The 43,010-nt window shown below is 46.0% G+C and carries 29 protein-coding genes; 15 read left to right on the top strand and 14 right to left on the bottom strand.

The window, feature by feature from the left end:
- The coding region (gene tnpA / locus L5M10_RS16155; protein WP_411569281.1) for an IS66 family insertion sequence element accessory protein TnpA at positions 1-164 on the bottom strand (164 nt) is incomplete at its 3' end.
- Between the two features lie 80 nt (positions 165-244).
- Positions 245-2,956 (bottom strand): DEAD/DEAH box helicase, encoded by a 2,712-nt coding sequence (locus L5M10_RS16150; protein ID WP_263255589.1) that lies wholly within the window; start codon positions 2,954-2,956, stop codon positions 245-247.
- 372 nt (positions 2,957-3,328) lie between these two features.
- Here L5M10_RS16150 and L5M10_RS16145 point away from each other — a divergent pair, with 372 nt between their 5' ends.
- Positions 3,329-4,699 carry a DUF4397 domain-containing protein gene (locus L5M10_RS16145; RefSeq protein WP_168825581.1) on the top strand — a complete coding sequence of 457 codons (1,371 nt, stop codon included), beginning with the start codon at positions 3,329-3,331 and terminating at the stop codon, positions 4,697-4,699.
- A 251-nt stretch (positions 4,700-4,950) separates the two neighbouring features.
- Complete coding sequence (locus tag L5M10_RS16140) at positions 4,951-6,072, top strand: sterol desaturase family protein (RefSeq protein WP_263255588.1); 1,122 nt, start codon at positions 4,951-4,953, stop codon at positions 6,070-6,072.
- A gap of 176 nt (positions 6,073-6,248) precedes the next feature.
- Here L5M10_RS16140 and L5M10_RS16135 read toward each other — a convergent pair whose 3' ends face one another.
- Positions 6,249-7,682, bottom strand: coding sequence for a LysM peptidoglycan-binding domain-containing protein (locus L5M10_RS16135; protein WP_263255587.1), 1,434 nt, complete (start codon positions 7,680-7,682; stop codon positions 6,249-6,251).
- Positions 7,683-7,892: 210 nt separating this feature from the next.
- Here L5M10_RS16135 and L5M10_RS16130 point away from each other — a divergent pair, with 210 nt between their 5' ends.
- The 4 genes from L5M10_RS16130 (at position 7,893) to L5M10_RS16115 (ending at position 15,846) form a co-directional block, all read left to right on the top strand.
- Positions 7,893-9,248: a leucine-rich repeat-containing protein kinase family protein gene (locus L5M10_RS16130; protein ID WP_263255586.1), complete on the top strand. Its 1,356-nt coding sequence runs from the start codon at positions 7,893-7,895 to the stop codon at positions 9,246-9,248.
- 295 nt (positions 9,249-9,543) lie between these two features.
- Entirely contained in the window at positions 9,544-10,758 is a 1,215-nt protein-coding gene (locus tag L5M10_RS16125) for an efflux RND transporter periplasmic adaptor subunit (protein WP_263200661.1), read from the top strand.
- On the top strand, positions 10,758-13,829 hold the full coding sequence (locus L5M10_RS16120; RefSeq protein WP_263255585.1) for an efflux RND transporter permease subunit: 3,072 nt from the start codon (positions 10,758-10,760) through the stop codon (positions 13,827-13,829). The genes L5M10_RS16125 and L5M10_RS16120 overlap by 1 nt, the downstream gene beginning before the upstream one ends.
- Positions 13,830-14,028: 199 nt before the next feature.
- The gene (locus L5M10_RS16115) at positions 14,029-15,846 is read left to right on the top strand and encodes a sel1 repeat family protein (RefSeq protein WP_317630145.1); all 1,818 of its coding nucleotides are present in this window, start codon (positions 14,029-14,031) and stop codon (positions 15,844-15,846) included.
- A 158-nt stretch (positions 15,847-16,004) separates the two neighbouring features.
- On the opposite strand, the gene L5M10_RS16110 is transcribed toward L5M10_RS16115, so the two are convergent.
- Positions 16,005-19,121 (bottom strand): M9 family metallopeptidase, encoded by a 3,117-nt coding sequence (locus L5M10_RS16110; RefSeq protein WP_173246999.1) that lies wholly within the window; start codon positions 19,119-19,121, stop codon positions 16,005-16,007.
- A gap of 409 nt (positions 19,122-19,530) precedes the next feature.
- On the opposite strand from L5M10_RS16110, the gene L5M10_RS16105 reads away from it, so the two are divergent.
- Entirely contained in the window at positions 19,531-20,532 is a 1,002-nt protein-coding gene (locus tag L5M10_RS16105) for an NAD(P)H-quinone oxidoreductase (protein WP_263186710.1), read from the top strand.
- Positions 20,533-21,022: 490 nt separating this feature from the next.
- Entirely contained in the window at positions 21,023-21,427 is a 405-nt protein-coding gene (locus L5M10_RS16100; RefSeq protein ID WP_105251357.1) for a hypothetical protein, read from the top strand.
- Between the two features lie 133 nt (positions 21,428-21,560).
- Here the strand turns inward: L5M10_RS16100 and L5M10_RS16095 are convergent, their stop codons facing one another.
- The 5 genes from L5M10_RS16095 to cutA form a co-directional block, all read right to left on the bottom strand.
- Positions 21,561-22,595, bottom strand: coding sequence for an aldose epimerase family protein (locus L5M10_RS16095; protein WP_263255583.1), 1,035 nt, complete (start codon positions 22,593-22,595; stop codon positions 21,561-21,563).
- A 190-nt stretch (positions 22,596-22,785) separates the two neighbouring features.
- A complete protein-coding gene (gene galK, locus L5M10_RS16090; protein WP_028761840.1) occupies positions 22,786-23,931 on the bottom strand; it encodes a galactokinase in 1,146 nt (381 codons plus the stop codon).
- A gap of 295 nt (positions 23,932-24,226) precedes the next feature.
- Complete coding sequence (locus L5M10_RS16085; RefSeq protein WP_263181796.1) at positions 24,227-25,882, bottom strand: cation:proton antiporter family protein; 1,656 nt, start codon at positions 25,880-25,882, stop codon at positions 24,227-24,229.
- Positions 25,883-26,063: 181 nt separating this feature from the next.
- Complete coding sequence (locus L5M10_RS16080; RefSeq protein WP_263255582.1) at positions 26,064-27,899, bottom strand: protein-disulfide reductase DsbD; 1,836 nt, start codon at positions 27,897-27,899, stop codon at positions 26,064-26,066.
- Positions 27,896-28,219: a divalent-cation tolerance protein CutA gene (gene cutA / locus L5M10_RS16075; protein ID WP_263255581.1), complete on the bottom strand. Its 324-nt coding sequence runs from the start codon at positions 28,217-28,219 to the stop codon at positions 27,896-27,898. Before cutA ends, L5M10_RS16080 begins: the two co-directional genes overlap by 4 nt.
- A gap of 225 nt (positions 28,220-28,444) precedes the next feature.
- Here cutA and L5M10_RS16070 point away from each other — a divergent pair, with 225 nt between their 5' ends.
- Entirely contained in the window at positions 28,445-29,041 is a 597-nt protein-coding gene (locus L5M10_RS16070; protein ID WP_263255580.1) for an FxsA family protein, read from the top strand.
- A 287-nt stretch (positions 29,042-29,328) separates the two neighbouring features.
- Here L5M10_RS16070 and L5M10_RS16065 read toward each other — a convergent pair whose 3' ends face one another.
- The 3 genes from L5M10_RS16065 to L5M10_RS16055 all read right to left on the bottom strand — a co-directional run bounded on the left by L5M10_RS16065 (position 29,329) and on the right by L5M10_RS16055 (position 35,184).
- Entirely contained in the window at positions 29,329-30,315 is a 987-nt protein-coding gene (locus tag L5M10_RS16065; protein ID WP_211085909.1) for a DUF3187 family protein, read from the bottom strand.
- Between the two features lie 696 nt (positions 30,316-31,011).
- Positions 31,012-34,098 carry an efflux RND transporter permease subunit gene (locus L5M10_RS16060; protein ID WP_263255579.1) on the bottom strand — a complete coding sequence of 1,029 codons (3,087 nt, stop codon included), beginning with the start codon at positions 34,096-34,098 and terminating at the stop codon, positions 31,012-31,014.
- 3 nt (positions 34,099-34,101) lie between these two features.
- The gene (locus L5M10_RS16055) at positions 34,102-35,184 is read right to left on the bottom strand and encodes an efflux RND transporter periplasmic adaptor subunit (RefSeq protein ID WP_173246975.1); all 1,083 of its coding nucleotides are present in this window, start codon (positions 35,182-35,184) and stop codon (positions 34,102-34,104) included.
- 128 nt (positions 35,185-35,312) lie between these two features.
- Between L5M10_RS16055 and L5M10_RS16050 the strand changes: the two genes are divergently transcribed.
- Entirely contained in the window at positions 35,313-36,302 is a 990-nt protein-coding gene (locus L5M10_RS16050; protein ID WP_263198263.1) for a LysR family transcriptional regulator, read from the top strand.
- 1 nt (position 36,303) lies between these two features.
- Here the strand turns inward: L5M10_RS16050 and L5M10_RS16045 are convergent, their stop codons facing one another.
- The gene (locus tag L5M10_RS16045) at positions 36,304-37,671 is read right to left on the bottom strand and encodes an MATE family efflux transporter (protein WP_131525936.1); all 1,368 of its coding nucleotides are present in this window, start codon (positions 37,669-37,671) and stop codon (positions 36,304-36,306) included.
- Between the two features lie 224 nt (positions 37,672-37,895).
- Between L5M10_RS16045 and L5M10_RS16040 the strand changes: the two genes are divergently transcribed.
- From L5M10_RS16040 to L5M10_RS16025, 4 genes are all read left to right on the top strand, one after another.
- Entirely contained in the window at positions 37,896-38,186 is a 291-nt protein-coding gene (locus L5M10_RS16040; protein WP_006086113.1) for a co-chaperone GroES, read from the top strand.
- A gap of 57 nt (positions 38,187-38,243) precedes the next feature.
- Entirely contained in the window at positions 38,244-39,881 is a 1,638-nt protein-coding gene (gene groL, locus L5M10_RS16035; RefSeq protein ID WP_071938647.1) for a chaperonin GroEL, read from the top strand.
- 407 nt (positions 39,882-40,288) lie between these two features.
- Positions 40,289-40,525 (top strand): type II toxin-antitoxin system antitoxin HipB, encoded by a 237-nt coding sequence (hipB, locus tag L5M10_RS16030; RefSeq protein WP_259523426.1) that lies wholly within the window; start codon positions 40,289-40,291, stop codon positions 40,523-40,525.
- A gap of 3 nt (positions 40,526-40,528) precedes the next feature.
- A complete protein-coding gene (locus tag L5M10_RS16025) occupies positions 40,529-41,830 on the top strand; it encodes a HipA domain-containing protein (protein ID WP_263164466.1) in 1,302 nt (433 codons plus the stop codon).
- 614 nt (positions 41,831-42,444) lie between these two features.
- On the opposite strand, the gene L5M10_RS16020 is transcribed toward L5M10_RS16025, so the two are convergent.
- Positions 42,445-42,765, bottom strand: a complete 321-nt coding sequence (locus tag L5M10_RS16020) for a hypothetical protein (protein ID WP_263255578.1) — start codon at positions 42,763-42,765, stop codon at positions 42,445-42,447.
- A gap of 101 nt (positions 42,766-42,866) precedes the next feature.
- Between L5M10_RS16020 and L5M10_RS16015 the strand changes: the two genes are divergently transcribed.
- Positions 42,867-43,010: helix-turn-helix domain-containing protein (locus L5M10_RS16015; RefSeq protein ID WP_263179145.1), on the top strand; the 144-nt coding region annotated here is incomplete at its 3' end.

Raw genomic sequence — 43,010 nt, 5'->3', positions numbered from 1 at the left:
TCAACAAAGCCACCGTCATCATCCTGAAACGCCAACAACTGACGCTTGCGATAACTAAAATATGTAGGAATGATGCCCTGACGTTTTGCAAATTCAGTTTGGGTGAGACCACTTTGGGCTTGCTCGGCAAACAAGGCCAGCCATTGTTCTTTGGTACGGTGCATGATGATTACCCTGGCAGTTGATAATGGCAGACAGGGTAAAGTTGATCAGTTAGGATTGGAATGTGTGGTTGGCGTTACGCTTACGGTGTTATTCCCAATTGCTGACAAATATGTTGGATACAAAGTTCTCGCTGTTGGCACCATAGCCCGTAGCTGACGGGGATAAGTTTAATCCCCGCGCGCTGTAACAGTTTATACAGTTCAATCTCGAAAAAGTCCGCCCAAGGCCCTGGGTAACCGATTAAATCTATTGCTAAATATTGGTTACCATAGCGGCACAGAATATCCAGTTCTAGCCCCGCCATATGGTAGGCGCGCCAGACTGTTATGCCTTTTGCTTCAATCGCGAGTGCCACAGACTGGCCGAAGGTATCGAGGGAATCGACATAATTGTGTGCCGCTTGAAATTGGCCCGCCGATGCTAAGTAAGTTGCCAGTAAATTATTGTTGGGGAGTTCATGCGCTTGTACCGATAAAAATAGCCACTGCATTTGTTTAGCGCGGGTGATGGCGACATTGAACATATCGGCTCGATTTAAATACACGGCGGCTCGGCTGTCGTTGGCCGTAATGCTAAACGACAGCAGCATAATATCGCGCTCTTCCCCTTGAAAACCAAAGGGCGTGGCAATCCGTAAGTGGTGACGCTCGAGTTGTTGTGCGCTAAAGCGCGTGAGGATCTGCTGGGATAAATACTCTGCTTGATTGCGAAAACAGGAGAGCACACCAATGCTGGAGGGCACTAATACATTCTCTTGTTCATCAATCAGTTGAGCTAACTTTTGAATTAATGCCTCCGCTTCTATGGCGTTAATTCCCTTACTATCACGGCTGCCAGTAACGTGGACTCTGTGTAAGTGCCCTGAACTTGTGCAAGGTCTGTGCTGCATAATCTTCAGCATGCCTTGATAAAACTGCTGATTACTAAATTGGATCAGCTCAGGTTTACTCCGAAAATGCTCATTTAAAAATACCACTTGGGATTGGCTCGCGAGGGACTGTGACGCTAAGTCGAGCATACTGGCATCACGGTAGCTCATTAGGCCGCGACAATCCGGGGCGAGTCCGAGTTGGGTCTGGATTTGAGTTTGTTTTGCGCGGGATAAAAACGAGAAATGGCGCAGTTGTTTGCTATCTCCCACCACCAGTGCCGCCTTTGCTCGCTGCAAGGCCGGTAAACATGCGGCAATATTGGCTTGTGTGGCTTCATCAATAATCACTAAATCAAACATTTGCTGCTCCATGGGCAGCACTTTATGCAAGCTGGCAAGGCTAGATAACCAAATGGGAAAGGTTTGTTTTAAGGCATCAAAATCCGTCTTGTAGAAGCCGTCGAGTTGCTTAGCGGATTGCCGAGCGCGTAACGCACTGGCAAAACTCACCAGCGTACTGCGCTTATGTTTGAGTAATTGGTTTAATCGATAGTGAGTTGCTAATTGTAAGTATTTGAGGCTTAAGTCTTCTTTTTGCGTGATGAGGGCCGTTAATTTATCGAGTTCATTCCATTGCTGGGCAAACCTTTTGATACCTGCACGGTAAGCCCAGTTGTAAAATCCTAAGCGCCAACGGGATTGTCCTTTTTGTAAGGTCGCCAGTTTTTGGCCGCGACGTATGGCATGGCGGCAATGACGTATAAAGCCCGCTTCCATTTTGACTTGCTGACGAGTCACGGTATTAAGTTGTTGTTTTGCATTGAGTAGCAACCTATCCGAGACGGCTTCATCAGATGCAGGATGCTGACCATGGAGCATTTCATCAATCTGGTTTTTAAGGACTTTTATAAACTGCGGCGAGCCTGCTCGAATAAGGCTGCTCCCTAGCTGGAATTGTTGTTGCAATTTATCGGCAATCACATCAACAGCTACATCGGTGTGGGCGACGATGAGGACAGATTTACCCCTTAATACCTGCTCTGCTGCCACTGTAGCTATGGTGTAACTCTTACCTGTTCCCGGTGGGCCTGAGATCTGCCCCAAAGTATGATTGGCCGCAATCTTTAAGGCCTGAATTTGCGCGCGGCTTAATAACCCAGGAAGATAAGCCTCTTGTGTGTCTTCACTGGCGCTGATTGATGTTGTTTGTTGTGTTTCTGCGAATAGCGCTTTAAGCGGTGCTGATGGTTCTGGCGCTGTCATTAGTTTGTCGAGTTCGTGCAAAATGCCCCGACTCGCGATCGAACGTTCTGCCAAAATGATTTGGCTTCGACTGACAAGAAACTGCCCACGTTTACGGCATAAGCTAGTGAATTCAGCCTCATCGATCAGCTTGGGAAAATGCAATAAATGACTGGTATCAACATCGGCTTGGCCCGCCCGCAGCCAAGATATCCAGCCACTGACATCCGTTGGATTATCGCGTAAATCTTGGCTTAGGCTATGTCCTTCAACGACTAATTTTTCTAATAGAGCTTCATTGATAGTGAATGGTCCGCTGCCAGCTAGAGTGTTATTGCTCTCTAGGTAGAGATTATCGCCGTCAGCCTGTAATTGGCATTCGCGGTACAGCAGTGGCGTCACGACTTTACGTTTTTCGCCATTAAGGTCGACTGTGCCGCAGAAAAACAGACAGCAGTGCAATAATACCTTTTCGCGTAAATACAAAGCGCTACGTGCTAGTAATGCACTGGCGGGAGCAAATGGTACTGGCAAGCGGGGTAGGAAGCCACTGCTTAACTCGTCTTCATGTTGGAGTAATAGCTGATCTTGCTCGGCAAGCTTGTGGCTAGACCAGAGATTGATTTCAGCACTATCGTGTTGAAAACATTGTTTGTAGTAGTTGAGAATCCCTTGCAAATCCTATCCATCCCAAAGGCTTAATTGGCGATGCGAGAGTAACCTAATCGCATTAGTCGAACAAGGTTTGTACCGTCTGAGGATAGTTTATCCATAGTCGCTTTAAGCCTAAAAGAGAGGTGTTCGATAGATCAGCCATTTTCCACTGGAGCAGAATTTTTGAGAGGCGAGCAAAAGTATCAGCAGCCGCATTTGTATCAATTAAGGGCCTGAAAAGTGTGGTTTGTATCACTTTTTGCTGTGTTATTGAAATGTTTGTTAAGTGTTTGGGTTTGTAAAATATTTGTTTTTGTTTTTAGTGGAAATTGCCATTGTTGTCATTGTATAACTGCGTAGATTGAACTGAATTTTTGTCTGCTAATGAGGGAAACAATGATAAAAAGTAAGCTAAAGGGATTCGCTGCGGTGGCTGTTGCCTGTTTAGCGGTAACGGCATGTGGCTCAGATGATAATAATGAAGAGGGCACAGATCAAAATGCCACCTATGTGCAATTCTATAATGCTTCAGCTGGAAGCACTGCTACTGCACTCAAAGTTGCCGATAAAACCTATGAAAGTGTGATCTATGGGGACACTATGCCGCGATTTACGTCGACGGCTGGCGTGACTGCGATTGAAGTGATGGCTAAGGATGCCTCTGATAAAGATATCTCTATTTATAAAGAAAATATCGATTTGAAAGTTGCAACGGACCATTTCTTTGTATTACATGGTGATTTTACCGAACCTAAATTACTTAATATCAACTATTCTCGCACTGAACTCGATAAGCTCAACGAAGTGGCTGAAAACAGTAAAATGCAGCTTTTGATTGCCAATACTGCAGTTCATGCCCAAGCCTTTGACGCTTATGTTTCTAAGTCGACCCAAACCTTTGCCGATGCCGTGATGTTAGGCAGTGTGGCTTATGGTGAAGTGTCGCAGCCGCAAGTGATGGATACGGGTGAATATAAGGTTTACCTCGCACCAGCGGGAACAACCAATGTTTCTTATACAACGGCGAACATTAAATTCAGTTCTAAGGTGCCTTATAAGCTGATCATCCGTGAAGGTTTTGGTGCTTCGGATTCAAAAATCACCTTGGACAGTGTCGATTCAACCACCAATGTTCGCAACCATGTGGCATTAGAAGCGAGTGTCGATTATCGCGTCTTTAACGGTTTAGGTTCGCACATTATCGATGTGAAAGTGGCTAGCAGTAAGCAAGATACTCTGTTTAGCGAAGTGCCATCTTTTGGGGTGACTAGCTATCAAGGTGCTGAGTTTAATGATTTTGGTGTGAGTGTGTTCGACCACGGTACGCAAAATAAATTGCTCGATAACGTGTTGATCACCCTTAACCAAGATGACATTAAAACCATCTTCATCTATGAGCAAACGACCGAGCAGGGCAGCCAAGTAAAGGCGATGGAGATGAAGCAAACTCAGACGCCAAGTCCCTATAGCTTTAAGTTCGACATTGTGAGTTTTGCCGATAAAAGCAATCTAACCGTGTATTTCTTAAAGGCAAATGACACGATTGAAACGGCTGTAAATAAGATCACCGCGGTCAATCCTGCGAGCCCTCAGTCAGTGACTGTGCCAGCTGGCGAATATTCTATTAAAGTTATCGCTGTGGAAAACGGTACTAAAACCGTTGTCTATGCATCCGATTTAATGGATTTCAGCAATGAAGACAATGTGACTATGGTGCTGAATAAAGATCCTTCTACTAGCTTTGGTTATAACTTGATTAAGATCTAACCGCTAAGGTGAGTGAACGGCTCTAATAAAACAGCGCTACTTAGGTAGCGCTTTTTTTGGCTGTTTTTTTGTGTGCTCGTTTTAGTGGGCTTAGTAGATTGAGCATTATTGTCTTAGCATTCACTTTTTATTGATTGTGGCTGCGGGGTTAATGTAGGCTGATCGGCAAAAATTAAGCCGAGCATTGCTGTGATGTGGATAACGCTGTGATGTGAATAACGCGAGCAATATAGGAAAAGGAGTTCACTGTGATGAGTAAAGGATTTAAAGACGGCCATTTCCAAATTGGTGAAGGCAGTATCAGCGGCACCATAGCGTGTATGTTAGCCATATTATCGTTTCTGGGTGTATTGGCATTTCATTTCCCCGAATATCTCACCACTCCCGAATTACGCCAAAGCTATAACGTCGATGTTATTCGTAGTTTGATATTTGTCGCCTTAGTGGTGTCGGGCAGCTTAGGTTTATTGAATTTTATTCGAAATAAAAATAAACGATTTGGCTTTGTGGCTTGGGTATTTGTGAGCTTAGCGATCGCCTTCGGTGGCCATCAAGTCGAGGTCGAGCCTTTTGCCAATCATAAGGTCTCACTGGGTTTGGATTGGTTTATTTTAGACTTATTAGGCTCAACCTTAATTTTCATTTTTATCGAGAAATGGTTACCCCATAAACCTGAACAGCCAATATTGAGACCCGAGTGGCAAGGGGATTTGAATCATTTTCTGGTGAATCATTTAGCGATTGGATTTGTATTATTGGTGGCAAACCAATTTGTGCAGTCGAGCTTTTCTTGGGCCATTTCCAGCACAGTGCAAAGCTTTATCGCGGGTCTGCCCTTTGTGTTGCAACTGTTGTTGATTTTATTGGTCGCCGATTTAATGCAATATGTGGCGCACCGTGCCTACCATGAAATTCCTTTCCTGTGGCGCTTCCATTCGGTGCACCATAGCGCGAAACATTTAGATTGGTTGGCTGGCTCAAGGCAACATATGTTTGAGTTGATTGCTACCCGTTGTTTAGTGCTCACGCCGATTTTTATCTTGGGATTCTCCAAAGACATCATCAGTATTTATGTGATTATCGTTGGCGTGCAGGCGGTCTTTAACCATGCCAATGTGCAGGTTAACTTTGGCTGGCTACGTTACTTAATTGTCAGTCCGCAATTCCACCATTGGCACCATGCTTCCGATAAGGCGGCAATCGACCGTAACTATGCTGCCCATTTTTCTTTTTTAGATTACCTATTTGGGACTGCAGTTCGAGGTCAGAAAGAGTGGCCAGAGCAATATGGTGTCGTGGGCGATTACATGCCTGTTGGCATGTTTAAGCAGCAATTGTATCCCCTTGGTTTAGCGAAGAAAGACACAAAATAATGGCGCTGCAATTGGAGTGGTTTGTTTTGGAATGATTGTCCGAGAGCATTGGTTAGGTCAACTGAGCAGTAACGCTGAACTGTGGCGGTTAACTCTGATATTGGGATAGAAACAAGCCCAACACAGCGCTTGGGAACCGCGCTTTGTTGGGCTTTTTGCCGTTCAAACTACAATCGTTATTCGGAAATTTTCAGTTCTTGGCCTGGCTTAATAATGCTTTTGCCATTGAGCTGGTTCCACTTCATTAAGTCAGCCAGTTTAACCTTATTCTTACGGGCGATTTTATCCAGCGAATCACCAGATTTCACCTTGTAAGTGGTCGCTTTTACTGCAGGTTTATCGGCCGATGTTGAGGTAGTCACTTTAGCTTTGGTCGACGACTTATTGCTCACTTTTTTATCTGTCTTCGCCTTGGTTTTAGTGGGTTCAGGCTCATTATCATTGCCTGCCATTGGCGTTAACAGTGTGAGCTCTTGGCCGATTTTTAGGCGGTCAGATGTCAGATTGTTGGCCTGTTTTAATGCTTTCACTGACATATCAAACTTGGCTGCGATTGTGCCTAGGCTGTCGCCAGATTTGACGATATAGCTTTGGCTGTCATAGCGTTTTTGAGCGTAGAGCTTGTCTTGATTTTCCTGATAATGACCTATGTTTTCCAGTGGTAAGGCGATTTGATATTTACCTTTGCTGGGGATTACACCTTGGCGAAAGCCTGGGTTATAGGTTTTAAATTCTGCTTTGCTGAGCCCTGCTGCATTAGCAATCTGGCCAATATCTACGCCATTAGGTGCTGGCACTCTTTCCAAGAAAGGGCGGTTAGCAATAGGAGGGACTTTTAAACCGTAGTGGTTGGGATTTCGAATAATCTGAATAAATGCCAGCCACTTAGGGACTGTTTGTACTCGCTTAGCGGGGATACCCAGTGACCAAAAGTCCGTAGGTTTGCCCTTGGCTTTGTTTTTATCAATGGCGGCTTTGATCACTAGCTCACCGGTATTGTAGGCGGCGACGGCGTTGATCCAGTCTTTGTCTAAGGTGTCGTATAGGTGCTGTAGATAGTCGAGCACTGCATCGGTTGAGGCCAGCGCATCTTTACGGCCATCGTAGGCTGAATTCACCGTTAAGCCAAAATTACGTCCAGTAGCAGGGATCATTTGCCACAGTCCTGCGGGGCCGTTAGCTTGTGCTAAAGGGTTATAGCCACTTTCGACTATGGGCAATAACGCCAATTCTAATGGCATGTTACGCGCTTCGAGCTGGCTGACTATGTAATACAAGAATGGCTCGGCGCGATCGCCAACCTGATTCATAAATTTTTGTTTATCATCGAAAAAGTTACGCTGTTTACGTACTTCGGCATCATCATGGACATCAATGGTATTGGCGTGTTGGATCTTTTCCCACACATCGCTGTACTGCTCAATCACTGCGGGTGGTGTTTGATGCTGTTGTGGCGAGTGGTCGTTATCGTTACTGACATCACTTGCTGTGGCATTGAATTCAGTGGTTGATGGGCTTGCTGATGTTGTAGCGCAACCGCTCAGTAGGGCCATTAGCATGGCAAGCATAAGCACTGTAAAAGAGTGCGTTTGGCGAAAATGTGTCCGCATGATTGTCCTGTGATGAGTTGACTGGGCATTCCATATTGGTGCACATGCTAATCTGTTTTCGAGTTTCTGGATAGCTCCCCCAAGTTTTACCTATAGTATCAAAGTTGTCTTAAGGCCAATTGTGCCGCCCTTTGATTGCAGATCCTGCGTTTAGCTTTGTCGATTTATACGCTACCATAGCCGCGATTTTTCATTAACTTGGGTAGCAAAGTGCAGACGTTAGCGCAGTTAAGGGCAGGGCAGTTACAAGGGATCACACGTTTACAATTGGTTGAGGATTTAACCGAGTTCCCGCGGGAGATTTTTGATTTAGCCGATTCCCTCGAAATCCTCGATTTATCGAATAATCAACTGAGCACTTTGCCCGAGGATTTACACCGCTTATCGCATTTAAAGATAATTTTCGCCTCGAATAATCGCTTTGAACATTTGCCTGAGGCATTAGGGCGCTGCACAAATTTAGAGATGATTGGCTTTAAGGCCAATCAAATCAAAACAGTGACTGCGGCGGCATTACCGCTGCAAACCCGCTGGCTCATCCTAACCGATAACCTCATTGAGACGTTGCCTGCTGCCATGGGCGATTTACATCGTCTGCAAAAATTAGCCTTAGCGGGTAACCGTTTAACAGCCTTGCCCGAGTCCATGGCTAATTGCCGCAACTTAGAGTTAGTGCGTTTATCGGCCAATCAACTCCACGCACTGCCAGCTTGGTTACTCAGTTTGCCCAAACTGACTTGGCTCGCCTTTGCGGGAAATCCATTCAGCCATACCTTAGTTGATCCCCACGCCGATGTGGCCACAGTGGCGAATGTGACTCTAGGTGATATCAAGTTGGCTGAGAAGCTTGGCGAAGGGGCTTCTGGGGTCATTTATCGAGGCGATTGGTTGAATCAAGCCATGATAGCCGCGACGGGGGCGGCGCAGATTGCGGTAAAACTCTTTAAGGGTGAAGTGACGAGCGATGGTTATCCCGCTGACGAGTTAGATTGCTGTCTCACAACGGGTGATCATCCCAGCCTTATTAAGGTCGTGGCGCACATTAGCCAGAAAGATCAATTGGGTTTAGTGATGGAACTTATTCCGCCAGGGTTTAGTAACTTAGGGCTACCACCAAGTCTTGTCACCTGCACTCGCGATACCTTTAAAGACGGTAGCCAATTTCGCCTTGATGAAGTCGCCAAAATCACACACCAGTTGGCCGATGCAATGGCGCACATGCATGCCAAACAAGTAAGCCATGGTGATGTCTACGCCCATAATATTATGGTTAATCAACAGATGAGCTTATTGTTTGGGGATTTTGGTGCGGCATCAAACTTACGCAATCTATCGACAGCAGAACGCTTAGCGATAGAAGCTATTGAAGTGCGGGCGCTTGGTTGCTTGATTGAAGATCTGTTGGCCTATGTGGATGCATCTGCCTATGTGAGTGCCTCGATTGGCCCTCTGTACTACACACAGTTGAGTGCGATTAAAGACGAGTGCATGCAGTTAGATGTGGCTCAGCGCCCCTGTTTTGCAGACGTGAAAAAGACCATCGGAGCCCTGTTAAAAGGTAAATAGTGGCTTGCTAATAGGCTGGCTCTACACTTGTTTCAAGTTTGCTGTATTTTATGGTTGTTTGTGTGATTTAAGTGCTCACTATTAAGTTTATCGTTAAGTTATTGTTTTGTTTGGTTGTGTAACCGAGTTTTTACTGGCACTGACTGGGATTAAGCCTATAGGCTGTATACCCAAATAACCTCAAATTGCTGAAACAGGCACTTTGGGGGACTTGGTATTAGTTTTGGGTTCAATCCGGTTTGCTGTTGTCGGATAGGATGTCCGTTGAATAGTAAGAACGATAGGTTTGCATACTATGTTTACACGAACGCTGTTTATACAAAGAGTAACTGAACAAGCACGCAGTGCATGCGATATTTCATTAAAAAGCCATCCCCATCATCTCCCAAAGGCGCCCTTATTCGCGCCTTTGCCGTTTCTACTGGCGAGTGTTTTCGCTTTAGCCCCTATGGCCGTGATGTCGGCGGACAAGGTCGACATCATCCCTGTGACGGTCGAGGCCGTTAAAGAAACGTCCTTTGCCGATGTAGTGAATGAAGTCGGTAAAATCAACGCTATCGATTCAGCCACGCTGAACTTTAATGCTAGCGAAAAAATTAGCGCGATTCATTTTAGTAACGGCGACAAAGTGACTAAAGGTCAAGTGATTGCCGAGCAGGACAACATTAAAGCCAAGGCTGATTTAGACAAAGCCAAGAGCACCTTAGCACTGGCTAAAACTAAGCTGGAGCGTATCGAAGATTTACTGATTAAAGAACCCTTTGCGCTTGCTAAGCAAGATGTGGATGAGCTACGGGAAAATGTGAATCTGGCCGATGCGGATTTTCGCCAGAAACAAGCAACCATGAACGATTACCTGATCAAGGCTCCCTTCGATGGTCAGTTGACCAGCTTTAGTCAGTCTATCGGCAGTCAAATTGGTGCTGGTACGGCCTTAGTCACCCTCTATAGTTTAAATCCGGTCGAAGTGCGTTATGCCATCAGTCAGAAGGATTTAGGCAAGGCGCAAAAGGGCCAAAAGGTGAATGTGACTGTTGAGGCCTATGGTAATAAGGTATTCAAAGGGTTAGTTAACTATGTTGCCCCTGCGGTAGATGAAAGCTCAGGACGGGTTGAAGTGCATGCTGCCCTTGAAAACCCTGAGTTTAAGCTTGCTCCTGGCATGTTCGCCAACATTAAGCAGTTCTATAGTCTGGGGATTAAACGTCTGTTAGTGCCGCAAAATTCGATTATTGCCAATAACGATGAACGTTTTGTCTGGCTAGTGCAGGGCGATAGCGTAGTAAAACAAGTAGTTAAACTCGCTCAAAATACGAATGACGGTTATGCCGTCGTGACTGAAGGTTTAGCCGAAGGCGATTTAGTCGTTAAAACGGGTATGCAAAACCTCAAGTCTGATAGCAAGATCAAAGTCGTGCAGGATAGAAACACTGCAGATAAACCGGCAACATCAAGTGCTGACAAAGGTGCTGATTCAGGCGCTACTCCCAATATTGAGGTGGCTGAATAATGCGTTTACCCGAAGTCTGTATTCGTCATCCTATCTTCGCCTCCGTACTCAGTATTATGGCTGTGTTACTGGGCTTGATTGCCTTTCAAAAACTCGATATCCAATACTTCCCTGAGCATACCACCCACTCGGCATCTGTAAATGCGTCGATTGCAGGGGCGAGCGCCGATTTTATGTCGAGCAACGTGGCCGATAAGTTGATTGCTGCGGCTTCGGGCATAGATAAAGTCGATACTATGTCGACCGACTGTAGCGAGGGGCGTTGCTCATTAACGATTAAATTCAATGATGACGCTAGCGATATTGAATACACCAACTTAATGAACAAGTTGCGTAGCAGCGTCGAAGGGATTAACGATTTCCCCCAGAGCATGATAGATAAGCCCACAGTCACCGACGATACCTCGGCCACAGATTCTGCCAGTAATATCATCACCTTTGTGAACGCGGGAGGCATAGAAAAGCAGGCTATGTACGACTACATTAGCCAGCAGTTAGTACCGCAACTCAAACAAGTTCAAGGCGTTGGTGCTGTTTGGGGGCCCTATGGCGGCTCACAAAAGGCGGTCAGAGTCTGGCTCAATCCTGAACAAATGAAGGCGTTGAATATTAAAGCTGCCGATGTGGTGGGCACGTTAGGCTCCTACAATGCCAGTTTTACCTCGGGCGCGATCAAAGGTAAGTCGCGGGATTTCTCGATTAACCCTTTGAATCAAGTTGAAACGCTTGAAGACGTGAAGGATCTGGTGATTAAGGTCAGCGAGGGTAAGATCATCCGTGTGTCCGATGTTGCCGATGTGGTGATGGGCGAGGAAAGTCTGTCGCCGAGTATGTTGTCTATCGGTGGACATAGTGCAATGTCATTGCAGATTTTACCGCTGAGCAACGCTAACCCAGTGACAGTGGCTTCGAACATTAAAGCCGAAATTGCACGCATGCAAAAACATTTACCCCAAGGCTTAGAAATGAACTTGGCCTACAACCAAGCTGATTTTATTGAAGCCTCCATCGACGAAGGGTTTTCTGCGTTGATTGAAGCAGTGATCTTAGTTTCGCTGATTGTAGTGTTATTTTTGGGTAGCCTGCGGGCGGCATCGATCCCCATTATTACCATTCCCGTGTGCGTGATTGGGGTGTTTGCTGTGATGTCGGCGCTCGGATTTAGTATCAATGTGTTGACTATTCTGGCGATTATTTTGGCCATTGGCCTTGTGGTGGACGATGCCATTGTGGTGGTCGAGAACTGCTATCGCCATATTGAAAACGGTGAAACGCCTTTCAATGCGGCGATTAAAGGCTGTCAGGAGATCATTTTCCCTATCATTGCCATGACGTTAACGCTCGCCGCCGTGTATCTGCCGATCGGATTAATGTCGGGCTTAACCGCCGATCTGTTTCGGCAATTCTCCTTTACCTTAGCAGCGGCCGTGATGATCTCTGGCGTGGTGGCGTTAACTTTGTCGCCTATGATGAGCGCTTATCTTATCAATACCACTGAGCAACACCCTAAATGGTTTAGCCGAGTCGAGAATGCGCTGCAGCAGTTAAATCATTTGTATATCAATGAGCTGAATAAGTGGTTTGTTCGCAAGCGTTTGATGTTTGGCGCGGCTGTGGTTTTGGTGGGTCTTGCGGGTATTGCTTACTGGCAATTACCCAAAATACTCTTGCCTGCGGAGGACTCTGGCTTTATTGATGTGGCGTCTAATGGTCCTACCGGTGTCGGTCGGCAGTATCATCTCAATCACAATGCTGAGCTTAATAGCGTGATGGATGAGCATCCCGCGGTTGGGGCTAACTTGTCCTATATCGAGGGAGAGCCAGTGAACCATGTACTACTCAAACCTTGGGGTGAGCGCAGTGAGGGTATAGATGATGTGATCAGCGACTTGATTACAACATCAAAGGAAAACGTTTCTGCCTATAACATGTCGTTTAGCATTCGCTCAGCGAATAATCTTAATATTGCCAATAACTTGCGTTTAGAGCTGACGACCTTAGATCGGAATAAGGACGAACTCAGCAAAACCGCCGCCAAAGTGCAAAAGTTACTCGAGGATTATCCTGGCCTGAATAACGTGGGTAACTCAGTGCTTAGGGATCAACTACGCTACGATCTGTCTATCGATCGCAACGCCATTATCCTCTCAGGTGTGAGTTATGGTGATGTCACTAATGCGCTTTCTACCTTCCTTGGCTCAGTGAAGGCGGCGGACTTACATGCTACCGATGGTTTTACTTATCCTATTCAAGTGCAAGTAAACTTAGACAAACTGAGTGATTTTAAAGTGTTGAATAAGCTGTATGTCACTTCAGAATCTGGGCAAGCACTGCCATTGTCGCAATTTGTGTCGATTAAACAGACTACGGCAGAATCTAACATTAAGACGTTTATGGGTCTTGATAGCGCTGAATTGACGGCAGATATTATGCCCGGTTATTCAACTGATGAAATCAAAACCTACTTAGATGAACAATTGCCGACATTGCTTAATGATGCCCAAGGCTTTAAATACAATGGCGTGGTAAAGGATCTTATGGATTCGCAGGCGGGCACTCAGTCGCTATTCTTGCTGGCATTGGTGTTTATCTATTTGATTTTGGCTGCGCAGTTCGAAAGTTTTGTCGATCCCTTAATTATCTTACTGACTGTGCCCTTGTGTATTGTCGGTGCCTTATTGACCTTAGCCTTGTTTGGCCAGAGTGTGAATATCTATTCGCAGATTGGTTTATTAACCTTAGTGGGGCTAGTGACTAAACACGGTATCTTGCTGGTGGAGTTTGCCAATAAGCAACAAGACCAAGGTTTGAGTGCGATTGAGGCGGCGCGAAGCAGTGCCAAATCTCGTTTAAGACCGATTCTAATGACGTCTTTAACCATGATTTTAAGTGCGATTCCTTTAGCCTTGGCATCGGGACCGGGCTCGTTAGGGTTAGCTAACATAGGTTTAGTCTTAGTCGGAGGTCTGTTAGCGGGCACTTTCTTCTCGTTATTTGTAGTGCCTGTGGCCTATGTCGCTATGGCTGAATTGAAGGCCAAGGATGTGCTTGCTAGACTGCGAAGTGCTTAAGTTGAGTTTTATGCGCTGGGTTTATCGCCCCTAGGCTGAGAGGCATGGGTTCAACTTGCCTGTAAATACGTTATGATTTAAGCCAACGGCTAAACGCGTTGGCTTAATTTTTTGTCGATAACTTAATGATCTTTGTTGTATTTAAGCGAGTGTTTAAGTGCGAGTGGATTTGCCTCATCAGCGACGGAGAGCTGGCATTATGAGTTTGTTACATTGCTTTCATAGGGCTTTTTTATATTTGGCTTGCTCGGCTGGATTGATGTTTGCCTCTCCCGCCATGGCCTCTTTTTGGGATTCCTTATTTCGTAGTGAGTTGCCCGTCGATCAAGTGACTGCACCTGTAGACAGTCCGCGTTTCGAGTTTGTTGGTGTATTACCTGCTAATACGCAATTAGAACTTGTCGGTTATTACGTTTCATCTGTTTGTACCCGAAAGGAAATCCGTTTTCCCAGTGGTGATATTGCTAATCCCTACCGCGCGACATTCGAAGAAACCTCAGTGCTGCGACAAGTGATTAGCAGTGGTAGCAAAGCGAGTGAGTTTTCGCTGCCCTTAGCTTTGAACGGTGGCGGCGATTGTCAGTGGCGGCTTGAGGATTTAATGCTCGATGTGACAATACTGCCGAACCATCCGTTGTGGCAAAGGGCTAAAGCACTTAAACAACAATACCTTGCTAAGTTGCAGCGCACTTCTGTTGTGGATGCGGCACAAGTTGCTAGCCAAACGACGTTGCCGACTCAAGTGTCACCCCACGATGATTTTTATTTAAGTCATGAACTTAATATCGATCCAATTTATGCGGGTAGCGAGGCGGATAATTCGTTGCTTGCGACTACGCCATTATCTTTAGCACCAGTTTACTATCCAGTATTTATTCATTCTCCTAAGGAAGACAAACCCTTCGAGGCTAGGCTGAAAAGTAGTTTGCAGCAAATTTCTAGCCTATGGGCTAGTCCTTATACTCAAGCGGTTCGTCGCGGTGATGAGGCTGTGATGCGGGTGAATTTTAATCCACAGATTGCCGAACAGTATGAGGTCAATGTTTGGTATCAGCCTGATACGGTTGAGGTGAATTATCCCGATGGTACTCAATATACTTATGCTAACGGTGATGTGAAATTGTATGCCTATGGTAAACCTGAATCTCAAATCAAGACGTTAGCTCAGAGTGCCAAGGCCGAAGATAAGCGCTTCTTGGCACGTATCTATGAGCTTGGGCACGCCTTACCCAAGGATAAAATTAAGGCACAGAAATATTACCGTGAAGCCGCTGAAGCTGGCGATATTGAGGCGCTGCATTGGATGCGAGATCAAGCGGGTTACGCGGGGCGTGCCGATGAAAAGATCTATTGGCTGGAGCGCGCCGCGAGTTTTGGCGATAACGCGGCAAAGCTTGAGTTAATCCGTTTACCTTTATCGGTTATCGAGCGTGGCTTGGTTAATACAGGTGCGGATAAGGTTCGTGAAACGCAAGCATGGCAGCAGTTAAATCAGCTAGTTGACCAAGGGTTGCCTGAGGCAAGAAGTCTGATGGCGTTTTATCAAGTGTTATCTTGTTCGCCCTATTTTAATGCTACAACGGCATTGGAAAATTATCGCCAAAGCGTTAAAGCTCAACCTGATTTAGCGCGAGATGCCGCCGAAACCTATTACTACTTTAAAGAGGACTTTGAGCAGAGCGAGGAGTTTTGGATAATTGCCGCCGAGCGAGATCTTTACGCCGCCGCTGAACTTGCCAATATCCTGTTATTGGAACCCTATCGAGATACGGTTAACGCGAGATACTGGTTAGAAAAAGTGACAACCTTGGGTGCCAAACAAGGCTTGCAAGCGGATATTCTAGGCAATGCTTACTTCCAGTTCGCAACCCTGTTAGATAAAGGCGAGGGTGGACCGGCCGATGCAAAAGCAGCGTTAACGCTTTATCAGCAGAGCATTGAAATGGCAGAGCGGTTTTCAAACGACTATGCAGCAAGGGCCAAGGAGAGAGTGCAATTGCTCGAAGGGATGCGCTAATAACGTATTGCCGCTAAAGACTCTATGACGTCAGTGTCGCTTATTCAGCTTATCTTCAATAAAAATCCCTGCAGAAGCAGGGATTTTGCTATTTATTCAAATGCTTGATTTATGCGTAATGGCTAAAACTGCTTACTTAAGCGATGCAAGTCATCAAACTAGCGTAAATCAACCTGCAGTGCGACTCCCGCACTCTGGGGCTCACTCTGCACTGTGATGTAATACCAACCCACGTTTGGTGCATTGACTGTGATACTTTCCCGCGTGTTGGCGGGTGTCACAGAGGCTGCATCGAAGTGTTGAGCATTCGCCCAAGTCGTCCCCGAAAACAGGCTAACATCACCACTGCCGTGGGCGGAGTTGATGCTTAGCTGATTAGTTCCCTCTGGTACCCAAAGGTAATAATCGTTGCGCCCATCGGCGGTGCAAATGGCTTTGCCAGCACTGAGCTCACCATAACTTAAGGGTGATTGCGTCGCGCAGGCGTTGGCAATGAGCACCGGATCGGGTGTGTTACTCGTGCCTGTGCTTAAGGTCAGTGTTACGCCGCTAAACTCAGTGGCAGTATCAATCGTGATATAACGCCAGCCACGATTGGCGCTGAAGCTAAGCGATTCTTGATTTCCTGCTTGAGAGCTCTTTGCATCGGCATTATCTGCGTCGGCCCACTGACTGGCATTGAAGTAAATATTGGCATCCCCAGAGCCGCCCTTAGTGGTGATAGTGAACTGGGTATCATCTTCCTCAACCCAGAAGTAGAAGCTGTTACGCCCGCCACTGATGCACTCATTTTTGCCTAGGGTGAGCTTACCGTAATCTAAGGTCGCTGCGCCGCAATTGGCTGGTGGCTCAGGATCCACGCCGCCATCCCCCAGATCGGGGTCGATATCAGCAAATAGCTCAGTGGTGCTGACTTGCATATCGACGCCGCCAAAGTCCCCCGATAAGGTAATGTAGTGCCAATACTCGTTAGGGTTTAACTGCACCTTAATCACTTGATAATTACCATTACCGATACCAGCGCCTTGGTTTTGCTCAGGGCTTGCCCAGCCTCTAGAATCGAAATAAATGTCGGCATCCCCCCAACCACCGCCAATCTTGATCCAAAGCTCTTGGGCTGTGCGATCGGTATTGGTGAAGCTGAAACTGGCGCGGCCGAGTTTTGAATCGATACATTCCATCGGCACATCAATTTTCAGGCTGGCCGATTCTGTGTAACGGTAGGCTTCGTTAGTCACTTGGCAAGGCGAGTAATCCTTACTGATAGTGCCTGCTGGTCCTGTCCAGTTGCCTTCGCGGCCACTAGGCTCAGCGTCGACATCACTCGGGCCCTTATCGACTATGCCATCGTCAGCCGTGCTTAAACCACTGGCGAGCCAACCCTGCCATTCGTTATCGTAACGTGTGCCGATATTATCCATAAAGGCTTGATATTCTGCATATTGATCGTTGCGTAGGTAGGCCAGAATCTGTCTCACATCGTCCCTGTGGTGTTCAAACATGAAACGCACCGCCAGATAGCCCCAGCGATAGATGCGGTCTTGGCCAGATTCATAGTTGTTTTTGAAGATGGTCGATAACATAAACTCACCGGTTTCGCCCATGGCAATTGCCGCAGGGTTTGCGTCACGGTAAGAGATGTATTCCGCGAGGCCTTCAATCCACCAAATGGTATTGGCCGAAGTGCCACGACTAAAGTCACCAAACAGGTTATAGCGTCCATCGAGGTAGTGTACGTATTCGTGTTGCAGGTTCCAGACGTGGAAATCCGGCGTGCGCCATTCGGCTTCATAGGCGATGAAACGTGCCTGATTTTTGAGTCCGGCGGGTGAGCCTTCTAAATACATGCCGCCATTGTCGGTACTGATACCAAATATACTGTTGGCTAAGGATTTATACTCAGACGAACTGCCGAAGATCACTAGCTCTAAGTCATCGTTGTTATCCTGCCCCACGGGTTGCATGCCCGTTTCGAGTTTACTGTGGAAATAACTTTCTTGGCTGGTTAGCACATCACAGGCCCACTTGGCTTGATCTTGATAGAGATCTTGGGCGCGGATCTTGAGACTGTCGGAGCATTTCCAATTAAAAGGTAAAGCATCGGCTTCTAACTGCGCCTTAAAACCACAGATATTGTAATCGTTACAATGGCTGCGATCGTAATAGTCTGCCATTTCTGCCGCCGCGTACCAAAGCACTTTGCTCGGTTCGGTTTTGCTGGTGCTGCTGAGGATGTTTTTGACCAGCTGGGTCACTCGCGGGCGCATGGCATCAATGTAATACAGCCTAGATAACTCTTTAACTGAGTTGACCAAAAGGTACTCTGCATTGGTGCCTAACAAGTTGCGATGTTCGAGTTGGAAGTTATTCAGCGCATCTAAAATCCCTTGATCACGCGCGAACAGCGCCTGCATGTCATCATTCCATTGGGCGCGGAATAAGGTGGTAAACACTGAGTTTGCTGCGGCGTTCATGGCGAAACTGGCTTGCCAGTAAGCGTCGTAGTCCGTAAGCACTTTGATAGTGACATGATTAAACTCGGCGCCGAGCTCGGCTGAGTCAATCAGGATTAAGGCTTCTTTCAACACGCCAGCATTGTCATCGGAGACAGTCCAAATCGCAGCGTTCGCAAATAACGCATTAAGGGCAGATTTTAAGCTGACCTTAGCAGCATTGCTGTAAGCGGGCACATCATTTGGGCTGTAAAACTGCACATAAAGGGCCGCGCGGACAAAGTAAATATGGGACTCAAGATGCTGAACATCGACCCCAGTGTAGTCCTTGGCTTTAGCGGCAATGGCATTAGCCACACTGATCACATTGGCCTCGCTAAATAGCGCGGTCGCAGCACTGCCTTTGAGGCTATAGAGCTTACCGACGCATTCGGGTGTCGATTGGCTCAGTTCATTGACTAGTGCCTGACCTGATTTCCCAACAAAGTCACTGCAGTCGCTGACTTGCATCGCGGCGCTACGATTCTGCAACTTAAGTGGGGGTTGCTCCGAGACCTCTATCTGACGTTTTTGGCGCGAATGAATCTTAGGCTGCTCTGTCATCGTCGGATCATTGGGGGATGCCATCAATGGCGTCTCCCGCAGTAGCGGTCTATGTGATTCAATTAAGCTAATCGGTGCAGAGGGCGGTGGCGGGACGGGTTGAGCTGGTGAACTGTTTGGTGTGTTGTTGCCTAATGGGGGGCTTGCATGAGTGTTATGGGCAAGAACGGGAGTTGCAATCGCTAAGCTAATTGCTGCGAAGAGTAGTGTGTTTTTCATTGTGTATCCGTAGTTATCTAGTCTGCAAAGCAGATCTTCCTTGGGCGTTATTTGATGCATTTAACACAGACTTGCATCAAACCTCATTGGATTATTTGCGTGATAACAATAGCGCGACAAACATCGCAGCCAGCAAATAATGCCTCAGAATAATGGCTGTAAGTTTTTAATATATCTAGTATTTGTCATAATATTTTTTTGATACATCTTTTCTGTTCAGCTTAGGTTCAGCTTTCAGTTCAAATGGTTAACGTCAGTCGCTTGATTGAGTGCGATGGAATATAGAATGGAATAACTGTGGCTATTTGGCTTGAAATTGCGCTAGCTTAGCCGCATTAAGGTTTAGTAAATGAACCGTTTAAGCATAGCAATCTGCTATTAGGTTGGTGCCATTCTCACAGGAGCTTTTATGTCAGCTTTACCAAGCGAGTACACCCATATTCATGTTGAGCAACCTGGGGCGCCCGAGGTGATGCGGCTATCGTGCTCGCCTTTGCCTGTCCCTGCGGCGGGGCAAGTGTTGATCCGCGTACATGCAGCAGGAGTGAATGGCCCCGATGTTAAACAAAGGGTGGGCGCGTATCCACCGCCACCGGGTGCATCACCGATTATTGGTCTTGAGGTTGCTGGGGATATTTGTGTCCTCGGTGACGGCGTGAGCCAATGGCAAGTTGGCGATAAGGTATGTGCCTTAGTGCCGGGCGGCGGTTATGGCGAGTATGTGCTCACCTATGCTGCCCATTGTTTGCCGATCCCGACGGGCTTTAGTTATGTGCAGGCAGCAGCGCTGCCAGAAACCTTCTTCACCGTATGGGGTAACCTGTTTATGCGTGCGGGACTCAAAGCGGGCGAGACGGTACTGATCCACGGTGGCTCAGGTGGCATTGGTAGTACGGCTATTCAGTTGGCCAGTGCACTGGGTTCAAAAGTAATAGCGACGACGGGACAGGATGAGAAACGCGATTATTGCTTGAGCCTTGGCGCCGCTGAAGTCATCAACTATCGTACTCAAAACTTTGTTGAACCTGTGATGGCACTCACTCAAGATAAGGGCGTAAACGTGGTATTTGATATCGCGGGTGGCGATTTTATCAATCTCGACTTACAAGCCTTAGCGATGGACGGGCGTATGGTGTCGGTAGCCATGCAACGGGGGCCTAAAGCCGAGGTTGAGATTTTCCGCCTGATGGCAAAACGTATCATGTGGACAGGGTCGACCCTAAGACCGCAGAGCGTGGAGGCCAAAGCCGCCATTGCCGCTGAATTATTGGAGAAAGTTTGGCCGTTGTTAAACGCCCATAAAATTGTCCCCAATATTTTTGCAACCTTTCCATTAGCACAGGCTGCTAAAGCCCATGCTTTGATGGAGTCGGGTGAGCACAGGGGTAAAGTAATACTGACTGTCGTTTGAGCTAGGCATACTTGGTTTTGCAGCGACATATTTGCTTTAAGTCGCTGCCATTCGAGTCAATCTAGAAGACATTCTGACATCATAGTGGCTTAGTCATTGTTCGGTAAATATGAGTTTGTAGCGCTGTAATTAAATCCTCATGGATAACCTTGATGGTTAACTTTACAGCAACCTCCAATTGTTAACGTTGATGACTCATCAAACACCATAGATATGATTGCTTTTTCTTGGGAATAAAACTTGCCGCGTCGATTTTTTAGACTAAAGTCGTTAATGATTAAACTTTTTGGGTACTTTGGCAGAAATTAATACGTAATTAGTGAAAATTTCATGGTATGAGGCATTGATTATCGGAAATATTCTGTAAAAATACCCAGTTGAAAACGTCAGAGACTTTCAGGCGCTATTCGTGGATCAAAGCAAGCGATGCTTCGCTTATTCAGGCTAAAAAACTCATGGTGTATGTGTTGATTTAAGGGTATTAGCATATATGTATAACACAGCAAAGAAACAGGTTTGGTATGGTGAGCTGAGAACATCGAAAGGCAACGCGATTGTCGTCCATGACAACCAGCTGCCCGATGCCTCCCCAGGACGTATCTACCTATACAATACCGATCGCGATGCGATCATTGAGTATGTGGAAGATATAGTCAAAGTGAACCTATACGACTTAGATGAGGCTGCGTTAAAAGCTGCTGAGGCTAAGTTTGGTGGTGCATGGAAGGCGGCAAGATCTCAATTTATGAGTAAACATCAAGCTCGCATTGACTTGAACAACGTGAAGGAAACTGCGCCTGTACGTAAGGCGAAGCCTGAAGTTGAACCAGAAGTCGAATCTGATGCCGTTGGCGTGGATTTTGACGATGATTGGGGCGATGATTTTGATGATTAACACAGTGTCGGCCTAAGGGCTAACACTGTGAGTGTAAGGAATAAAGTAGTGTTTATTTTATTCCTTATCGCTTTATTTATTCCCTTCTGCTAAACCGCGCTTTCCTCGTTTTCTCAATTTTTATTGCGAATGGCTACGCATTGGCATCGAACTGATAACGACTGATGTGGTGATAAACCTTGCCTGGCACTAACCAAACATCATCACCAAAGCGCTCGCCTTGGTTCGGTGAGTCTGGCAGCATCTGCGGCTCTAAACACACAGCATGATGTTGATTTAATACCTGTTGATTGCGACCTACAGTGCCATTTAAAAAATTAGCACAGTACAGCTGCACACTCGGTTGATTAGTATAAACCGTCATCGCGCGGCCACTCACAGGACTGCTTAAACAACCAAAACGGGCGAGTGAGCCATCGGGATTATTCATCATATAACAGTGATCATAACCGCGAGTGCTTGCGAGTTCAGCGGCATGCAGCTTATCACCTAAGCGTATCGGTTGACTTAAATCGAAAATCGACCCAGTTGTATCGGCAATACCAGTGGGAACACTGACATCATTCATGGTGAGATAGCGCTTGGCATCGATTTGCATCAGATGTTCGTGATTGGTCTCTGAACCATCGAGGTTGAAATAACTGTGCTGGGTTAAGCTAACGGGACAGGCTTTATCCACCGAGGCTAAGATTTCTACGTACAAATTATTGCCTGCGAGGCGGTAATCCAACTGAACCGTGCAATTACCGGGGAAACCCATGTCGCCATCTGGGCTCATTAAGGTCAAACGCACACCATCGGGGAGTTGACCTAGTTGCCAGTTTTTACGATTAAACCCTTCACGGCCGCCGTGTAAACAGTTAGTCGCTTGGTTTACATCTAATTGATAATCATGACCTTGATAGTGCATTTTGCCGTTAGCGATGCGATTTGCAAAGCGGCCTGCAATGGCACCTAAGTGAGCCGATTGGGTCAAGTAATCTTCAGCGCTATCACAACCTAAGACGATATTGGCACGTTCGCCGTGTTTATCAGGTGTCCACAGAGCGCGGATAATACCGCCTAAGCTGATGACTTCTAATGCGAGTATGCCATTGTCGATCCGAACCCGTTCGATTTCACCGCCGCGGGGATCTGTCCAAGGATCCAAAACACTGAAACGTACCATTTAGCTTCCCTCTGTGTTGAATATGCTCACTGCTTATTGTGTTAAATTAGTATGTTAACCCTATTATTTGCCATCAACAGCATAAAGTTCAGTGATGAATTCGTATGTTATCGACGGCGTAGTCACTCTATTCGGTTGTCTTTGGTTTAAGTGCGGCTAAGTGCTTGTTCTAGCAAATTGCCTGTTCTGGCTAGTTATCTATGCGCCCCGCGCCAGCGCTGGCGGAACATAAATACACTGTGGCATCGATGGCGGTTTTTTCGAAGAATTCATGTTCAACGGCGGCAACAACAGCGTCAGTCAGTTCATGGTCGACCAAGGCGACCACGCAGCCGTCGGTCATGCGGATGCCACCACGCTCGCCGATCACTTGGCTGACAATTTCAACTAAAGTATCAAATTCGGGCAGTGTGACTTCAAAATCATCACGCAGTGAAGCATGGGATTCAGCCATTAAACGACTGAATTTTTGGATGTTATTTTGCTCTAAGGCGCGAGCAGCATTTTGAGTTCTTTGGTTCTCAGTGACTACGTGTTTCGCTCGGCGGTATAGCACTTCATCTAAATCGGCCTTTGCACTTTCTAGTTGGCGTAAATCGAGGTGACGCAGTGCATCTAAGCCAAAGTACTCTGCCGCTTGTGCACACTCAGTGCGACGTTGCTCATTGGTCGCAGCTAAGCGTTGTTTCTCGATATGGGCATCTATGATGATAAGGCTTAGGTTTTCTGGAATGGGAATAGCTTCGCTATCGAGATCTAAGCAGTCAATCAGGAGTGCATGGTCTTGTTCACCCATGGCGCTGCACATTTGATCCATGATGCCACAGGCCGACTCAACATACCTGTGCTCACCGCGCTGTGCGAGTTGCGCCACCGCCATTGGGGATAAATGCAGTTGGCTGGTATCACTAATGGCTGTACCGAAGGCGACAACGAGTGCACCTGAAGATGAAAGACCTGCGGCAAGTGGCACATCGCCCACAATGGCTAAGTCTAAGCCCTTGGCTAATAAGCCAGTTTGCGCCATAGCAGCAGTAAAACCTTTGAGGTAATTCACCCAGCCATCTTGCGGGTCCATGTCGTTTTCTTGGCCGAAAACCCACTCTTTAATTTGTCCGGGAAACGCATCGGCGACGGCTCGAAACTTAGTATCGTCACGGCGTTTTACCGCAATCACTGTATGAAAATTAATGGCTGCCGGGAGTACAAAACCGTCATTGTAATCCGTGTATTCACCGATCAGATTGACTCGCCCTGGGGCTTGATATAAATCATCGGCTTTAGTGCCAAAGGTTTGGACAAATAACTTAGTGGCGCGCTGCGCAGGGTTTGACATGCTGTAAAAAATTCCAAAAAAGCTGAGCTAATTTCGTTACCGTCATCGATTTATATCACGACTGAGTCAGTGATGTAACTGAGATTTTTTGCTGAAATGGCGATAGGCTGCAATGAGTAAATCGATACTGGGATGAGGGGGCAAAATAGCGTATTGAGTGTTTTATCTAGCTAATTGATTTGTAAAGATTAGTCAGCATTTAGTTGGATGCCGCACAAACTAGCAGAGGATGTTACTGCTCGTTTGTGCGACCTGTTATGGCGTGATTTTAATTTAATGCAGCATTAGCAGGCACTTAACTACGTGGCTCCGCATTAAGTTTAGGATCAGGCACTTGTACAGTATCTTCCGCTTGAACTGTGTTTTTTTCCGAGTTTTGCAATAGCTCGTAAATCACATGATCCACAAAACCAGCACCTGCGGCTTCGTACAGGTTGTACACACTGTGTACACCCGATTCTCGAAGCGCCGCAGCATCGTCACTGTACTGCACAATTGCACTGATTTTGCCTTGATAATTCAGTTTTTTGAGTTGCTCAACTGCAAACATATTTCCCGCGTGGTGCGGCATGGCTAGCAGTACCAGTTCAAGATTAGGTGCTCTGTCGAGTTTTTCCCAAAAGTCGGTATCTGAGGCGTCACCTTGCACTACATTGCGACCCTTTGTTTTATGTAAGTCGACTAAGTCTTGCTTGTGTTCAATACCGAGAATTTCCCCATCAAATTGTTCCCTGAGTTCATCATAGGCACCGCTACCAATACGGCCCATGCCTAAGATTAAAAAGCGTGGATTGCCAATGGCTATCGGTCTATCTTCTGGGTGTAACGGGCGTTTTTCAAGTTTGATTAAACGCTGCTGGAATCGCTGGTAGATATTACCGACGGTGGCGTTAAGTGGCGCGGCGAGTAAAAAACTAAAGCTTAATGCCACGGCGATGATCACTAGCCACTCGGGAGGTAACCAACCTTTATAGGTGGCTACTGCGGCGACGATCAAACCGAATTCACTGAAGTTACCTAGGTTAAATGAGCCCAACATAGAGGTACGTGAACGCAGTTTAAAGCGGGTAAGAATGTAAACAAACAGCAGGATTTTAAGTGGCACTAACAGCACTAATAGCGCCGCGAGTACGATATCCGATACCGTAGGTAAGCCATTGAGTCCTATGGTTAAGAAGAAGGCAACGAGGAAGAGTTCTTTAAAATAGAACAGGGATTTTGCCAGCTCGGAGGACTTTTTGTGGCCCGCCAACAAGATACCGATAATCAGTGCGCCGAGATCGGGTTTTAAACCAACAGATTCAAATAACCAAGCGCCAACCACGAGTGCCATAACTAGGCCGAAAAGGACTAAGAGTTCACCGTGGCCGACACGGTCGAACGCTTTATAGATGAGCGGTTTAGCTAGTGGCAGTAAGAGTAATGCAAAGGCCCATACCGAAGGTACATCGCCTTTAGAAATGGTTAAAAACAGTACGGCGAAGATATCCTGCATAATCAAGATACCAATAGCGACCCGGCCGTAGAGGGATTGCACGTCGCCTTTATCTTCTAACACTTTGACCACAAATACGGTGCTGGAGAAGCTTAATGCGAAGGCAATTAACGTCAGTTGTTCTAGGTTCAGACTCGTGAGTTGGCTTAAGCCCAGTAAGCCGAAGAGTTTCAGAATCGGCACAAAAATCACGATCGAGAGCACTAAGTGCACACTCGAACCCGCCCATACTTCGGCCTTGAACAGGCTACGAATATCGAGTTTTAACCCTATGGCGAACAACAGTAAAGTGACGCCTAGGCTGGCGAGTTCTTGCAGTAATGGCAGGCTTTCTTTATCTATTCCTAAGATGAACAGTACAAAGCCTGCCACTAAGTAGCCGATGAGCGGAGGGAGTCCTATACGGCTGACGAGCATGCCGCAGATGAGTGTAATAATGAGGATGCCTGGTTCCATGATGCTCCAATCTAAAAAGTCTAAAATTGTAAGTGATTGTATAAGAAATCTATGACACTTGGATAAAAAAGCGGACTTTTAATGAAAAAAGTCCGCTTTTTATTGGTGTTGCGGTAAATACACTTGGCTGTTAAAACACACGTGAACTAAATCACTCCGCTGGTCTAAGCCTAAATCGTTACTATTTCACGAGATGATCTAAATGGGTTGCAAAATCTTTGGGGCCCATAAAACCAGTCACGCGTAAATCTTCCCTTTGCTCACCTTGTTCGTTAAACATCAACAGCGTAGGCAAACCGAGCACATTGTATTTTTCGAGTAAGGCCACATCGACCTTGTCACTTTTAGTCACATCCGCTTGTAGTAGCACGATTTTATTCATGCGGGCTAACACGTCGGTATCTTTAAAGGTGATGGCTTCGAACTCTTTACAGGCAACACACCAATCGGCGTACAGATCGAGCATCACAGGCCTACCTTGGGCGGTAGCGGCTGCAATTTCTTGCTCAAGATCTTCAATGGATTTAATGCGTTTAAAGCCATGGACTTCTTCGGTCGTCGCCGCAGTGCCTACGGAATTGTTATTAAAACCAAAGTGTCCCATCACAGCTTGGAATCCGTAGGAGAAGCTCGCCAGTAGCGCCAGCGTTAATAGCACTGAACGTACAGTTTGTTTCCAGTTAAATTCACTGAGTTTGTTCTGATGCATCAAGTAGCCGGTGAAGCTTACGCCCCACAGTGACCAAAGCACATCGGATACTACGCCTGTCCAAATACGGCCAAGCATCACGATAGATACAGCGATCAGCAGGAATCCGAAGATAGTCTTGATGATGTCCATCCAAGCGCCGGCTCTCGGTAATAATTTACCGCCTGAGGTGCCGATAATCAGTAGTGGTAATCCCATACCCATGCTGAGTACATACAGGGCTAAGAAACCTTGGAGTAGGTCGCCGGTTTGCGCCACATAAACGAGTGCACCCGACAGCGGCGCGGTAGTACAAGGTGATGCGACAAGGCCAGAAATCACGCCCATCAAGAACACGCCAACTAAGTTGCCGCCTTTTTGATTATTCGAGACTGAGTTCATCTTCTCCTGCCAGCTCGATGGCAGTTTCAAATCGTATAGGCCAAACATAGATAAGCTGAGCACAAAGAACAAAATCGCGAGTACGACTAATACGGCAGGATGTTGTAATGCCGCTTGGTATTTTAGTCCCGCCGATGCAACCACTAACCCTAAGATAGAGTAAGTGATTGCCATGCCTTGGACGTAAGCCATGGACAAGGTAAAGGCTTTTGCGGTTGAGAGCTTTTGCCCTTGGCCGACAATAATACCCGACAAAATCGGATACATAGGGAATACGCAGGGCGTTAATGCCAGACCGACACCTAGACCAAAGAAAATCACTAAAGTCCAAATTAAGCTGTCGTTCGACAGCATTTGGCTCAGGGTATCTTGCTGAGTAATGGGTTGCGTATTGGCTTTATCGGCAGTGCTTGGCTCAGTGCTGGTTTGCTCAGTCGTCGTGGTTGATTCGGCGCCTGCAATTAAGCCATCGGTGGCTGCTATCGCCTTTAAAACGACTTCATGTTTGGTCGGTGGATAACACAATTTACCTTCGGCACAACCCATAAAGGTCACTGTGAGTGTGGCATTTTCATCGGCCTGTTTTAAACCAACGGGAATATCGACATAGGTATAATAGACTTCTTGCTTACCAAAATACTCATCTTCATGGGGCTTTCCCTTGGGCAGCGCCACTGCGCCTAACTCGGCACCATTGACGCTAAATTTAAGCTTGTCGCGGTACATATAGTAACCGTCGGCAATCACCCAATTGAGTTTGACCTGATTACCTTCTTGCTTGGAATCGAAGACAAATGCTTGATCGACTGGCATCAATTCAGGCTCACCCTTCATGAAGTCGAATTTGGTACCGAACACCCCTTCACTATGAGCTAAGGGCGCAAGAAGCAATAAAGAAGTGAAAATAAGGCTGAGTAGTTTTTTCATGGCTGAGTGTTGTCTTTTATCCAATCTAAGTAGGCTGGTAGCCCGTGGGTCACAGGCACGGCAATAATTTCGGGTACTTGATAAGGGTGAAGCCTAAGCACAAGTTGTTCTAACTCTGTATATCGACTTTGTAAACATTTAATCTGTAAGCTAAATTCTTGCTCTTCACAGATTTTTCCTTCCCAAGCATAAATTGAACGTATCGGGGCGGAAATCTGAACACAAGCGGCAATACGCGACTCAATTAAAGCTCGGGCCAAGGTATTGGCTTGTACTTCATCGGGGCAGGTTGTGCTAACCACTAAATACTGACGCTGCATGGTGTTAGGTATCGTCTCTTAAGAATCTTAAAGTTCGCTTAAGCCAACTCCGTTAGGCTACTTTACGTGTTTTAATGGTCTCATACATTAGCGGGTTAACAAAAGGGTGAGCTAAATATCAGTGTTTTGCTCCCTTACTTGGTCCTAATGGTTATCCTGACTTGAATTAAGACCGGATAACCCCCATTTAGTTTACAGAGATAGTCAGATAAACCTGAGGTCGGTATGTTTTTCATTATTTTTTTACTCTTTGTGCTGATCCCAGTAATAGAGCTGTCGGTGCTGATCCGTGTGGGTGAAGTGCTTGGCACTTGGACTACCATAGGTTTAGTGCTGTTTACCGCCGTGCTCGGGGTCTCTCTGGTTCGCAGCCAAGGCTTAAATACCTTAATGCAAGTACAACAAAAACTCGCCCGCGGTGAAGCTCCGGGGCAAGAAATTGTCGAAGGCATGATGTTAGCTATGGCGGGCATCTTGCTCGTGATCCCCGGTTTTGTGACCGATGCCATTGGCCTATTATTCTTGACGCCATTAACCCGTCGCCCCATTGCTGCCTTGCTGTTCAAACGCATGCAGTTACGGGTTGTTGCCGGTTTACAGGGCACAATGCACGGTGGCTTTCAAGCGGGCCAAGGTCACTTTGGGCCTAAGCCACAGGACCCATTTGGCCAAGCGCCATTTGATGATAGTGTGAAAAAGGACGGTAATGTGTTTGAGGGAGACTTTGAACATAAAGTCGATCCAAGTGATATCAAACCCGCTAGCCATCAACTCTCTGATAAAGCGCAGGACAAAGAACAGGATAAAGATCCTAAGCCTTAGTCTTAGTATGAGTCTCGTATTGTCTTAGTCGCTTGTTGCGTTAGTTTGTTATTGGATTAACTCAGTTGATTATCGCGTTTATTCGCTTGAGTTTTCTCCCTAATATCCCTTAGATACCAGTGGCCGACTGAATCAATCTGACCTGTGCCGCTGGTTCACCTCCCCCGTAATAGCCATTTCACTCTTAAAAAACTCCAATCCTAATAACCCGCTCACTCAGCATAAGAGTGAACATGATATTAGAGAAAAGCTTTTTGATCGCATCCACGCGATAAAGTTAGGTATTATTAAATCATGACTCTGTACCCAAGAGAAAAAGCAATATCAGTGCTGTTGTCCATGTTGAGTAGGTTTTCGACGATAGTAAATTCAATTGCACTGTTATTCAGATAATACCTATAGCCTAGAAATACTTCGTGGGAAGGTTTTGAAAAGTCATTATCTGTTTTGAGTAAACCTTCATAGTGATGTAATTCAATCAGCCAACCATGGCGTCCCATTAAATACTCATAACCTAAAGATAACATTACAGCATGGTCTTTATAGTCTATTCCAGATAGACTTTCATCATTTCGTCTAAAGCTTATACCTGTAGTGGAATAAAAATGATGCATTCCAGATGTATAGCTATAATTCAGCTGTAATGCTTGTTCAAAACGGTTATCTACAAATGGGCCAGAATTAACATGGTTGTAATATAAGCTGCCACCTATTGATAGACCATAATTATCCTCACTAAGCAATTGATATTCTAAATAGAAATTTAGGGCATTCGTTAGCGTATCGCCAGAAAGATCAGGTTGATTGATACCATTCTTTGAAAATATTTGGTTTTTGTCTTTGATTGTATTGTCGCGGCCATTTTGACCCACACCAAATGCATCATGAAACCAGATAGTGACCGAGTCAAGATGGTTATCCCCACTAAAACTCCACTTATAATTAGTATCAAACATCCATTTTTCAGTGAGTTGCCACTTTATTCCGCCATTAAGAGAATTATGATAATAGTCAGCATAGTAATCGTCAGTTTCAGCCCATACACTTGCTACTGTTGCAGATCCGTATATTTCTTTTTTCCCTTCAGGCAGTGCAAATCCTGAACGAAGTAGAGGCGTTAAGCTACCCGCATGTGTAGGTGATTGGGCATGCACACGAAGTGGCCCATAATGACTATAATTGATATTTTCTGCGAAAGTACTCGGTAAAAATATTACCGTATAAATTAGAGGTGCTCTAATAGTCACAAATAAAATTTTCTTTGCATATTTCATCGAAAACTCTTTTTTAGCTAATCTCTATTAAAAGCAATGTTTTGTAGTGAGGCTGATGTTATGTATAAATGACTTAAATTTTGTCTGTTTTAAGCAATAAAGTTTTTGATTAGGCGGATTTCTAATTAATTTTAGAATTAAAAACTACAAAAAACATACCATAATAGTACAAGTGCGAGCCAGAATGACCTACAGATAAACGGGATTGAAGTGAGTATTAGTAAAGTGCTAATAACTGCCAGTAATATTGTCTGTTTACTCATTGTCTGGACGCTATCAAAGCGTAATTTCATGATGTTTCTCAAACATAAATTAGTATTTCAACAAAGTAATAACATTATTTATGCTGTTAGTTATAGGTAGTGGTATTACAGATAACATTGTAAATGAATAATCAGCACTAAATATACCGCTGCCATTTACTTGTGTAAATGTGTGTAACTGGTAATTGTCCAGTATTAGCGGTGAAAATATGGAACTGATAGTTCATATTTTTTAATTAATATATTTATTTATCAGTCATATTAGTTATCGTAATTAAAGATCAATCTCAGTTTGCCAAACTTGTTTATCTAATGGATGTGTTTGTTTAAATTGTCCCTCAAACCGCAATAGATCAAAAATGAAATGGCCAGCCAGCCACGAATGACTGACCGGCCGCGCCGGGAAGCGTTTTTGGATAAAATGCGGAGCAGGTTAGCTGGGTGATTGACCTCCTGTTGCCGTCGCTTTGATATTGAATACTAGGCTGTACATCACTGGCAGTACGATGAGCGTCAGCAGAGAAGCGAAGCCTAGACCGAAAATAATTGTAATCGCCATAGAACCGAAAAACGCGTCGGGGATCAGCGGTATCATCCCGAGCATAGTGGTTATCGCGGCCATCATCACTGGACGAACACGGCTGACACAGGAGTCGATTAAGGCAAAATAGGCTGGTTTACCTTCACTGAGCTCGAGGTTGATCTGATCGACCAAGACAATACCGTTTTTAATCACCATGCCCGACAAACTCAGTAATCCGAGTAGTGCCATAAAGCTGAAGGGCGCATCGAACAACAAGAGTCCCGCTGAAACCCCAATCAATGCCAGTGGCACAGTAAACCAGATCACTAAGGGCTGACGCACTGAGTTGAACAAGAATACGGTAATCAAAAACATCGCTAGATAACCTAAGGGAATCGAGCTAAATACCGACGCTTGTGCTTCGCCTGCGGTTTCAAATTCACCGCCCCATTCCAAGCGGTAACCTGTGGGCAGGCTGATCGCTTCGACCTGGTCTTTGATTTTGCGCAGTACAGAATCGGCGGTTTCATTGCTACCAAGCCTAGGGTCGGCCATCACAGCGAGCATGCGCATGCGATCGCGGCGCATCACCAGCGGATTTTCCCACTCAGTGTTAAAGCTACTGACTACTTGGGTGGCGGGCACAAAGGTATTGTGTTCGCTGCTCCAAATTTGCAGCTTCCATAGGCTGTCGGCCTGCAAACGTTCTTCGGCGGGCGCTCTGGCGACGATGGGCAGCAAGTGGCTGGTTTCTCGGTATAAACCAATTTGCTTACCGCTAAAGTTAACCAATAGGGCATTGTCGAGGTCTTGCTTGCTGATCCCTGTTTCGCGCGCTTGGGCATTTTCCAGTTGCGGACGGATCAGGGGCACCTGATTACGCCAGTTGTGACGTATGCCATCCATGCTCGGCTCTGCGTGGAAAATGGCCTCGGCTTGAGCACCTAAAGCGCGCAGCACTTCTGGATTATCACCGTAAAAGCGTGCCTCAATTTTGGCGGCGGGCGAAGGGCCGTTCTCCATGTTTTTTAAACGATATTGTGCCTGTGGGAAACGTTGATTTAACAAGGTTTCTAATTCTGGCATATAGGCTTTAACTGCGTCTAAATCCTGCATTTCTACAATCAACTGGGCAAAGGCGGGATAGCCTTTTTCTGGCTGATAGGGCAGTACGAAGCGCTGCGAACCTTGGCCAATAACGGTTGTTAAGTGTTTTAGCCCAACGTCTTTTTGCTCGTTCAGCGTAAGCATTAACTTCTCGATATCAGCGGTAAAACGCTCGGTCGCCTTGATGTCAGTCCCCTCTGGCATCCAGATATCCACAAAGAAAATCGGCGTGTTAGAAGCAGGAAAGAACACATTCTTGATATGACCAAAGCCCACCACAGCGCTGAAAAGCATAGTGATAACCAGCAGTATGCTCACCAGCCTAAAGCGCAGCGCTACAATTAAGCTTGTGCGATATAAGCTGAAGAACCAGCCCTTGTAGGGGTCTTGGGCTTCTTCATCGCTCGGCGCATCTTTAAATAACAGATGACAGAAAAACGGCGTGAGTGTGATGGCGGTGATCCAGCTGATAAACAGCGAAATCATCAACACTTGGAATAAAGAACGGCAGAATTCACCGGCGGCATTTTGCGATAAGCCAATGGGCGCAAAGGCAATAATGGCAATTACAGTCGCGCCCAATAGCGGCCACTGGGTTTGGGACACTATCTGTTTGGCCGCTTCCAAACGGGTCTTACCGCGACGGATACCAATTAAAATGCCTTCAGTAACGACAATGGCGTTATCGACCAACATACCAAGGGCAATAATAAGTGCGCCGAGGGAGATGAGTTGTAGCTCAATCCCGAGCACTTTCATCACGATAAAAGTGCCTAGAATCGTCAGCAGTAAAATCAGGCCCATCAATAGACCTGAGCGCAATCCCATAAACAGCAGAAGCACGGCGATCACTATGGCAATGGATTCCATTAGGTTGATTAAGAAGCCGTTAACTGTTTCATCTACCGCCTGACTCTGATTATAAACCGTCGCTAAATTCATGCCGATTGGGCGTTGTGATTCAAGCTCGGCTAAACGGTCACTGACCTTTTGCCCGATTTCGACTACATTCACACCGCTAGAGAAAGAAATCCCCAGCGATAACGCTGCTTCACCTTTATTGTGATAAAGCACGTTAGGGGTTTCGTCATAATCCCTTTCAATATTGGCAATGTCGCCAAGGTAAATCAGCTCAGAGCTACCCGGAGGGCTGACGATCAAACGTGCGAGATCCTGCACATTGCTAAATTCGCCCGTGGGATGAATGCGGATACGGTTATCGCCAATCACTAGGCTGCCCGCGTTAGAGACGACGTTTTGATTGTTCACTAAACCATAGATATAGCTCTGATCTAACCCCAGTGCCGACAGCTTTTGCTGGGAGATTTCAATCACGACTTGCTCGGTGACGTTGCCAGCAACAGAAACCTTTTTTACTCCAGGTACTAGCACTAGCTCGCGGCGCAGATAGTCGGCGTAATTGCTCAACTCGCGGTTGCTGTAATCAGGTCCCGAAAGGTTAAATAAAATGCCATACACATCGCCAAAGTCGTCCATCACCTGTGGCGTTGCTGTGCCCGGCGGCAAGTTTCTCGCAGCATCATTGACTTTACGACGCACTTCATCCCACACCTGCGGCAGGCTGGTTTTATCATAGCTTTCTTTAATCTCGATTTGGATTTGTGATAAACCCGCACTATTAATTGAAGTCACATGCTTAATGGCGTCGAGTTGCTGCAGGGCATCTTCGAGCGGTAATGTCACTTCTTCTTCAACTTGCTCAGGTGATGCACCGGGATAAGCCGTGATCACTAAAGCTTCTTTAATGGTAAATTCGGGGAATTCTAGTTGCCCCAAACCGGTAAAACTGACGCTACCACCCACGAGTAGTAGCAACACAAACATCCAACTAATGACTTTGTGGCGTATCGAATACTCTGCAATGTTCATCAATTACACCCCACGCTGCCAGCGTAGTGGTTTGACTTTCATGCCATCGGATAATTGAGACACTCCAGCGCTGACGATGAGATCACCCTTGTTGACGCCCGTTAAAATCTCAACACCTTGATTACTCACGCGTCCTAGCGTCACCATCGTCGGTTTTACTTCACCCGATTGCGCTTGATAAATCCACACTTGCACTTGGCCATCTTGGTCGCGCTTATCGATAGCGGTCACTGGCACTACCGTTGACGCGAGGGCACTAGGATCTTTGACTAAGGCTAAGGTCAACTCGGCACTCATTCCTGGAAGTAACTGAATATCTTGAGGTTGAGGTAACGAAAACACCACTTCATAGGCTTGAGTACCCGGCGTGACTTGAGTCGAGTATTCTTTAAATTTGGCATCGAAACTTTGCTCAGGGAAGGCACTAAAACGCACCTTAGCTGCAAAGTGAGCTTGATCGGTATATTGCTTCAAACCCGCCGCCATCGACTCGGGAACTTGAATGCTAATATCGAGCAAATTATTGTTTTGTAATGTTAATACCCCTTGGTTTGCTTGCACTATTTGGTGGTTATCCACTAAACGTTTGGCGACTGTACCGCTAAAAGGTGCCGTTAAACGGGTGTAACTCAGTTGATCGCGTGCAGCGGCTAAGGCGGCGGTGGCCGATTTGAGTTGCGCTTGAGTGCTATCAAACTCAGATTGTGAAATCAGCTTGCGATTGAGTAGCTCAACTTTACGTTTAAAGTCAGCGGCTAACAGTTCATGCTCCGCCTCGCGGGTCATTAAATTATTGTGGGCGTCCCTGTCATCAAGTTTTGCGAGTAAGCTACCTTGAGTGACTCTTTGCCCTTCAACTAATGCCAATTCTGTTAATTGTCCTGAAATGCGGAACGATAATTCTGCGCGACTATTGGCGGCAACGCGGGCTGGAAATGTTCTGAAATCTCCGTCTTCTACATTGAGTACTTCAAACAGTTTAACCGGACGAATTGTTGCCACTTGCACTGAACTTTCCGCAGGCGAACAACCACTGATCAGGGCTGGAAGCAGCATTGTCAGCGGCAAGAGTCGATATGATTTCATGGTGGATATTTCCTAGTTAACAAATTGTCAGCATTTCTGGGCGCGAAGATACCAGCTAAATTAGTTGCAATAAACGGGATACTTTGGGATTATCAGTCCCACATAATGAGATTGAACTTAAGGTCAAAATGAAGACAGAGGACTTAGCGTTATTCCACCGAATTGCTGAAACCGGTAGTTTGATTGAAGCGGCGGATTTACTTAACTTACCTAAATCGACTGTGAGTCGGCGTTTGCAAGCCTTGGAAGATGAGCTGAACATTAAATTGTTCCACCGTCAGAGCCGCTCTATGACGCTCACTTCTGCGGGCAGCCATTTTTACCAGCGCTCGCAGAATATTTTGGCTCAGCTCGACGAAACCCTATTCGAAATGACCAATGACGATGCTGAGATCAGCGGGCATTTGCGTATTCAAATGTTCCCCATCCACAGCATGAAAATCTTGATGCAAGCCATTTTCCGCTTTATGGATATGCACCCTAAACTCACCTTAGAAGTCATCAGCAGTTCAGAATCCGTTGATATGGTGAAACATAATCTCGATGTGGCCTTTGTAGTCGAGCCTGCGTTGGATACCTTAGATTTAGTAGTGCGGCCGATTTTTACCACTGACTTACGTTTTTACGCCAGTCCGCAATATTTAGCTGCATACGGTACACCTAAAACACCGAAAGAGATTGAAGCACATAATGTGTCTATGTTTCGTTTATCCAATGGCAAAATCTTTAATGAGTTATTTATCGGTTCAGAACAAGAGGTGAGAGTCAGAGGTAATTTCTGCTCCAACAGTATTGAAGTGGCGGTTGAGTTTGGATTGCAAGGACGCGGCATAGTGTATGCGCCTGCTGAAGTCGTGGATGAATATGTACAAAGCGGTGAGTTAGTGACTTTGTTACCTGAAATCCAGCCCCACCAAGGTGAGTGTTTTTTAGCTTATCCATCAAGACGTTACGTGAGTTTAGCCTGTCGACGCTTTATCGACTATATCATGCAAGAGTTAGTGCCAAATGGCGTGCCGATCAACATGAGCGAGCAAGGCCCACGTCGATCCTGCAAAGCCTCTACGGGAGCGTTTTCAGACGATGTGTTGCGCTTTCCCGTTAAAAAATCAAGCTAGTTTACCCCTCGCTAATGGCGTTTGCGGTCGTGATCTTTGTGGGCTCACAGATCCGCTGCGCCAGCCAGTAACAGGCAATTCCCATCAAAATATTAGTCACAGGTAGCGCGAGCAGCAGGCCTTTAACGTCACCTATATACGATCCCAAGGCTGCTAGCGGCAGCATGAGCAGCACTAAGCGGCACAGATTGATGACTAATGAACTCATAGGCCTGTGGTAGGCATTGAGCGAGGTCGCGACAATAATCACTATACCCAAAGGTCCGTAGGCGCAGGGCAGCACTAAGATATAAAAACTCAGCCATTCGATAACCTGCGGATCGGTACTGAATAAATGCGCGATAGGCTCGGCTAAAAAGATCAGTGGGATATAGAGTAAGGTTTGGAAAATAAAGATAAATTTTATCGATAACAGCAGGGCTTCTTTCGCTCTGTGTGGCTGTCCTGCCCCTAAGTTTTGCGCAATAAAGGGCATTAAACTCGACGACAGTGCCATCACCACGATTAATAGCACTGACTCTAACCGAGTACCGGCACCAAAGGCTGCCACGGCGCTGTGATCGATATGCGCCAACATGGCCATAATAATGGCATTGGCTAGTGGATTGATTAAATTCATCAAGGCGGCGGGTTGTGCGATATGGGCTAATTTGCTCCAGTTCGCGCGCATTCTGTCTATGTCAAAGGCGGTCCATTCGAGCATTTTGCGCCTGACAATCAACAAATATCCCGACAAAGATAAGGCAATCAACCAAGCGAACAGGGTTGCAATTGCGGCGCCTTGGATTTCTAAACGTGGAAATGGCCCAATACCAAAAATCAGTAACGGATCGAGGATAAGATTGATGATTGCCGCCAGCGCCATGATCATCGCCGGCGAGCGGGTGTCGCCAGTGGAACGTAAACCTTGATTGCCTACCATCAACAATACCAGCAGCGGTGCGCTGACATACCAGTAAATCATATAGTCGTGGATCAGCGGCAAGCTGTCATCGTTTGCCCCGAGTAAGCGAAACAGTGGCGTAATAAAAATGCTACCCAGTGCGGCTAAACTGGCGATCAAGACAAAGGTGAGCAATAAGGCATCATGCAAGAACACTTTGGCCTTATGGGCATTACCCGAACCGATAAGTCGACCTAAATTGGTCGAGACTCCAGCGCCAATACCAATGGCGATGCTAGAGATCACTAAGGTCACCGGAAAGGTAAAACTGATGGCGGCTAAGGCTTCAGTGCCCAATTGGCTGATAAAAAAAGTGTCAGCGAGGCTGAAACCTAGAATGGTCATAATGCCAATTAAGTTGGGGAGGCTCATGTTGAGCAGTACACGACCAATTGGCGCGGTGAGCAGCCCGTGTCTGTCTTTCATGGAAAAATAGTGCCTTGTTAGCGAGCGGAGGCGAGATTCTAGCAGGATTGTGCGGACTTGAAAAAACCGACATCAAAAAATTGAAGTTTTTTTTGTAAATGCCCTTGGATCTCGACACTGTCAGCCCCATATCTCAGACAGCAAAAGAGCAGACTAAGGTGTCTGTTTTTTTAATCACAAATAGGCTCGATTGTAGGGCATCAAATCATTAGGAGAGTTCATAGATGAATATTCGTCCATTACATGACCGCGTAATCGTTAAGCGTCTAGAAGTTGAATCAACATCAGCGGGTGGCATAGTACTGACCGGTAGCGCCGCTGAAAAATCAACTCGCGGTGAAATCCTTGCTGTGGGCAATGGCCGTATTTTAGAAAATGGCACAGTTAAGCCACTGGATGTCAAAGTGGGTGACGTGGTGATCTTCAACGAAGGTTACGGCGTTAAGAAAGAAAAAATCGACGGTCAAGAAGTCTTGATCCTGTCGGAAGCTGACCTGATGGCAGTAGTGGGTTAATCCTCAGCATCAATTCGACATTCCAATTAATCATTAAAAATTTAAAGGATAATCAAGATGGCAGCTAAAGAAGTTGTATTTGGTAATGACGCTCGCGTAAGAATGCTGGCTGGCGTAAACATTCTCGCAAACGCAGTAAAAGTGACCTTAGGCCCTAAAGGCCGTAACGTGGTATTAGACAAGAGCTTCGGCTCACCACTGATCACTAAAGACGGTGTTTCTGTTGCCAAAGAAATCGAGTTAGAAGACAAATTCGAAAATATGGGCGCGCAAATGGTGAAAGAAGTTGCTTCTAAAGCCAACGACGCCGCCGGTGATGGTACTACTACTGCAACTGTACTGGCTCAAGCCATTGTCGTTGAAGGCTTAAAAGCCGTTGCAGCCGGTATGAACCCAATGGATCTGAAGCGCGGTATCGACAAAGCCGTTATCGCTGCAGTTGCTGAATTAAAAGCCTTATCACAACCTTGTGCAGATTCAAAAGCGATTGCCCAAGTTGCGACTATCTCTGCAAACTCTGACGAATCTATCGGCGAAATCATCGCAACTGCGATGGAAAAAGTCGGTAAAGAAGGCGTGATCACAGTTGAAGAAGGCCAAGCGTTAGAAAACGAATTGGACGTAGTAGAAGGTATGCAGTTTGACCGTGGCTACCTATCTCCATACTTCATCAACAAGCCAGAAACCGGCAGCGTTGAGTTAGATCACCCATTCGTACTGTTAGTAGACAAGAAAATCTCTAACATTCGTGAACTGTTACCAATCCTTGAAGGTCTGGCAAAAACCGGTAAGCCATTGCTTATCGTTGCTGAAGACGTTGAAGGCGAAGCATTAGCAACTTTAGTTGTGAACAACATGCGCGGTATCGTGAAAGTGGCTGCCGTTAAAGCACCTGGCTTTGGCGATCGTCGCAAGGCAATGCTGCAAGACGTAGCAATCCTGACTGGCGGTACTGTAATTGCAGAAGAAATCGGCCTAGAGCTTGAAAAAGCAACGCTGGAAGATTTAGGTACAGCTAAGCGTGTTGTGATCACTAAAGACAACACCACCATCATCGATGGTAACGGCGAGCAAACACAAATTGCTGCTCGTGTAAGCCAAATCAAACAACAAGTTGAAGAGTCAACTTCTGACTACGACAAAGAAAAACTGCAAGAACGTATGGCTAAACTAGCTGGCGGCGTAGCAGTGATTAAAGTTGGCGCAGCGACTGAAGTTGAAATGAAAGAGAAAAAAGCCCGTGTTGAAGATGCTCTGCATGCAACTCGCGCTGCGGTAGAAGAAGGCGTGGTTCCTGGCGGCGGTGTGGCTCTGGTTCGCGTAGCTTCTAAGATCGCTGAAGTAGAAGTATTAAACGAAGATCAAAAACACGGTGTGGTTATCGCACTGCGTGCAATGGAAGCGCCACTACGTCAAATCGCCACTAACGCGGGTGAAGAAGCGTCAGTTGTTGCTAACACAGTGAAGAACGGCAGCGGTAACTTCGGTTACAACGCCGGTAATGATACTTACGGTGATATGTTAGAAATGGGTATCCTTGACCCAACTAAAGTGACCCGTTGTGCATTGCAATTCGCTGCGTCAATCGCAGGTCTGATGATCACTACAGAAGCTATGGTTGCTGAGATCCCACAAAATGCTGGCCAAGATATGGGCGGTATGGGTGGGATGGGCGGAATGGGCGGCATGATGTAATTTTTGCTGGTCTAAAACGTTGATTACGGCGTTGCTGCTCGCTCACATACACACAACGTATGCTACGCTCACAGCGCCTTGTACTGAACGTTTTATCCTGCGCAAAAACGTCTACGGTCTTTAGCTTAATCGCTTAAACCTAAATTGTTGTAAGAGAAAAATGAAAACCCCGACTCGGGTAACTGAGTCGGGGTTTTGTTTTTGGTCTGGTGACTTGGGAGTATGAGGTGTACTTACCTACACTTTTTGGGATTTAAGCACTGAAATGGCTATAAAGGTGTAACATTGTACACTTTTGGTTGACTTGTCATTTTCAACAATCCAAAAGTGTAGTTCTGTACACTTTTATATTGAATGGGGCTAGTTTTAGGGCTAAGGTGTATGAAGTTACACTTTTGGAGATGATGATGGTATCACCGCTAAATCAACAATCCCTCGGCTTGTTAATTAAAGAGCGAAGGAAAAGTGCTGCTCTTACTCAAGACGTGGCAGCCATGCTGTGCGGCGTAACCAAAAAAACGCTGATCCGAGTTGAAAAAGGTGAGGATGTTTATATCTCAACCGTATTCAAAATTCTTGATGGTCTGGGGATTGATATCGTTTCGGTTCAAACCAGCGACACCGAAACTAACGGCTGGTATTAACCTATGAGTACTTCCAAAAAGCTCACGTTAGAGATGCACCTCGGTGATTTAATTATCGGGGAATTATCCTTTGATACGACGACCGACACCTTTGCCGTACATTACACCAAAGACTGGCAACAAAGTGGATTCCCACTATCCCCAACAATTCCCTTAGATGGCACAGGAAGTAGCAGTCAGATATCGATGTTTTTGGTTAACTTATTACCGGAAAACAAAGGATTAGATTATCTAATTGAATCGCTTGGCGTCTCCAAGGGAAATACCTTTGCCTTGATCCGTGCAATTGGCCTCGATACCGCAGGTGCTGTTGCATTTGTTCCTAAAGGGACTTTGCTGCCTGAAACACAATTACGGCCAATTAAGGCTGAAGAAGTTATTCAGCGAATTGAAGATCCCACAATGTGGCCGATGGAAATTTGGGACGGCAAACCTCGACTGTCGGTAGCGGGTGTACAACCTAAATTAAACCTGTTTTATAACGGTGAAGAATTTGCATTTGCCGAAGGCGCGCTTTCATCAACCCATATTGTTAAATTCGAAAAATATCGCCATTTAGTGCTCAATGAATTTATGACGATGCGCCTAGCTAAGGCGATTGGAATGAATGTTGCTAATGTTGATATCGTTCATTTTGGAGATTACAAAGTACTCTGTGTCGAACGCTTTGACAGACGTTATATGCCAAATGAGCAAAGGGTATTAAGAAGGCATATTGTCGATAGCTGCCAAGCACTTGGTTTTAGTGTTAGCAAAAAATATGAACGTAATTTTGGTTCAGGGCGTGATGTTAAAGATATCCGTGAAGGGGTAAGTTTTAACAGGCTCTTTAGTCTCGCAGCAAAATGCCGTAATCCAGTGGCCGCTAAACAGGATATGTTGCAATGGGCGCTATTCAATTTACTGACCGGTAATGCTGATGCACACGGTAAAAACTACTCATTTTTTATGACGCCAAGCGGAATGGAGCCAACTCCTTGGTACGATTTGGTCAGCGTGGCTATGTATGAGGATTTTGAACAACAGCTTGCGATGGCAATCGATGACGAATTTGATCCAAACAGCATTTACGCGTATCAATTGGCCGCATTTATTGATGGCTTAGGTTTACCAAGAAATTTATTAATCAGTAACTTAACGACAATAGCGCGAAGAATACCGCAGGCAATAGCTGAGGTGGTTTCAATGCTCCCGGCCCTCGATGAGAGTGAAACATCATTTGTGGCTCATTACAAAGCGCAGTTACTGGCGAGATGTGAGCGTTACCTTAGTTTTGCTGACGAGGTCAGGGATGTGGAAGTGTAGCTCTAGCTATATCTTATCACCCAGCGGTAATTTCGTAGGGAAGGGGGCACTCCTGTCACCTTCGCTTTATTTGTTAATCTATAGAGTTGGGCATATCCCATAATTCTTGATTGCTTTTAAAAGCAAAATCAAAGTCGTGGGGCTTCACCCCACACCCGACCAAAAGGGGAAAAGCGCCTGTTCCCCTTTTGGAAATCCCCCGGCGTCCCTAGCGAAGTTACATGCATTGGTTAGTAGCTTCGTGCTTATTCGAAAATCGCTAACGCTTCCGATGGTACATCCTGTACCCCGAAAGCTACGCAGACGTCCTGTCTGCGTCACACGCCATTCTTTCAATAAAGAGTCTTCAACGCCCCGCGGCAACTTCGCAGGGGAGGGTGAACTTCTGTAGTCTCGGTGTCTGTTGTTAGATCCAAAAGAGTTATGCCTGCCCCATCTTTGTCGCAGGTATTTTTTAAGCATGTTATTCCCCTTGGGATGCATTGCCTCACGGCAGAATTGAGCGCCTCACGGCGGGTTAAAGTGCCCACGCTTCACAGCGTTTGCGGGCTTGCGGTTTATAGGTATACGGGGATTTTAGGCGGGAGAAAAGCGTACCCGTTAACGGGTACTTATTATAAAGATTTCAATTCATCTGGTATATCAACATTAAAGTATGAAAAACTAAAAAGTAAACGTTCTTTAATAATGTGAGTATCATCTTTATCAGTAAATTCTTTTATCTCGGAGATCACTTGCTTTAGTATTAAGTTGAAATAATCTTCATCGAAAGCTTCTACCTTTATCTCTTTTCTTGTTAAGTTTTCTACCTCGAAAAAGCCAAAGTGCTTAAGAGCACAATATGCCATATAAGCGAAATCTAACGATATAGCAAGTCTCAGGGATTTTAAATTCTCTTGGTTTAAAATCACCCCAGCCTTGAAGCTTAAATACACCAGAATTCAGATAATAACTGCGACACTCTAATCGAGGTGTAGAAGAAGCCAACTGCTGAAAAGTGGTACGCTTTATCTCGCCAAAGTAAAAGAGTATCACCATGAATTATCAACAATTGACCGAAGCAAGACGATACCAGATTTCCGTACTGTTAGAACAGGGCTTTTCGATAGCACACATAGCTAAATGCATTGATTGTCATCGCTCTAGTGTCTATAGGGAAGTTAAACGATGCCAAGGGCAA

This window comes from Shewanella sp. SM32, from assembly GCF_025654235.1.
Lineage (GTDB): Bacteria > Pseudomonadota > Gammaproteobacteria > Enterobacterales > Shewanellaceae > Shewanella > Shewanella oncorhynchi.
This window is presented reverse-complemented; position numbering and strand designations above follow the sequence as displayed.

Excerpts from the sequence above, each read along its gene's own strand:
- L5M10_RS16145 (WP_168825581.1), top strand. The coding sequence starts at position 3,329 with ATGATAAAAAGTAAGCTAAAGGGATTCGCTGCGGTGGCTGTTGCCTGT.
- L5M10_RS16140 (WP_263255588.1), top strand. The coding sequence starts at position 4,951 with ATGAGTAAAGGATTTAAAGACGGCCATTTCCAAATTGGTGAAGGCAGT.
- L5M10_RS16135 (WP_263255587.1), bottom strand. The coding sequence starts at position 7,682 with ATGCGGACACATTTTCGCCAAACGCACTCTTTTACAGTGCTTATGCTT.
- L5M10_RS16125 (WP_263200661.1), top strand. The coding sequence starts at position 9,544 with ATGTTTACACGAACGCTGTTTATACAAAGAGTAACTGAACAAGCACGC.
- L5M10_RS16120 (WP_263255585.1), top strand. The coding sequence starts at position 10,758 with ATGCGTTTACCCGAAGTCTGTATTCGTCATCCTATCTTCGCCTCCGTA.
- L5M10_RS16115 (WP_317630145.1), top strand. The coding sequence starts at position 14,029 with ATGAGTTTGTTACATTGCTTTCATAGGGCTTTTTTATATTTGGCTTGC.
- L5M10_RS16110 (WP_173246999.1), bottom strand. The coding sequence starts at position 19,121 with ATGAAAAACACACTACTCTTCGCAGCAATTAGCTTAGCGATTGCAACT.
- L5M10_RS16105 (WP_263186710.1), top strand. The coding sequence starts at position 19,531 with ATGTCAGCTTTACCAAGCGAGTACACCCATATTCATGTTGAGCAACCT.
- L5M10_RS16100 (WP_105251357.1), top strand. The coding sequence starts at position 21,023 with ATGTATAACACAGCAAAGAAACAGGTTTGGTATGGTGAGCTGAGAACA.
- L5M10_RS16095 (WP_263255583.1), bottom strand. The coding sequence starts at position 22,595 with ATGGTACGTTTCAGTGTTTTGGATCCTTGGACAGATCCCCGCGGCGGT.
- galK (WP_028761840.1), bottom strand. The coding sequence starts at position 23,931 with ATGTCAAACCCTGCGCAGCGCGCCACTAAGTTATTTGTCCAAACCTTT.
- L5M10_RS16085 (WP_263181796.1), bottom strand. The coding sequence starts at position 25,882 with ATGGAACCAGGCATCCTCATTATTACACTCATCTGCGGCATGCTCGTC.
- L5M10_RS16080 (WP_263255582.1), bottom strand. The coding sequence starts at position 27,899 with ATGAAAAAACTACTCAGCCTTATTTTCACTTCTTTATTGCTTCTTGCG.
- cutA (WP_263255581.1), bottom strand. The coding sequence starts at position 28,219 with ATGCAGCGTCAGTATTTAGTGGTTAGCACAACCTGCCCCGATGAAGTA.
- L5M10_RS16070 (WP_263255580.1), top strand. The coding sequence starts at position 28,445 with ATGTTTTTCATTATTTTTTTACTCTTTGTGCTGATCCCAGTAATAGAG.
- L5M10_RS16065 (WP_211085909.1), bottom strand. The coding sequence starts at position 30,315 with ATGAAATATGCAAAGAAAATTTTATTTGTGACTATTAGAGCACCTCTA.
- L5M10_RS16060 (WP_263255579.1), bottom strand. The coding sequence starts at position 34,098 with ATGAACATTGCAGAGTATTCGATACGCCACAAAGTCATTAGTTGGATG.
- L5M10_RS16055 (WP_173246975.1), bottom strand. The coding sequence starts at position 35,184 with ATGAAATCATATCGACTCTTGCCGCTGACAATGCTGCTTCCAGCCCTG.
- L5M10_RS16050 (WP_263198263.1), top strand. The coding sequence starts at position 35,313 with ATGAAGACAGAGGACTTAGCGTTATTCCACCGAATTGCTGAAACCGGT.
- L5M10_RS16045 (WP_131525936.1), bottom strand. The coding sequence starts at position 37,671 with ATGAAAGACAGACACGGGCTGCTCACCGCGCCAATTGGTCGTGTACTG.
- L5M10_RS16040 (WP_006086113.1), top strand. The coding sequence starts at position 37,896 with ATGAATATTCGTCCATTACATGACCGCGTAATCGTTAAGCGTCTAGAA.
- groL (WP_071938647.1), top strand. The coding sequence starts at position 38,244 with ATGGCAGCTAAAGAAGTTGTATTTGGTAATGACGCTCGCGTAAGAATG.
- hipB (WP_259523426.1), top strand. The coding sequence starts at position 40,289 with ATGGTATCACCGCTAAATCAACAATCCCTCGGCTTGTTAATTAAAGAG.
- L5M10_RS16025 (WP_263164466.1), top strand. The coding sequence starts at position 40,529 with ATGAGTACTTCCAAAAAGCTCACGTTAGAGATGCACCTCGGTGATTTA.